Source organism: Pseudomonas sp. KCJK9058 (assembly GCF_046230975.1).
Lineage (GTDB): Bacteria > Pseudomonadota > Gammaproteobacteria > Pseudomonadales > Pseudomonadaceae > Aquipseudomonas > Aquipseudomonas alloputida.
The window spans coordinates 1-47,989 of record NZ_JBJJLR010000043.1; the positions used below are offsets into that span (position 1 = coordinate 1).

45 protein-coding genes, 1 tRNA gene and 3 pseudogenes are annotated in these 47,989 nt (G+C 58.3%); 27 read left to right on the top strand and 22 right to left on the bottom strand.

Going from position 1 to position 47,989, the window contains the following annotated elements:
* Positions 1–39: 39 nt before the first annotated feature.
* Positions 40–129, bottom strand: a tRNA-Ser gene (locus ACK59Z_RS20175).
* A 198-nt stretch (positions 130–327) separates the two neighbouring features.
* Here ACK59Z_RS20175 and ACK59Z_RS20180 point away from each other — a divergent pair.
* From ACK59Z_RS20180 to ACK59Z_RS20190, 3 genes are all read left to right on the top strand, one after another.
* Positions 328–1,017 (top strand): crotonase/enoyl-CoA hydratase family protein, encoded by a 690-nt coding sequence (locus ACK59Z_RS20180; RefSeq protein ID WP_100774550.1) that lies wholly within the window; start codon positions 328–330, stop codon positions 1,015–1,017.
* Positions 1,018–1,137: 120 nt separating this feature from the next.
* Entirely contained in the window at positions 1,138–1,851 is a 714-nt protein-coding gene (locus ACK59Z_RS20185) for a 1-acyl-sn-glycerol-3-phosphate acyltransferase (protein ID WP_004577086.1), read from the top strand.
* Between the two features lie 68 nt (positions 1,852–1,919).
* A complete protein-coding gene (locus ACK59Z_RS20190; RefSeq protein WP_100774552.1) occupies positions 1,920–2,891 on the top strand; it encodes a magnesium and cobalt transport protein CorA in 972 nt (323 codons plus the stop codon).
* Positions 2,892–2,992: 101 nt separating this feature from the next.
* On the opposite strand, the gene ACK59Z_RS20195 is transcribed toward ACK59Z_RS20190, so the two are convergent.
* The gene (locus tag ACK59Z_RS20195; RefSeq protein WP_003252828.1) at positions 2,993–3,727 is read right to left on the bottom strand and encodes an amidotransferase; all 735 of its coding nucleotides are present in this window, start codon (positions 3,725–3,727) and stop codon (positions 2,993–2,995) included.
* Positions 3,728–4,253: 526 nt separating this feature from the next.
* On the opposite strand from ACK59Z_RS20195, the gene ACK59Z_RS20200 reads away from it, so the two are divergent.
* The gene (locus ACK59Z_RS20200) at positions 4,254–5,054 is read left to right on the top strand and encodes a cytochrome c (RefSeq protein WP_004577085.1); all 801 of its coding nucleotides are present in this window, start codon (positions 4,254–4,256) and stop codon (positions 5,052–5,054) included.
* 247 nt (positions 5,055–5,301) lie between these two features.
* Here the strand turns inward: ACK59Z_RS20200 and ACK59Z_RS20205 are convergent, their stop codons facing one another.
* The 4 genes from ACK59Z_RS20205 to ACK59Z_RS20220 form a co-directional block, all read right to left on the bottom strand.
* Entirely contained in the window at positions 5,302–5,634 is a 333-nt protein-coding gene (locus ACK59Z_RS20205; protein ID WP_003252824.1) for a ribonuclease E inhibitor RraB, read from the bottom strand.
* A 174-nt stretch (positions 5,635–5,808) separates the two neighbouring features.
* A complete protein-coding gene (locus tag ACK59Z_RS20210) occupies positions 5,809–6,045 on the bottom strand; it encodes a hypothetical protein (protein ID WP_003252823.1) in 237 nt (78 codons plus the stop codon).
* 204 nt (positions 6,046–6,249) lie between these two features.
* Positions 6,250–8,307 (bottom strand): LTA synthase family protein, encoded by a 2,058-nt coding sequence (locus ACK59Z_RS20215; protein WP_409293602.1) that lies wholly within the window; start codon positions 8,305–8,307, stop codon positions 6,250–6,252.
* Positions 8,308–8,446: 139 nt separating this feature from the next.
* Positions 8,447–8,638: a PLDc N-terminal domain-containing protein gene (locus ACK59Z_RS20220; protein WP_003252818.1), complete on the bottom strand. Its 192-nt coding sequence runs from the start codon at positions 8,636–8,638 to the stop codon at positions 8,447–8,449.
* Between the two features lie 126 nt (positions 8,639–8,764).
* Here ACK59Z_RS20220 and ACK59Z_RS20225 point away from each other — a divergent pair, with 126 nt between their 5' ends.
* On the top strand, positions 8,765–9,703 hold the full coding sequence (locus ACK59Z_RS20225; protein ID WP_003252816.1) for a ZIP family metal transporter: 939 nt from the start codon (positions 8,765–8,767) through the stop codon (positions 9,701–9,703).
* Positions 9,704–9,826: 123 nt separating this feature from the next.
* On the opposite strand, the gene ACK59Z_RS20230 is transcribed toward ACK59Z_RS20225, so the two are convergent.
* Both ACK59Z_RS20230 and ACK59Z_RS20235 read right to left on the bottom strand, forming a co-directional pair.
* Positions 9,827–10,357 (bottom strand): hypothetical protein, encoded by a 531-nt coding sequence (locus ACK59Z_RS20230; protein ID WP_003252814.1) that lies wholly within the window; start codon positions 10,355–10,357, stop codon positions 9,827–9,829.
* 60 nt (positions 10,358–10,417) lie between these two features.
* A complete protein-coding gene (locus ACK59Z_RS20235) occupies positions 10,418–10,942 on the bottom strand; it encodes an ankyrin repeat domain-containing protein (protein ID WP_003252811.1) in 525 nt (174 codons plus the stop codon).
* A gap of 266 nt (positions 10,943–11,208) precedes the next feature.
* Here ACK59Z_RS20235 and ACK59Z_RS20240 point away from each other — a divergent pair, with 266 nt between their 5' ends.
* Positions 11,209–11,481 carry a DUF3509 domain-containing protein gene (locus tag ACK59Z_RS20240; protein ID WP_003252809.1) on the top strand — a complete coding sequence of 91 codons (273 nt, stop codon included), beginning with the start codon at positions 11,209–11,211 and terminating at the stop codon, positions 11,479–11,481.
* A gap of 124 nt (positions 11,482–11,605) precedes the next feature.
* Here ACK59Z_RS20240 and ACK59Z_RS20245 read toward each other — a convergent pair whose 3' ends face one another.
* From ACK59Z_RS20245 to aroC, 3 genes are all read right to left on the bottom strand, one after another.
* Positions 11,606–12,142 (bottom strand): oxidase, encoded by a 537-nt coding sequence (locus ACK59Z_RS20245; protein WP_409293603.1) that lies wholly within the window; start codon positions 12,140–12,142, stop codon positions 11,606–11,608.
* Complete coding sequence (locus ACK59Z_RS20250) at positions 12,142–13,296, bottom strand: MFS transporter (RefSeq protein ID WP_004577081.1); 1,155 nt, start codon at positions 13,294–13,296, stop codon at positions 12,142–12,144. The genes ACK59Z_RS20245 and ACK59Z_RS20250 overlap by 1 nt, the downstream gene beginning before the upstream one ends.
* 164 nt (positions 13,297–13,460) lie before the next feature.
* Complete coding sequence (aroC, locus tag ACK59Z_RS20255; protein WP_060538718.1) at positions 13,461–14,552, bottom strand: chorismate synthase; 1,092 nt, start codon at positions 14,550–14,552, stop codon at positions 13,461–13,463.
* Between the two features lie 238 nt (positions 14,553–14,790).
* On the opposite strand from aroC, the gene ACK59Z_RS20260 reads away from it, so the two are divergent.
* Both ACK59Z_RS20260 and ACK59Z_RS20265 read left to right on the top strand, forming a co-directional pair.
* Positions 14,791–15,753, top strand: a complete 963-nt coding sequence (locus ACK59Z_RS20260) for an alpha/beta hydrolase (protein ID WP_003252801.1) — start codon at positions 14,791–14,793, stop codon at positions 15,751–15,753.
* 65 nt (positions 15,754–15,818) lie between these two features.
* On the top strand, positions 15,819–16,601 hold the full coding sequence (locus tag ACK59Z_RS20265; RefSeq protein ID WP_409293604.1) for a hypothetical protein: 783 nt from the start codon (positions 15,819–15,821) through the stop codon (positions 16,599–16,601).
* A gap of 128 nt (positions 16,602–16,729) precedes the next feature.
* Here the strand turns inward: ACK59Z_RS20265 and prmB are convergent, their stop codons facing one another.
* Positions 16,730–17,638: a 50S ribosomal protein L3 N(5)-glutamine methyltransferase gene (gene prmB / locus ACK59Z_RS20270; RefSeq protein WP_003252797.1), complete on the bottom strand. Its 909-nt coding sequence runs from the start codon at positions 17,636–17,638 to the stop codon at positions 16,730–16,732.
* A gap of 181 nt (positions 17,639–17,819) precedes the next feature.
* Here prmB and ACK59Z_RS20275 point away from each other — a divergent pair, with 181 nt between their 5' ends.
* The 5 genes from ACK59Z_RS20275 to ACK59Z_RS20295 all read left to right on the top strand — a co-directional run bounded on the left by ACK59Z_RS20275 (position 17,820) and on the right by ACK59Z_RS20295 (position 20,684).
* Complete coding sequence (locus tag ACK59Z_RS20275; protein WP_003252796.1) at positions 17,820–18,410, top strand: cysteine hydrolase family protein; 591 nt, start codon at positions 17,820–17,822, stop codon at positions 18,408–18,410.
* 85 nt (positions 18,411–18,495) lie between these two features.
* Entirely contained in the window at positions 18,496–18,816 is a 321-nt protein-coding gene (locus tag ACK59Z_RS20280) for a hypothetical protein (RefSeq protein WP_004577080.1), read from the top strand.
* Positions 18,817–19,076: 260 nt separating this feature from the next.
* A complete protein-coding gene (locus ACK59Z_RS20285; protein WP_003252791.1) occupies positions 19,077–19,637 on the top strand; it encodes a Smr/MutS family protein in 561 nt (186 codons plus the stop codon).
* Positions 19,638–19,707: 70 nt separating this feature from the next.
* A complete protein-coding gene (gene folE / locus ACK59Z_RS20290) occupies positions 19,708–20,253 on the top strand; it encodes a GTP cyclohydrolase I FolE (RefSeq protein ID WP_003252789.1) in 546 nt (181 codons plus the stop codon).
* Positions 20,254–20,312: 59 nt separating this feature from the next.
* A complete protein-coding gene (locus ACK59Z_RS20295) occupies positions 20,313–20,684 on the top strand; it encodes a glutaredoxin (RefSeq protein WP_010952857.1) in 372 nt (123 codons plus the stop codon).
* Positions 20,685–21,024: 340 nt separating this feature from the next.
* On the opposite strand, the pseudogene ACK59Z_RS20300 reads toward ACK59Z_RS20295, so the two are convergent.
* Positions 21,025–21,090 (bottom strand): annotated as a pseudogene (locus tag ACK59Z_RS20300) (glutathione S-transferase family protein); the annotation flags it as partial.
* 377 nt (positions 21,091–21,467) lie between these two features.
* Positions 21,468–22,070 (bottom strand): glutathione S-transferase family protein, encoded by a 603-nt coding sequence (locus ACK59Z_RS20305; RefSeq protein ID WP_003252786.1) that lies wholly within the window; start codon positions 22,068–22,070, stop codon positions 21,468–21,470.
* Between the two features lie 144 nt (positions 22,071–22,214).
* On the opposite strand from ACK59Z_RS20305, the gene ACK59Z_RS20310 reads away from it, so the two are divergent.
* Positions 22,215–23,405 (top strand): benzoate/H(+) symporter BenE family transporter, encoded by a 1,191-nt coding sequence (locus ACK59Z_RS20310; protein WP_003252785.1) that lies wholly within the window; start codon positions 22,215–22,217, stop codon positions 23,403–23,405.
* A gap of 96 nt (positions 23,406–23,501) precedes the next feature.
* Here the strand turns inward: ACK59Z_RS20310 and ACK59Z_RS20315 are convergent, their stop codons facing one another.
* The gene (locus ACK59Z_RS20315; RefSeq protein WP_370626784.1) at positions 23,502–24,383 is read right to left on the bottom strand and encodes a methyl-accepting chemotaxis protein; all 882 of its coding nucleotides are present in this window, start codon (positions 24,381–24,383) and stop codon (positions 23,502–23,504) included.
* Between the two features lie 27 nt (positions 24,384–24,410).
* Positions 24,411–25,442, bottom strand: a pseudogene (locus ACK59Z_RS20320) (methyl-accepting chemotaxis protein); the annotation flags it as partial.
* Positions 25,443–25,847: 405 nt separating this feature from the next.
* On the opposite strand from ACK59Z_RS20320, the gene ACK59Z_RS20325 reads away from it, so the two are divergent.
* Complete coding sequence (locus ACK59Z_RS20325) at positions 25,848–26,591, top strand: hypothetical protein (protein ID WP_409293605.1); 744 nt, start codon at positions 25,848–25,850, stop codon at positions 26,589–26,591.
* Positions 26,592–26,734: 143 nt separating this feature from the next.
* Here ACK59Z_RS20325 and ACK59Z_RS20330 read toward each other — a convergent pair whose 3' ends face one another.
* The gene (locus ACK59Z_RS20330; RefSeq protein WP_003252780.1) at positions 26,735–27,496 is read right to left on the bottom strand and encodes an SDR family oxidoreductase; all 762 of its coding nucleotides are present in this window, start codon (positions 27,494–27,496) and stop codon (positions 26,735–26,737) included.
* A 177-nt stretch (positions 27,497–27,673) separates the two neighbouring features.
* Between ACK59Z_RS20330 and ACK59Z_RS20335 the strand changes: the two genes are divergently transcribed.
* Positions 27,674–28,675, top strand: coding sequence for an NADP-dependent oxidoreductase (locus tag ACK59Z_RS20335; RefSeq protein WP_108079299.1), 1,002 nt, complete (start codon positions 27,674–27,676; stop codon positions 28,673–28,675).
* Positions 28,676–29,587: 912 nt separating this feature from the next.
* Here the strand turns inward: ACK59Z_RS20335 and pyrF are convergent.
* Entirely contained in the window at positions 29,588–30,289 is a 702-nt protein-coding gene (gene pyrF / locus ACK59Z_RS20340; protein ID WP_003252765.1) for an orotidine-5'-phosphate decarboxylase, read from the bottom strand.
* Positions 30,290–30,472: 183 nt separating this feature from the next.
* Here pyrF and ACK59Z_RS20345 point away from each other — a divergent pair, with 183 nt between their 5' ends.
* Entirely contained in the window at positions 30,473–30,640 is a 168-nt protein-coding gene (locus tag ACK59Z_RS20345; protein WP_003252762.1) for a DUF2897 family protein, read from the top strand.
* Positions 30,641–30,732: 92 nt separating this feature from the next.
* Here ACK59Z_RS20345 and ACK59Z_RS20350 read toward each other — a convergent pair whose 3' ends face one another.
* Positions 30,733–31,068 (bottom strand): ComEA family DNA-binding protein, encoded by a 336-nt coding sequence (locus ACK59Z_RS20350; RefSeq protein WP_003252760.1) that lies wholly within the window; start codon positions 31,066–31,068, stop codon positions 30,733–30,735.
* 803 nt (positions 31,069–31,871) lie between these two features.
* Here ACK59Z_RS20350 and ACK59Z_RS20355 point away from each other — a divergent pair.
* Positions 31,872–32,147, top strand: coding sequence for a DUF3077 domain-containing protein (locus tag ACK59Z_RS20355; RefSeq protein ID WP_003252758.1), 276 nt, complete (start codon positions 31,872–31,874; stop codon positions 32,145–32,147).
* Positions 32,148–32,344: 197 nt separating this feature from the next.
* Here ACK59Z_RS20355 and ACK59Z_RS20360 read toward each other — a convergent pair whose 3' ends face one another.
* Positions 32,345–33,058 carry a hypothetical protein gene (locus ACK59Z_RS20360; protein WP_409293606.1) on the bottom strand — a complete coding sequence of 238 codons (714 nt, stop codon included), beginning with the start codon at positions 33,056–33,058 and terminating at the stop codon, positions 32,345–32,347.
* Positions 33,059–33,602: 544 nt separating this feature from the next.
* Between ACK59Z_RS20360 and ACK59Z_RS20365 the strand changes: the two genes are divergently transcribed.
* From ACK59Z_RS20365 to ACK59Z_RS20390, 6 genes are read left to right on the top strand one after another with little or no spacing between them, the layout of a single operon-like run.
* Entirely contained in the window at positions 33,603–34,394 is a 792-nt protein-coding gene (locus ACK59Z_RS20365) for an ABC transporter permease (protein WP_409293607.1), read from the top strand.
* A gap of 13 nt (positions 34,395–34,407) precedes the next feature.
* Positions 34,408–35,061: an ABC transporter ATP-binding protein gene (locus ACK59Z_RS20370; protein ID WP_409293608.1), complete on the top strand. Its 654-nt coding sequence runs from the start codon at positions 34,408–34,410 to the stop codon at positions 35,059–35,061.
* 46 nt (positions 35,062–35,107) lie between these two features.
* Positions 35,108–36,214 (top strand): ABC transporter permease, encoded by a 1,107-nt coding sequence (locus ACK59Z_RS20375; RefSeq protein WP_409293609.1) that lies wholly within the window; start codon positions 35,108–35,110, stop codon positions 36,212–36,214.
* A 43-nt stretch (positions 36,215–36,257) separates the two neighbouring features.
* Complete coding sequence (locus ACK59Z_RS20380; protein ID WP_409293615.1) at positions 36,258–37,295, top strand: polysaccharide biosynthesis/export family protein; 1,038 nt, start codon at positions 36,258–36,260, stop codon at positions 37,293–37,295.
* A gap of 29 nt (positions 37,296–37,324) precedes the next feature.
* Positions 37,325–40,960, top strand: a complete 3,636-nt coding sequence (locus ACK59Z_RS20385; protein WP_409293610.1) for an HAD family hydrolase — start codon at positions 37,325–37,327, stop codon at positions 40,958–40,960.
* Between the two features lie 15 nt (positions 40,961–40,975).
* A complete protein-coding gene (locus ACK59Z_RS20390) occupies positions 40,976–41,713 on the top strand; it encodes a hypothetical protein (protein WP_409293611.1) in 738 nt (245 codons plus the stop codon).
* Positions 41,714–41,749: 36 nt separating this feature from the next.
* Here ACK59Z_RS20390 and ACK59Z_RS20395 read toward each other — a convergent pair whose 3' ends face one another.
* A complete protein-coding gene (locus tag ACK59Z_RS20395) occupies positions 41,750–43,780 on the bottom strand; it encodes a peptidase G2 autoproteolytic cleavage domain-containing protein (protein WP_409293612.1) in 2,031 nt (676 codons plus the stop codon).
* A gap of 148 nt (positions 43,781–43,928) precedes the next feature.
* Here ACK59Z_RS20395 and kdsA point away from each other — a divergent pair, with 148 nt between their 5' ends.
* Entirely contained in the window at positions 43,929–44,768 is an 840-nt protein-coding gene (kdsA, locus tag ACK59Z_RS20400; protein ID WP_409283064.1) for a 3-deoxy-8-phosphooctulonate synthase, read from the top strand.
* A 25-nt stretch (positions 44,769–44,793) separates the two neighbouring features.
* Positions 44,794–46,080 (top strand): 3-deoxy-manno-octulosonate cytidylyltransferase, encoded by a 1,287-nt coding sequence (kdsB, locus tag ACK59Z_RS20405; protein WP_409293613.1) that lies wholly within the window; start codon positions 44,794–44,796, stop codon positions 46,078–46,080.
* Positions 46,081–46,157: 77 nt separating this feature from the next.
* Here the strand turns inward: kdsB and ACK59Z_RS20410 are convergent, their stop codons facing one another.
* Positions 46,158–47,090 (bottom strand): SIS domain-containing protein, encoded by a 933-nt coding sequence (locus ACK59Z_RS20410; protein WP_409293614.1) that lies wholly within the window; start codon positions 47,088–47,090, stop codon positions 46,158–46,160.
* A 281-nt stretch (positions 47,091–47,371) separates the two neighbouring features.
* Between ACK59Z_RS20410 and ACK59Z_RS20415 the strand changes: the two are divergent.
* Positions 47,372–47,989, top strand: a pseudogene (locus ACK59Z_RS20415) (transketolase); the annotation flags it as partial.

The following is a 47,989-nucleotide window of genomic DNA, read 5'->3' on the forward strand; positions in this document are numbered from 1 at the left end:
GCCCCCGTGCTTTTCAGCGCGGGGGCTCTTCGTAGAATGTGGCGGTGAAGAAGGGATTTGAACCCTTGATACGATTTCTCGTATACACACTTTCCAGGCGTGCTCCTTCGACCACTCGGACACTTCACCGTTTCTCTTCAAGCCTTGCGGCCTGTCGAGGTGCGCTAATTTAGTGAAAGACTTTCCCTTTGGCAAGCATTTTTTTCAATTTTTTCATGTATTTGCACTTGGGCTGCCGTGAGCACTGACCGACCAGTCAGCCTTGCTGCTTTACCTCGCCCCTGGCGCTGGGTAACGTCGTCGCCACGCCAACAAAAGGACTCTGCCATGAGCGAGCTGATTACCTACCACGCCGAAGACGGCATCGCCACCCTTACCCTGAACAACGGCAAGGTCAATGCCATCTCGCCGGACGTCATCACTGCCTTCAATGCAGCGCTGGACCGCGCTACCGAGGAGCGTGCAGTAGTGATCATCACCGGGCAGCCGGGCATTCTGTCAGGCGGTTACGACCTCAAGGTAATGACCCGCGGCCCCAAAGACGCCATCAGCCTGGTCACCGCCGGTTCCACCCTCGCCCGCCGGCTGCTGTCGCACCCGTTCCCTGTGGTGGTCGCCTGCCCCGGCAATGCCGTGGCCAAGGGCGCCTTCCTGCTGCTGTCGGCCGACTACCGCATTGGCGTCGATGGGCCATACAAGGTATGCCTGAACGAAGTGCAAATCGGCATGACCATGCACCACGCCGGCATTGAACTGGCCCGCGACCGCCTGCGCCGCTCGGCCTTCCACCGCTCGGTGATCAATGCCGAAGTGTTTGACCCGCTGGGTGCCGTGGATGCCGGCTTCCTCGACAAGGTAGTACCGGCCGAGCAATTGCAGGAAGCGGCAATGACTGCAGCACGAGAGCTGAAGAAGCTGAACATGCTGGCGCACAAGAACACCAAGCTGAAAGTGCGCAAAGGGCTGCTGGAGGCGCTGGACAAGGCGATCGAGCTGGATCAGCAGCATATGGGCTAACCGCACGGGCCCTTTTCGCGGGTTTGCCCGCGAAAGGGGCGGAACAGGCCTGCACCAAGGTTTGCCCCAACCAGTGCACACCCGTACACTGCCCCGCGACCGTCTGGTGTGAGCCGTACCATGCTTTATTCATTGCGTATGTTCCTGCTGGGGCTGCATTTTCTTGCCGTTGGCGCCGTGGGCCTGATCATTGGTCTGTGCCGCCCCTTCAACCCTGACAACAGCCGCGTTTTCGCCCGGCTCTACAGCTTGCCGGCCACCTGGCTGATGCGCATCAAGGTCAAGGCCGAAGTCGGCCCATTGTGGGACCATCCACCCGGGTGTGTGATCGTGGCCAACCACCAGTCCAACTTCGACCTGTTCGTGCTGGGCCAAGTGGTGCCGCAACGCACCGTCGCCATCGGCAAGAAGAGCCTGGGCTGGATCCCGCTGTTCGGCCAATTGTTCTGGCTGGGCGGCAACGTGCTGGTCGACCGCAAGAATGCCTATCAGGCACGCAGGGCCATACAGAAGACCACCCGGGTTCTGCAGGACGACACCTCGATCTGGATTTTCCCCGAAGGCACACGCAATCCCGGCGAGCATTTGCTGGCGTTCAAGAAAGGCGCGTTTCACATGGCCATCGAGGCCGGTGTGCCGATCGTGCCGGTCTGCGTCAGCCGCTATGCCAGGCGCCTGAGCCTGAACAGCTGGCGCCAGCGCACGGTGATTGTGCGCTCGCTGCCGCCCATTGCCACGACGGGCATGACGCTGCAGGACCTGCCCGCGCTGATCGAGCAATGCCGGGTGCAAATGCAGCAGTGCATTGACCGCATGGAAAAAGAACTGGCCTGATCCGGGGTTGCTCTGGAGCCGGGTACAGCCCAAGCTGTATCCGTGTTCAATCGAATAAGCGGACAACCATGGGTCGAGTCGTGGCATCGGCGGTGTACAGCGCCGGCAGAAAGGTCACCAACATCAGCATCGACGAAGGCAGCGAGTGGGCGCGCAAGCCGGGGCATTTTGTGTGGATCGGCCTGGAAGAGCCCAATGCCGAAGAGCTGGCCAACCTGCAGTCGCAGTTCAACCTGCACGAACTGGCCATCGAAGATGCCCTGGAAAAACACAGCCGGCCCAAGCTGGAAACCTTCGGTGACGCGTTGTTCATCGTCACTTATTCGCCAGTGCGCCACGAAGGCAAACTGGAATTCATCGAGACCCATATCTTCGCGGGCAACGGCTACATCATCACCTGCCGCAACGGCCACTCCAAATCCTACGCCATGGTTCGCCAGCGCTGCGAGGCTCGGCCCCTGCTGCTGGAACATGGCGAAGACTTCGTGCTGTACGCCCTGCTCGACTTCGTCACCGAGAACTACCAACCGGTCAGCGAGGCCATTCATGGCGAGATCGAAGCGCTGGAGGAAAGCGTACTGGGCGGCTCGCTGCGGGAAGACGACATCCGCCGCCTGCACAGCCTGCGCCGTGACATCCTGCGCCTGCGCCGCTACGTGGCCCCCCTGGTTGAAGTGAGCGAAGAACTGCAGCGCCTGAACTTCCCGTTCATCGACAAGAACATGCGCCCGTACTTTCGTGATGTGCAAATTCACGTGACACGGCAGATGGAAGACTTGGCCGGCATACGCGACATTGCCAGCCAGACGATCGAGATCGGCATGCTGCTGGAATCGTCACGGCAAAGCATCGTGCAGCGCAAATTCGCGGCCTGGGCGGCGATTCTGGCATTCCCTACGGCCATTGCCGGGGTTTACGGGATGAACTTCCAGAACATGCCGGAGCTGAGCTGGCACTATGGTTACTTCGCGGTATTGGGGGTGATTGTGACGGGGTGTGCCGGGTTATATGCCAGCTTCAAGAAATCGGGTTGGCTTTGATGGCCTCTTCGCGGGCGCGCCCGCTCCCACAGGTGGCTCACAATTTTCAGCATTGTGCACAACCTGTGGGAGCGGGCGTGCCCGCGAAGGGTTGCCACCGCTTAAGCGGCGCTGTCGCTGGCCTTTGATGGCTGCTGGATGAACCGCAACATCCACTCCCCTACCAAATCTCCCTGGTGCTCGGTGGCCAGGCTGGCAACGGCCTTGTGGTACACCTCGTCACCCAGGTATTCCTGGCGCGCATCGAGCAGTGCGCGGGAGTAGTCATGCACGAATTCCGGATGGCCCTGGAAGCACAGCACCTGGTCGCGAATGTGGTACGCCGCATTCGGGCAGAAATCGCTGGAGGCGATCACCGTAGCGCCTTCAGGCAGTTCGGTCACCTGGTCCTGGTGACTGATCAGCAAGGTCAGTTCCGACACCTCCGGGTCCATCCAGGGCGCATGCGCCGCCAACGAGTAGCGATGAATACCCACGCCCCAGCCTTGCTCAGCCCGCTCGGCCTTGCCACCCAGGGTCAAGGCCAGCAACTGGTGGCCAAAACACACGCCCAGCAGCTTTTCACCGCGCTCGTACAACTTGAGCAGGTAGGCCTTTAGCGTCTGGATCCACGGGTCGGTACCGAACGAATCGGCCTTGCTGCCCGTCACAAGGTAGGCATCGAACTTTTCACTGTCGGCGGGATAGTCGCCGTGCATCACGTTGTACACACAAAATTCGGCGGCAATCGGCTGACGCGAGAAGAGCTGCTCGAACATCCTGCCGTAGCCCTGATATTGCGCCGTCAACTCCGGTCGCAGGACATCGGTTTCAAGGATGCAGATGCGTAACGACATAGGGGTAGTCCTGAACGACATGGGTGGTAATCTGCTGTAGAGACTGCCGCGAAAGGCACGTACAAGCAAGTAGGCTGCACTGACGAACGGTCACATTTCGTCGGCGCCTACCGGGTGCTTGCGCCACTGTCTAGATAGAGCGTGTCAGCTAGATAGCACTTAGCCTCATAGCCAGAGGAATGGTTTTAGTGCACGGTTAGAACAAAGGGTTCTCAAATATGGATAACGCACACCCTACTGTTGAAGGTATATCCACTTTCAAGCGGCAAGCAGTCCGGCGCCATTCAACGCTACTGCGATCGACCCGAAGCGCGACAAGGAAGCCAACGGGTATTCAGGAATAACAACAAGAAGGCGGTCCGCCATGTTCAGACAATCGAAAATTCGCCAAGCTGGGCTCATTTTATTTGCCACCACGTTGCTGTTGATCTTGCCGAACCTGACACGTTTGTTTGGCTGATTGCGGCGGTGGCGCCAACGGGCAACGCACAGGTAACCTGCTGGCCTTGATGGTCGGAGATCGCCTATGCGCCACTGCCTTGCCCTGCTAGCGTTGCTCCTGAGCCTGCCATTGTCGGCGGCGCAACTGCACCTTGAACTGGGCGCGACACCGCGCCAGTGGAGCAGCGCCGAACTGCTTGGCCACCCTGAGGCCCAGGACATCAGCATCGAACAGGACGTATCCTACAAACGCCCCATGCACTATCGGGCGGTGCCACTGGTCACGCTGCTGAAAGGCGTGACTGCCAGCGATCACCTGCAGGCCGTGGCGCTGGATGGCTTTGCCGCCGAAATGCCCGCTGCGCCCTTGCTGCAGCAAGGGCCGGCACGGGCCTGGCTGGCCGTGGAAGACCCCGACACGCCGTGGCCGTCACTGGGTCCAGGCAAGCCAAGTGCCGGGCCGTTCTACCTGGTGTGGACTGCGCCGCAGGCCAGCGGCATCCGCCCTGAACAGTGGCCATTCCAGATCGCCACCCTTCGCAAGCTGGCCCCGGTGGACCAGCGGTTTCCTGCGCTGCTACCCGACCCGAAGCTGCCGGCCGACAGCCCGGTGCGCCAGGGCTTTGCCCTGTTCCAGCAGAATTGCCTGGTGTGCCACCGGTTGAACGGTGCGGGGGATGGGCAGGTGGGGCCGGACTTGAATGTGCCGTATAACCCGACCGAGTATTTTCAGCCGGTTTATTTACGCAAGTTGATACGCGACCCGCAAAGCCTGCGGCGGTGGCCGCAGGCGAAGATGCCGGGGTTTGCCGAAAGTGTGTTGAGTGAACAGGAACTGGATGCGCTGCTGGCCTATTTGGGGCACATGGCAGCGCGTAAGCCTTGAGGGCCTCTTCGCGGGTAAACCCGCGCCTACACGGTGGTGGACACACACCGGGGGTTGAACACAGACCGTCGTAGGAGCGGGTTCACCCGCGAAAGGGCCGGTCCTGCTGGCCAATATCCCCGGCCGTTCATCGTTGCCGCCGCCACCGTATTCGCGGGTGAACCCGCTCCTACAACGGCAGGGGGGTGTCCACCCTCCATCAATGTGTAGGCGCGGGTTAACCCGCGAACGGGCCAACACAAAACTGTCAGGCCGTGAGCCGTTCGTGCTTAACGCCCCACCCTTCCACCTCACCCCCATACGGTGTCACCAACTGCTCGAAGGCCTCTTCAAAGTCGCCAATCCCGCCATGGGTGGCGTACATGACCTTGCTCAGCTCCAGGTGCCAGGCACCGTCGCCCAGCTCCTTCACCTGGGCATTGAGCGATTCCCCGCGAAACTGCCCGGCTGCACGACGGGCCCCTGCTTCGTCCGGGAATACGGCATAGAACTCGATGGGGTGGATCTGGGTGAAGTCGAAACCGCCTGCTTTCATCTGGCGCAGGACGTTGCTGCTGATATCGTCGTTCTGGCTGCTCATGAATCGTCCTCCTGAATAAAGCAATGGATAGACTTTCCGTGCACTACGCACCTGCCGGCAAAGGCCGTGCAGTTCGAGCTGATGCAAGACGCGAATTGTAGCGGCGCCAACCCGCAGAACAGGCAGGCCCTTCTCCAGCGTAGTGCCTGCCAAGGCACCACGCAAACGTGTGGTTCAGGGGACTTCGTGAATGCTGGTGATGGTCACACCGCTATGCTCTTTGAGCCAGCGTGCGGTCGGGGAGATGATACGGTCCTGGAAGTCGTTGAGGTCCAGCTCGTCCATCACCGGAAACAGGTGTGAGCGGATGGCCCGCGCAACGTCTTCCTCGCTGGGGCAATGCTCGGCATGCAACAGCAATGTGGACGGTTCGCCCTTCTGGTCGGCAAAAATGACTTCCCACTCTTTCATTGAACGGACCCTCTCAGTCAACGAACACCAGGTGTGTGATGCCTGAATAACTGACCTTAGGGCGGGGATAATGTTCAGTCCGGGAAATTGTGCGGGGCCCATTCGCAGGCTTGCCCGCGCCCACAGGGCCAGCACAAGGTTCGAACCCTGTGCAAGCCTGTGGGCGCGGGCAAGCCCGTGAATGGGCCGCAACGCGGCCCTGGTTTACTTCGGTGTGCCGTGCACCACGCCAGCGGTGTTATCCAGCAGGCTCTTGGTCGCCGTCTGGATATACGCTTCCAGCTTCTTGAGCATTTCCGGCTGGTCCGGGCTTTCGATCAGTTCGGCCTTGAACTCGCTGCCCAACTGGTAGCGGTACATCCGCGGGCTCATGTCCTTGGACTCGATCAGGATACGGTCACCCTGCACCAACCCGACAATCTGCTCGCTGCCCGACGGTTTGATCATGCCCACGCCCTGGTCACCCTCGGGCAGATTGAGCAGGTCGCGCCCCCAGCACTGGTGGCGAGCCTTGCCACCCAGGCGGCCCATGATGGTCGGCACGATGTCGACCTGGGTACCCACAGTGTGGTTCACCGCACCGAACTTCTCCTGAATGCCCGGGGCAATCAGCAGCAGCGGCACGTTGAAGCGGCCCAGGTCCAGCTCGGTAACCTGCTGGTTGTTGCCAAAGCCATGGTCACCGACGATGACGAACAGGGTGTCCTTGAAGTAAGGCTCTTTACGCGCCTTCTCGAAGAACTGGCCCAGCGCCCAGTCCGAATAACGCATGGCAGTCAGGTGCTCGTCCAGACGGCCCTGGCCGATCACTTTCTCTACCGGCAAGTCCTTCGGCAGGGCGTACGGCGTGTGGTTGGACAGCGTCTGCAGCAGCGCGTAGATCGGCTTCTTGCCATCGTGCTTGGCCAGCTCTTCGTTGCCGCGGTCGAACATGTCCTGGTCGGACACACCCCAGGTCGGGTCGGAGAACACCGGGTTGACGAAGTCATTACGGCCGATGAAGGTGGTCATCCCCTGGTTGCCGAAGAACCCGGACTGGTTGTCCCAGGCAAAGTCGCCGTTGTAGACGTACACGTCGTCGTAGTCACGGGCGCTGAGCAGGGCCGGCAGGCCCGACAGCTTATGGCCGCCTTCCGGGGTCTGCATCAGGTATTCGAAACCTGGCAGGTTGGGGAAACAGGCCATGGTGGCGAACATGCCCTGGTGGGTATGGGTGCCGTTGGAGAAGAAGCGGTCGAACAACAGGCCTTCTTTGGCCAGCTTGTCGAAGTACGGGGTGATGTTGTTAGGGCTGCCAAGCGCGCCTACCGAGTGGCCGGCGAAGCTTTCCATCAGGATCACCACCACGTTCTTGATCGGCAGGGTACGGTCAGCCGGCGGCACAAAGTCGCGGCGGATAGCGGCTTCGTCGGCGTCGACCAGCGTGTCGTGGGCGGTCAGCAGTTGCTCACGCACACTTTGCGTGGCCACGTCCTGCTCCAGGACTGGCTTCCAGATGTTGGCACGGTCCTCGCCAAAACGGCTCTTGGCAGCGTCGATCAGGGTCAGGGTGCCGTTCAGGCCCAGCTGGTTGACGAAGTTGGAGTCCGTGGTAAAGGCATCACCCCAGCGCATTGGCGGGCCCTGGCGCAGGGTGCCACGGGCAGCGACCACGGCCACCAGCAGGATCACCATGAATACCGCCAGGCGCTTGTACCACGGGGCAACGCGGTACAGGCCTTCGGCACGGGTGGCGCGATCGATACCTTTGAACAGCAGGCTCAGCAGCCAGGTCCCGAAGGCCCAGGCCAGCAGGTAGCGGACCACCGGGAAACCGTACCAGAGCATGCTCATGACGGTTTTCGGGTCTTCCTTGATGTATTGGAAAACCAGGCCGTTGAGGCGCTGGTGGAACTCGCGGTAGAAGTCCATTTCCATCAGGCCGAGGAACATCACCACGCTCGAAGCGAGGGTCAGCCAGAAACGGAACACGCCACGCCGGGCCATGGCCCAGGGACTGAGGATGGCCAGCAGCAGCGGAATACTGATGTAAACCACCACCCGCAGGTCGAAGCGCAAGCCGTTGAGGAAGCCTTCGGCGACCGTCGAATAAGGGGTATCGCCGACCATGTCGTTGTTGTAGGCCAGCAGCGCCAGGCGCACGAGGCTGAGCATCAGCATGATCACCAGGCCGCTGAGCAGCGTGTAGGCCAGGTGGGATTTCAAGGTCGGCGAAAATGACGTTCGCGCGCCCTGTTGCTTCAAGGCGTCGGAGTTAGCCATGAATGGGAAGGTCCTAGGATTGCGGTTTGCGAAGAGGCGATGGCGCTAGGCCAACGCAGCATTATGCGGGTGCGGATTCTGTTTAAACCAATGTGAAAATTTTGTCACGGCCCTATTACTGGCTATGTCAGTAACGCGCCTAGAGCCGCACATTCCCCCGCGGCCCGGCAATCGCCCAGATCACCAGCCCCACCACCGGCAACAAGGCAATCAACAAGATCCACAACACCTTGATGCCCACCTCGCTGCCACTCTTGATCACGTTGAGAATGGCCCAGATATCCAGCGCCAGAATGATCAGCCCGACCAGGCTGTTGAAGGTAGATCCCATGTCTGAATTCCTGTCCAGAGGCTTTGCTGCACAGCATAGTCAGCTATCGCAGCAATAGAAGGGAATCCTTGGCGGATGTCGCAGGTCCCTCGGTAGACTGACTGCATTCACTGATTCGAGGTTCGCATGCCACCCACCCACAGCCAAAGCGCCGCCCCCTCTTCACTGCTGCAGGCCTGGCGCCAGCAGGTTACCGATACCCCCTGGCTCAGCGCCGGCCTGGGGCTGAGCCTGCTGGCGGTGTGCGTGCTGCTGGCCGCCAGCCTCTGGAACGCGGTGAACGGCGACCATGCCGACAACCTGCACCTGGCCATGCTGGGCGGGTTGTCCGGCTTTGGCGCCACCGCACTGGGCGCCGTGCTGGCAGTGGTGCTGCGCGATGTCAACGCGCGCACCCAGGACGTGATGCTGGGCTTTGCTGCCGGCATGATGCTGGCCGCCAGCTCGTTTTCGCTGATTTTGCCGGGCCTGGAGGCTGCCCGCGAGATCACGGGCAACGGCCCGGCCGCTGCGTTTACCGTGGTGCTGGGCATGGGCCTGGGTGTGCTGCTGATGCTGGGCCTGGACCGCTTCACCCCGCATGAACACGAAAGCACCGGCCCGTGCGGGCCCGAAGCCGAGCGCATCAGCCGGGTGTGGCTGTTTGTGCTGGCGATTACCCTGCACAACCTGCCTGAAGGCATGGCGATTGGCGTGAGCTTTGCCAATGGCGACATGAACATCGGCCTGCCGCTGACCAGTGCCATCGCCATCCAGGACATCCCCGAGGGGCTGGCCGTGGCACTGGCCTTGCGCGCCACAGGGCTTTCCAACCTGAAGGCCGCGTTGGTGGCGATAGGGTCGGGCCTGATGGAGCCGCTAGGGGCGGTGATCGGGCTGGGGATTTCTACCGGCTTTGCCCTCGCCTACCCGATCAGCATGGGGCTGGCGGCAGGGGCGATGATCTTTGTGGTCAGCCACGAGGTGATCCCCGAAACCCACCGCAACGGGCACCAGACAGCGGCGACCCTGGGGTTGATGGGCGGGTTTGCGGTGATGATGTTTCTCGACACTGCGCTGGGCTGAAGATTGATGTTTCGTGAGCCGGCCTCTTCGCGGGCTCGCCCGCTCCCACAGGGTTATCACAGGGCCTGATGCGCTGGAGTACCTGAGGGAGCGGGCATGCCCGCGAACAAGCAATCACTGGTATCAGATGTGGACGGCGACTTTCAAAGCCTCCAGCGCCGGCTCGACCTTGATGCCCAGCGCTGCACCCAGCTCCATTACCCGCGCCAGGTCCTGCTGCCCCACCATGACCATCTGCAGCTCGTCATCCAGCAACTGGCTGAAGTTGAGCAGCACATAACCCCCCGCCTCCTTGTTCAGCGCGCCCATCTGCACCTGGATACGGTTGAGCGCGGTCAGTGGCTCGGTACGGGCCAGTTGCTTGGGCTTGAGGGTAAACGGCACGCTGTTGTCGAACGAGTCGCTGATCTGCTGGAACAGCGCCTGGTAGCTGTCGGCCTGGAACACCACGGTATCCGGCAGGCTGCCCAGCACCACCCATTCGCCCAAAGGCATCGGGAAAGTGTCGTCGTAGTTGATGTCGGGGTTGGCGGCCAGGAAGGCGGCAGGGTCGGCGTAGGCCTGGGCGGCCTCGTCGGCGATACGCTCGATGTCTGCCTCACGCATGCAGCCGGCGCCAATGAGGCTGATGAATTCGAGCAACTGAGTTTTCATGAAAGGGGGCCTGCGACGGGTGAAAAGTCGCCAAGGATAGCCGCAAATGCCCCCAGGCGGTTAGCCGGCCAGCACTTGCAGGCGCGCGGCGGTGTCTGCTGCGCCCATGGTTTGCGCCGCCATCAGGGCGGTGATGCCACGGGCATCCTGGTGCGCCGGATCGGCCCCTTGTGCCAGCAGGTAGTCGAGGATTTCGCTGCGGTTGAACATGGCCGCCAACATCAGCGCGGTGCGACCGTCCTGCGCGGCGGCATCCACCGGCACGCCATGCTCCACCAGCAGGCGAATCATCGCCAGGTCCCCTTTGAATGCGGCTCCGGCAATCGGCAGCTGGCCATTGTCGTTGGCAATCAGCGGATCGGCACCTTGCGCCAGCAGCACGCGCACCGCCTCGTGGTGACCGTGGTAGCTGGCCAGCATCAGCAGGGTATCGCCCTTGTGATTACGCAGGTTGGCCGGCAGGCCGCTGGCAAGCAAGCGCCCGAGCATGTCGGCGTCGCCCTGGCGGGCACGTTCGAACACCTGCTCGGCGAACGCAGCGGTTTCGTCATCGGTCATGGTGGCGGGTGCGGCTTGGCTGGACATAGGGAACCTCCTGGCATAATTGATGGCCCAAGTGTTCGTCAGGCATGCCATTGCGGTCAAAGGTTCAGATTCTATGAGGCCGATAGGCAAACCCTGACCCGTGCAAAATGCACTGTGCAAAATGCACGACCGTGCAGCCTGCACGATGCCGCTTCTGCAAATTACCCGTAACCGCCTGTATTTACTGGGTTTTTCGCCAACCAGGATTCTGGCACGGTCACTGCAACCATCAACTCATGTCTGCCACACAACAGCCAGGAGTTGATATGGACCTCATCCAGCAAAAGTTCGCCTCGGTATTTTCGGCCTATCAGGTAAATACCAAAGCCCGGCCCGATGGCGGTGTACTGCTTACCCTGCGCGCAGCGGATGGCAAGGTTACCCGACGGGTGCTGACCTACGGGCAATTGCACAGTGCCGAACAGCTGTCCTGGGCGATCAGTGCCATCCGTCGTGACCTGGCTGAAGAGGCCAGTGAGTTGCCGGTCATCTCGATGCTGCAGAGCCAGCAGCGGTTTGCCCTGCCGACTTACCGCTGAGGGGTGTATTGCCTGAACTGGCCTCTTCGCGGGTGAACCCGCTCCTACATGGACTGCGCGATGCCTTAGGGCGGCGCAAACCGCTGTAGGAGCGGGTTAACCCGCGAAGGGGCCGGCAATGCCATTACAACTCGTCGATCCCCAGAAACGCCCGCGCCGTCACATCCCCGGTAAACCGCGCCTGCATGCCCTGCTCGCTGCCATACAAGCGCAACGCCAGGCAAAACGGTGTATCACCCAGCTCAACCCAGCGCCGCGTCCCGGCCGGCACCAGCAGCTGGTCACCCTTCTCGCACAGCACCGAATACACCCAGTCCCCCAGCCGCAGGCCAACCTGCGCCCGCCCGCTGACCACGGCGAACAGCTCGTCGGCATCATGTACATGCTCATCACGCACATCGACCTGTGCCGGGTCTTCACCGTCGCGGTTGAGCAGCGCGAAGGCCTTGCTGCCATGCGCCGTCATCAACTCATCCAGATACCCCCGGCAAACCTCCAGCACCTCGTCCTGGGCCGTGCCCGGGCGCACCCGCAGGCCAGATTCGGCATGCACAAAGCGCACGCCCTGTTCGGCCAACGTAGCGGCGATGTCGTCGTGGTGAGTCAGCACCTTGTTCGGCAGTGCCGGGCTGGCGGGGTGGAAAACGCTGAGAATGCTCATCAGGGGCGGGTCCTGGTCGGTTGCGAACAAAGGGCAATGATAACGGCTGCGGCCAAGGCTGCGGCACTGGCCATACCAAAGGTGAAGGTGGGGCCCAGCAGCTTCCAGCTGTAGCCTGAGTACAGCGCCCCCAGCGCACCGCCGGTACCCGACAGCGCTGCGTAAAGCGCCTGGCCCTGGCCCTGCTGGCGGGCACCGAAGCTGGCCTGGACGAACGCGATGCTGGCGGCATGGAAGCAGCCGAAGGTGGCCGCGTGCAGCAACTGGGCGAAGATCAGTACTGCCGGCTCCTGGGCCAGGTTGCCCAGCAGCAGCCAGCGCAATGCCGCCAGCAGGAAGCTGACCAACAGCACGCGCTGCACGCTGAAACGGGCGAACAGGCGGCTCATGACCATGAACATCAGCACCTCGGCCACCACCCCAAGCGCCCATAACAGGCCGATGGCACCGCGCGTGTAGCCCAAGTGCTCCAGGTGCAGGGTAAGGAAGGTGTAGTACGGCCCGTGGCTGAGCTGCATCAGGGCCACGCACGCGTAGAACGCGATCACCCCCGGGGCACGCAACTGCTGCAGGAAGCCCCCCGTGCCGCTGCGCCCGCCCTGTTCCACCGGCTGGGCATTGGGCACCCACAGGCTGGCGGCAACGATGCCGGCCATGATCGTGACCAGCGCCACCGGGTAGATGTCCAGGCTCAACCACTCGAACAAGCGGCCCAGGCCAACCACGGTGAGGATGAAACCGATCGAACCCCACAGACGTACCTGGCTGTAGCGCGACGTTTGCCCGTGCAGGTGGGCCAAGGTGATGACCTCGAACTGCGGCAGCACCGCATGCCAGAAGAACGCGTGCAGGGCCATCACCAGCGCCAGCCAGGCATAGCTTTTGCCGAAGAAGATCAGGGCGAAGGTGGCCAGGGTGCACAGCGCGCCAAGGCGGACGATCAACAGGCGCTGGCCCGTGCGATCGCCCAGCCAGCCCCACAGGTTGGGGGCCACGCAGCGCATCAGCATGGGGATGGCCACCAGCTCGCCGATGCGCGCCGGGGAGAAGCCCAGGTGGTCGAAGTACAGCGCCAGGAACGGTGCGGTGGAGCCCAGCAGGGCGAAATAGAACAGGTAGAAGCTGGACAGGCGCCAGTAGGGGATGGGTTGCATGGGGTGGCCTTGTGGGGACCTGGGCCGGCCTCTTCGCGGGTGAACCCGCTCCTACATGGGGATATCACCGCCCTCAGGTGCAGTGACAGGGATACCACAGGACCTGAGGGCGGTGAAATCTTTATAGGCGCGGGTTTACCCGCGAAGAGGCCGGTGCAGGTGGATCAGCGCTGGCCCAGCACCGGGGTATTCACTTGCACATCGGCATTCTGCGCACGGTGGCGCAGCAGGTGGTCCATCAGCGCAATGGCCATCATCGCCTCGGCAATCGGCGTGGCACGGATGCCCACGCACGGGTCATGGCGGCCCTTGGTGATGACGTCCACCGGGTTGCCATCGACATCGATCGAGCGGCCCGGGGTGGTGATGCTGGAAGTGGGCTTCAGCGCCAGGTGCGCAATGATCGGCTGACCGGAGGAAATACCGCCCAGAATGCCGCCCGCGTTGTTGCTGAGGAAGCCTTCCGGGGTCAGCTCGTCCCGGTGCTCGGTGCCGCGCTGGGCCACACTGGCAAAGCCGGCGCCGATTTCCACGCCCTTGACCGCGTTGATGCTCATCAGCGCATGGGCCAGCTCTGCATCCAGGCGGTCGAAGATCGGCTCGCCCAGCCCGGGCATCACGCCTTCTGCGACCACGGTGATCTTGGCGCCCACCGAATCCTGGTCTCGGCGCAGCTGGTCCATGTAGGCCTCCAGCTCAGGTACTTTGTCCGGATCAGGGCTGAAGAAGGCGTTCTGCTCCACCGACTCCCAGGTCTTGAACGGGATTTCGATCGGGCCCAGCTGGCTCATGTAGCCACGCACGGTGATGCCCTGGGTGGCCAGGAACTTCTTGGCGATAGCGCCGGCGGCCACGCGCATGGCGGTTTCGCGGGCCGAGCTGCGGCCGCCGCCGCGGTAGTCGCGGATACCGTACTTGTGGTGGTAGGTGTAGTCGGCGTGGGCCGGGCGGAACAGGTCCTTGATGGCCGAGTAGTCCTTGGACTTCTGGTCGGTGTTGCGGATCAGCAGGCCGATCGAGCAGCCGGTGGTGCGGCCTTCGAACACGCCGGAAAGGATTTCTACCTCGTCGGCTTCCTGGCGCTGGGTGGTGTGCCGGCTGGTGCCGGGCTTGCGCCGGTCAAGGTCGTGCTGCAGGTCGGCGAGGGAAATTTCCAGGCCCGGAGGGCATCCATCGACAATGGCGACCAACGCCGGGCCATGGCTCTCGCCAGCGGTGGTGACAGTGAACAGCTTGCCGTAGGTATTGCCGGACATGGACGCTCCGCGAGTTCTGCCTGAAATGGACGAAAGCAGCAGTATACAGATGGTTGGCTCGACTGTGCTGGCCTCTTCGCGGGTAAACCCGCTCCTACACGGTCACCACCAGATTCCAATGGTGTGCAGCCCCCCCGTAGGAGCGGGTTCACCCGCGAAGAGGCCGAACCTGCCACGCACACCCGAGAACCTTCCTGCAAACATTGGGTCAAACCCACATCTCCCCATGTAGTACCGCATGATGTCGCGCCTCGTCGCCTTGCTCTTCCTGCTGTGCACCGGCCTTGCCCAGGCCGCCGCCCCCACTGTACTGCAACGCCCGATCGACCTGGACACCGGCCAGGGCGTGCTGCACGGCAGCCTGCTGCTGCCACAACAGGCCACCCCGCCGCCAGTGGTGCTGATCATCGCCGGTTCCGGCCCCACCGACCGTGACGGCAACAACCCGGCGTCGGGCCGGGTCGACAACCTGAAGCGCCTGGCCCTGCTGCTGGCCAACGAACACATTGCCAGCGTGCGTTACGACAAACGCGGGGTGGCCGCCAGCCAGCCGGCCACGCCTGACGAGCGTGACCTCAGCGTGGAGCGCTACGTGGCCGATGTGGTCGCCTGGAGCCGCAAGCTCAAAGCCGACCCGCGCTTCGGCCCGCTGATCCTGATTGGCCACAGCGAAGGCGCACTGATTGCCAGCCTGGCCGCCGAGCAGGCTGGGGCCAGCGCAGTCATCACCCTGGCCGGCAGCGGCCGGCCGCTGGCCGAGGTGCTGCACGAACAACTGGCCCAGCGCCTGCCGCCCGCGCAACTGGCCGGTGGCAGTGCCCTGCTCGACCGCCTGCAGGCCGGGCAGACCAGCCTGGATGTGCCAGCGCCGTTGCGCCAGGTGTTTCGCCCCAGCGTGCAGCCGTACCTGATTTCGCTGTTCCAGCAAAACCCGGCAGCCGCCTTTGCCCGCCTGCCGATGCCCGCGCTGATCGTGCAGGGGCGCAACGACGTGCAGGTAGACGTGGCCGACGCCCAACGGCTGAAAGCGGCCAAGCCAGATGCACAACTGGTCCTGATTGATGGCATGAACCACATGCTGCGCATCAGCCCCAAGGGCATGAGCCAGCAGCGCGACAGCTACCTCAACCCCGAGCTGCCGCTGGCGCGTGAGCTGGGCGAGCGAATTGTGACGTTCATCCAGCATTTGCCTTCGGCGTAAGTCAAACAGGCTCAGGTCTCAGCCATGCCTGCCGATAAAGCAGGCATAGCTGAGGACAAGCCCTGATGACCACCTCCCCCACCGCCGTCGAGCCGGCCGAAGAACCCCAGGAAATCCCCGCCCTGCCCTGGGCCGAGCTGACCGCCGAACATTTCCAGCTGCTACGCCTGGCAGCACTGCCTACCGACCGCAGCACCGGCGCGCGGCCGCTGCGTTTTGTGCAGTTCGGCTATGCCGAGCGCCATGACAAGGCACACAGCCTGCTGCGCATGGAAATCCAGTTGCCTGGGCAGAAAGTGCACAAAGAGCAGAACCGCCTGGACATCCGCGTCGACCATGCCGAGCGCCTGGCGCGTATTGGCAATGAACATGGCCTGCAACTGGAACCGGTGAACCGTGGCATCGGGCGTTTCATGCTGGCCCAGGCCGCGCAGTGGTTGCAGCGCAGGTGGTCGCACTACCGGGTTGAAGGCATGGCGCTGCCAAGCAAGGATGCCCTGAACGAGGACTCACGCCTGCGCCGTGACCACTGCTTGCGCGGGGTGGGTATCGAGGTGCAGTACGAGGACAGCCAGCACCTGAAGGGCCGTACCGCGGATATGACGGTGGGCCAGCTCAAGGCCGCCTGGAGCAACGAGCGCCTGCAGCGGGTGGAGATTCTGGATGCCGCCAACCTGCTGCAGCAGGCGGACCAGCAACTGCAGGAAAAGGAAGGGCAACTGCGCGAGCGGGATGAGCGCGTGGCCAAATACCAGCGCGAAGACGGCGGATTGCGTTTCACCATTACCTGCCTGGTGGCGTTTGCCGTGTTCCAGGCAGGGCTGTTGATCTGGATTGCAACCCGCTAAGACCGCATCAGCCGGTGGAGATTGGGGCCGCTTCGCGGCCCATCGCGACACAAGGCCGCTCCCACAGATTGATCGCGCACCTGGTGGAGCCTTGTGTCGCGATGGGCTGCAAAGCAGCCCCAAATAGTCTAAACGCGGGCCTTGAACAATTCCTGATGCTGGCGGCACTGCTCGGCGGTGAGCATGAACACCCCGTGCCCGCCACGCTCGAATTCCAGCCAGGCAAAGTCCACCTCGGGGTACAACGCCTCGACATGCACCTGGCTGTTGCCCACTTCGACAATCAGCAAACCCTTCTCGGTCAGGTGGTCAGCCGCTTCGGCCAGCATCCGCCGTACCAGGTCCAGGCCGTCGCTGCCGCAGGCCAGGCCCAGCTCGGGCTCATGGTGGTACTCGGCCGGCATGTCGTCGAAGTCTTCGGCATCGACATACGGCGGGTTGGACAGGATCAGGTCGAAACGCTGCCCCGGCAAACCGCCAAAGCCATCGCCCTGCACGGTGTACACGCGCCCGTCCAGGCCATGGCGCTCGATGTTCTGGTTGGCCACCTCAAGGGCCTGGAACGACAGGTCGGCCAACACCACCTCGGCCTCGGGGAACACGTCAGCGGCGACGATGCCGATGCAACCCGACCCCGTGCACAGGTCCAGAATGCGCGCCGGCTCGCTGGCCAGCCACGGCTCAAAACGTTTTTCGATCAGCTGGCCAATGGGCGAACGCGGCACCAGCACCCGTTCGTCGACGATGAACGACATGCCGCAGAACCAGGCCTCGCCCAGCAGGTAGGCGGCCGGTACACGCTCTTCGATACGGCGCTTGAGCAGGTGCTGAAGGCGTACTCGCTCGTCGTCCTCGAGCATGCAGTCCAGGTAGCTGTCGGCCACCTCCCATGGCAGGTGCACCGCACCCAGCACCAGCAGGCGGGCTTCGTCCCAGGCGTTGTCGGCACCGTGACCGAAGAACAGGTCATGCTCGTGGAAGCGGCTGACCGCCCAGCGGATGTAGTCGCGCAGCGTGCGCAGACGGGATGTGATCACGGGGTACTCCTATTTTCAGACCGGACAAAAGTCTAACAGCCCCACCCGCACATTTGTTCCTTTGCCTTGCCCAAAGGCTAGCCACAGGCCAGTAACCATGCCGCTTGCGTTGTCAACCATTCCCATTGGCGCCAAGGCAGGGGAGAATAGGTATACAAAAGCCCTATCCAAGGAGCCCTTGATGTCCGTTCCAACCACGATGTTTCGCCTCACTGGCCGCGACTATCCGCCGGCCAAGCTGAGCCACGCCAGCCTGATCATCATCGATGCACAAAAGGAGTACCTCAGTGGTCCCCTGAAGCTGTCAGGCATGGACGAGGCCGTGGCCAACATCGCCAGGTTGCTCGACGCCGCCCGTAAAAGCGGCCGTCCGATCATCCATGTTCGCCACCTGGGCACTGTTGGTGGCCGCTTCGACCCCCAGGGGCCGGCTGGCCAGTTCATTCCGGGGCTGGAGCCGCTGGAAGGTGAAATCGTCATCGAAAAACGCATGCCCAACGCGTTCAAGAACACCAAGCTGCACGAAACTTTGCAGGAGCTGGGCCACCTGGACCTGATCGTCTGTGGTTTCATGAGCCATTCCAGCGTCAGCACCACCGTTCGCCGCGCCAAGGACTATGGTTATCGGTGCACCCTGGTAGAAGACGCGTCGGCCACCCGCGACCTGGCATTCAAGGACGGCGTCATTCCGGCCGCGCAGATTCACCAGTGCGAAATGGCCGTGATGGCTGACAACTTCGCTTGCGTTGCCCCCACCGCGAGCCTGATCTGAGCGGCTTGCAGGACCGCCCGGCAGCCGGGCGGAACCCGATGGGCAGCAGCAGGTCGAATTCCGGATATCCACCGAGGAGAGCGGAATGAAGCTTAAAGGCAGTTTCGACGCCAAGCGCCTGCGCCCGCGCGAGCCGCGTAACTGGGGCGCCCGCCTGGCGGCCGGCCTGTCGGCCCTGCTGGCGACGCTGGGCGTATTGCTGGCCATGGCCGGCGTCGCCGGCCTGCTGGGCAACTACCCTGCCCTGCAGGAACTCAACGCCAACAAACCGTTGTCCAGCATCCTCACCGTGGCTGGCTTGCTGTTGCTGTGGCTGGGTGTGCGTTTCTGGCGGCGCAGCCGTATCCGCTTGCGCCGCGGGCGGGAGCTTAACCTGTCGCCGCACCTGATGAAGAAGCACGATTGAGACGCTGCTAACGCGGTCCTTGTGGGAGCGGCCTTGTGTCGCGAAAGGGCCGCAAAGCGGCCCCGGCAATTCATGCAGTGAACTGAAACCCTCGGGGGCGCTGCGCACCGCTTTCGCGACGCAAGGCAGTTGCCCCCCCGATCGCACCGGCCACAAGCCATACGCAATCCCTGTAGGAGCGGGTTTACCCGCGAAGAGGCCCGCACAGGCTGCACACGGCCCCACAGTCGCGTAAACTACGTCGCCTACGTGGAGGCATCATGCAAGACGACGATTTTTCCCTGTTCAAGGCCGAAGTGCGCGGCGTAAAGCCGATCAGCCACGACCGTGCCGACGTCGGCAAGCCCAAGGCCGACCGCCAGAAGCTGGCCGGCCTGCGCCAGGCGGCGACCGTGCGCAGTGACAAGGCCTTGGTCATCGATGGCATGTCCGACCAGTTCGTCATCGACGTAGGCGCCGAAGACGAACTGATGTGGCGCCGCGATGGCGTACAGGAAGGCCAACTGCGCAAGCTGAAGCTGGGGCAGATTCCATTCGAGGGCAGCCTCGACCTGCACGGCATGACGGTGGAAAAGGCCCGCGAAACCTTGTGGGACTTCATCGCCGAAGCCACCAAACTGGAGGTGCGCTGCGTGCGGGTGACCCACGGCAAGGCCGCGCGCCTGGACGGCAAGCGCCCGATGATCAAGAGCCACGTCAACACCTGGCTGCGCCAGCACCCGCAAGTGCTCGGTTTTGCCTCGTGCAGTGCCCGCCACGGCGGCACTGGCGCGGTGTATGTGATGCTGAAGCGAACCATGCTCGAAGGCCGCGACGAGTAACGCCGCGCTTGCAGCGCCGCCCTCACCGCCGTACCCTTCGTTTTTGCGATTTTTTCCCACAGGTAGATCCATGTCCCTGGAACAGAACTACACCGAGATCCTCAGCCAGATTGGCGAGGACGTCTCCCGTGAGGGCCTGCTCGACACGCCCAAGCGGGCTGCAAAGGCGATGAAGTACCTTTGCCGCGGTTATGAGCAAACACTGGAAGAAGTCACCAACAACGCTTTGTTCAGCTCTGACAACAGCGAAATGGTGCTGGTCCGGGACATCGAGCTGTATTCGATGTGCGAACACCACATGCTGCCGTTCATTGGCAAGGCACACGTTGCCTACCTGCCGAAGGGCAAGGTACTGGGCCTGTCCAAGGTGGCACGTATCGTCGACATGTACGCCCGCCGCCTGCAGATCCAGGAAAACCTCAGCCGCCAGATCGCCGAAGCCGTGCAGCAGGTAACCGGTGCCGCGGGTGTGGCCGTGGTGGTCGAAGCCAAGCACATGTGCATGATGATGCGCGGTGTCGAAAAGCAGAATTCGACCATGATCACCTCGGTGATGCTGGGTGAGTTCCGCGATAACGCCGCCACCCGTAGCGAGTTCCTCAGCCTGATCAAGTGATTGGTTGCTGACCCCAAGCCGACCCTTCAGGGTCGGCTTTTGCATTTCAGGAGTTGTCCATGATCGTCAAAGCCCTGCGGGTTGGCCTCGGCCAGCTCATCGTCTTCGGTGACTGGATCAGCCGCCCGGCCAAGCGCAAACGCGACGCGGCCGCCCAGGCCCGCATCGAGCAAGCGGCCAAGGGGCTGGCGCTGTACCAGTTCCACGCCTGCCCGTTCTGCGTCAAAACCCGCCGCACCCTGCACCGTTTGAACGTGCCGGTGGCGCTGCGCGACGCCAAGAACGACCCGGTGCACCGCCAGGCCCTGCAAGAAGGTGGCGGCCGAGTGAAAGTGCCATGCCTGCGCATTGAAGAAGCCGGCAAGGTGACCTGGATGTATGAGTCCAAGGCAATCATCGCTTACCTGGATGAGCGGTTTGCCGCCATCTGACTGACGCTGCAGATCCCTTGTGGGAGCGGGCGAGCCCGCGAAGCAGGCACCGCGGTGGTTGGCACGGGCTGCGCCCGTGTTCGCGGGCACGCCCGCTCCCACAAGCCTGGAGAACAGGTCGGTTTTCAACCCACCATCGGCACATGCCGCGGGTGGCTGCTGACCCGCTCAAGCCAGGCCCTTACCGCCGGAATAAGCGCTTTGCTGCCATCTGACTGACGCTGCAGATCCCTTGTGGGAGCGGGCGAGCCCGCGAAGCAGGCACCGCGGTGGTTGGCACGGGCTGCGCCCGTGTTCGCGGGCACGCCCGCTCCCACAAGCCTGGAAAACAGGTCGGTTTTCAGCCCACCATCGGCACATGCCGCGGGTGGCTGCTGACCCGCTCAAGCCAGGCCCTTACCGCCGGAATAAGCGGTTTGCCGCCATCTGCCTGACGCTGCAGATCCCTTGTGGGAGCGGGCGAGCCCGCGAAGCAGGCACCGCGGTGGTTGGCACGGGCTGCGCCCGTGTTCGCGGGCACGCCAGCTCCCACAAGCCTGGAAAACAGGTCGGTTTTCAGTCCACCATCGGCACATGCCGCGGGTGGCTGCTGACCCGCTCAAGCCAGGCCCTTACCGCCGGAATAAGCGGTTTGCCGCCATCTGACTGACGCTGCAGATCCCTTGTGGGAGCGGGCGAGCCCGCGAAGCAGGCATCGCGGTGGTTGGCACGGGCTGCGCCCGTGTTCGCGGGCACGCCCGCTCCCACAAGGGTTGCGCAAGCGCCTGGAAAACAGGTCGGCTTTCAACCCACCATCGGCACATGCCGCGGGTGGCTGCTGACCCGCTCCAGCCAGGCCCTTACCGCCGGGTACTCTGCCAGGTCGAAGCCGCCCTGCTGCGCCACATGGGTGTAGGCATACAACGCCACATCGGCAATCGAGTAGTGCTCACCCACCAGGTAAGGCGTCATCTGCAACTGACGCTCCATCACCTTCAGCGCCTTGTAGCCGCCCTTGTGCAATTTGCGGTACTCGTCCAGGCGCTCGTCCGGCAGCCCCAGGTAGAACTGGATGAACCGCGCCACGGCAATGTACGGCTCATGGCTGTACTGCTCGAAAAACTGCCACTGCAGAACCTGGGTACGCAGGCGCGGCTCGCTGGGCAGGAACTCGCTGCCATCGGCCAGGAAGTTGAGAATGGCGTTGGACTCCCACAGGTAGCTACCGTCTTCCAGCTCCAGCACCGGTACCTTGCCGTTAGGGTTCATCGCCAGAAACTCAGGCGTTTCGGTCTCGCCCTTGAGGATGTCCACCGGGTGCCATTCATAGGGCCGGCCCAGCAGGCTCAACATGAGCTTGACCTTGTAACAGTTACCCGACTGGTAGTCGCCATAGACCTTGTACATCGACCCTCCCTGCAAAGCAGTTTCGCAATTGCGCCCAATATTTGGCGACTGTACGGCTAAAAGCAATGGCCGCTGTATGGCAAGGATCAACCTTGCTCGCTGTAGTCTGAAAAAACTGCTTACACCTTTACAAGGATTTTATTCATGACCGATGCCACTTCCGCACGCCTGCGGCCCCTGGCAGACACCTCCCCCTCGGCGGTGGTCGCCGGCTTCATTGCCATGCTCACCGGCTATACCAGTTCGCTGGTGCTGATGTTTCAGGCCGGCCAGGCGGCCGGGCTGACCACCGCGCAGATCTCGTCCTGGATCTGGGCGCTGTCGATCGGCATGGCGGTATGCAGCATCGGCCTGTCGCTACGCTACCGCACACCGGTCACCGTCGCCTGGTCCACCCCCGGCGCGGCGCTGCTGATCACCAGCCTGGGTGGGGTCAGCTATGGCGAGGCCATTGGCGCCTACATTACCTGTGCCTTGCTGGTGCTGGTGTGCGGCCTGACCGGCAGCTTCGAGCGCCTGGTCAAACGCATCCCGGCCTCGCTGGCCTCGGCGCTGCTGGCGGGCATCCTGTTCAAAATCGGCAGCGAAATCTTCGTGGCCGCGCAGCACCGTACGCTGCTGGTGCTGGGCATGTTCTTCAGCTATCTGCTGGTCAAGCGCCTGTCGCCGCGTTATTGCGTGCTGGCCGCGCTGTTGGTGGGCACCGCATTGTCCGGCGCGTTGGGCCTGCTGGACTTCAGCGGCTTCCACCTGGAAGTGGCCAAGCCGGTGTGGACCACCCCAAGCTTCTCGCTGGCGGCAACCATCAGCATCGGCATTCCGCTGTTCGTGGTGGCCATGACCTCGCAGAACATGCCCGGCGTGGCCGTCCTGCGTGCCGACGGCTACCAGGTACCGGCCTCGCCGCTGATTTCGGCCACCGGCTTTGCCTCGCTGCTGCTGGCGCCGTTCGGCTCGCATGGGGTCAACCTGGCGGCGATCAGCGCGGCGATCTGCACCGGGCCGCATGCCCATGAAGACCCGGCCAAACGCTACACCGCGGCGGTGTGGTGCGGGATTTTCTACGGCATTGCCGGGGTGTTCGGCGCCACCTTGGCGGCACTGTTCGCGGCATTGCCGAAAGAACTGGTGCTGTCGATTGCGGCACTGGCCCTGTTTGGTTCGATCATGAACGGTTTGACCGTGGCCATGAGCGAGGCGCGTGAGCGGGAGGCAGCGGTGATCACCTTTATGGTGACCGCTTCGGGGCTGACCTTGTTCTCGATTGGTTCGGCGTTCTGGGGGATTGTGGCGGGGGTGTTGGCCTTGGTGATTCTTAACCCGCGCAGGGGGTGAGGGTTGTTGTTGCCTGGGGTGGCCTCTTCGCGGGTAAACCCGCTCCTACGACGGGAAATCACACAACCCGCGAATGGGCCGGCACAGGCAACGAGATTACAACCTGAAATGCCCCACCATGCCCTTCAAATCGGTGCCCAGCTGCGCCAGCTCGACACTGGACCGGGCATTGTCCTGCATCGCCAACGCCGCCTGGTCCGCACTGCCACGAATCTGCGTGACACTGCGGCTGATCTCTTCCGCCACCGAACTCTGCTGCTCGGCGGCTGCGGCAATCTGCTGGTTCATCTGCTGAATCAATGACACCGCTGCGGCAATGCTGCCCAGCGCACTTTCGGTCTGCAGTGCATCGGCCACGGCCAGCCGCACCAGCTCGGTACTGCCGCGGATCTGCGTCACTGACTGCTGGGCATTGCCGCGCAGGCTGGCCACCAAGGTCTCGATCTGCTCGGTGGATTGCCGGGTACGCCGCGCCAGGGCGCGCACTTCATCGGCCACCACGGCAAATCCGCGCCCCTGCTCGCCGGCGCGGGCAGCCTCGATGGCAGCATTAAGCGCCAGCAGGTTGGTTTGCTCGGCCACGCTCTTGATCACTTCCAGCACGTCACCAATGGTGTGGATTTCGGCACTGAGGCTGTCGATGCCGGCGCTGGCAGCTTCTGCCGCCGACGCCAGCTGCTCGATGCGCTGCATGCTCTGGCGCACCACCTGCTGGCCGGTGTCGACCTTCTCGTCCGCCGCCTGGGCCGCCTGCGCCGCCTCCTCGGCATTGCGCGCCACATCGTGCACGGTGGCAGTCATCTGCTGCATGGCGGTCGCCACCTGCTCGGTTTCCTCCTTCTGGCTGCCCACCTCGCGGTTGGTCTGCTCAGTCACCGTCGACAACGCCTGGGCGCTGCCGGCCAATTGTTCGATGCCCTGCTGCAAGCCGCTGACAATGCCCGAGAGCCCCGCCGCCATCTGCTGCATGGCCTGCATCAGTTGCCCCACCTCATCCCGGCGCGGCGCCTGGGCGTCGAAGCCCAGCTCACCCGCCGCAATGCGCTGGGCACGGGCAATCACATGCTTCAACGGGCCGACCACAGCCCGGGTAATCAGCCAGGCCGCCAACACGCCTACAAGCAGCGCCAGCGCCGTGGCCAGGCCGATGGCCAAGGCATTACGCTGCAGCTCGCCCTGCAGGGCCTGCTCCTGCCCAAGATAGGCCTGGTCGACACGCCCGGTAACCCGCTCGGCGCTGGCTTGCAACTGCGCCTTGAGCCCCTGCTCGCGGGCCAGCTGGTCAGTGTATTCGTTGAGTTTTTCCGAGAAACTGCCAATGTGCCCCGCCACTTCGCCCAACACACTCTGGTAACCGGCATCGCCAACCGCGCCTTGCAACTGGCTGACCAGGCCAGCGGCCTCCACCGTCTGGGCAATACGCTCCTGGCTCACACCCTCCTCGCCCTTGCGGCTTTTTTCCAGGCGTACCCGTGCTTCGTCCATGGCCTGCAGCATCAGCCGCGACACCTGGGCCACCTGCGCGGCTTGCTCCAGAAACTCGCCACCCTGCTGGCCCTGGGACTGCTTGAGGGTGTACACGCCGTCATCGGCCAGGCCGGCCTGCAGCACATCAAGGTTGTTGGACACGTTGGACACCGACCAGCTGGCCATGTCCAGCGCCAGCTCCTTGGCTTGCACGGCCTCGACAAAGGCTTCGAAGGCCTGGCCATAGGCCGCAAGATCGGTTTGCGCCGCCGCCAGCGCCGGCAGGCCGCGGGCGCGTTCCACCAAGCCCTGCAGGCCGCCACGCAAGGCGTCGGCCTGCTGCATGTCGGAGCGCAGGGCAAACGCCTGCTCATGCTCGCGCAAACGCAGCAAGTCGGTATTGAACTGGGCCAGCTGACGCAAGCTGTCGAAGCGCTGGCCAACGCTGTGCAACGCCGCGACGCCGATAGCCGCCACCGCCAGTGTCAGCAGCAGCACCAAGGCAAAGCCCAGGCCAAGTTTGCGGGCCATGCCCAGGTTGGCCAGCACACCGTGCTTGCTCGCGCCCATCGCCGATCCCCTTTCAGCCAGTGAGGTTATCCCGAAGGCTAAGGGTGGCAACGTTGTCTGCCAATGAACAAGGGGCTGACGTCAGAATAGTGTCAAATAGCTATGTCTTGTCGTTTTTGGCTGCAAAAGGGTCGCTTTCAGTGCCAGCTGTAAACGATATCACTAGGCCATCAATGATAGCCCGTCCCTCAACCTGCGACGGCGCCCACCCATATTAAATCGGCGCAAGTAAAACATTCATTTATTCCAACCCACACTTTATAAACCACTATTGACGCCATTAAATTTGCGCCAAAAGTGGGGCATTGAAATTTTTTTAAAGAGCCCTGCACACAATAAAAACGTCGCTATCGTGATCGGTAACTGGCCCGTTCTCCGGACCTGCAGTGCACCCTGGAGCTTGTAATGAAAACAGCCATATTTACTGCTGCGGTCACCCCGTTGCTGCTGTTTACTGTGCCAACCGTTGGATACGCCGAAACTTCCACCGCCCCGTTGTTCACCCTCGGCTTACAAGGGAGCTACACCCAACTGGAACTCAACGGCCGTAATAATGAAACCGAAGATATGCCAGAAGGGGGTTTATTCATCAACTACGGCAACAAGATGACGGCCACACAAGGCCTTGTCTACAAGGCCGAGGCCAGTGGCATGTACTCGAAACAGCATGACCAGAACCTCAAGGACGGCCAGGCCGACCTGGACCTGGGCTGGCGGTTGGCACTGGCCGAACGGCATTCAGTCGACCTGCTGCTGGGCGCCGGCTACAAATGGAACCGCTTGGAACCCAATACCAGCCGCCATGATGTCGACCTTACCAACCGCACGCCGTTCGCCAAGCTGGTAGCGGGTTACAATTACCGCTTCAATAATGCCACCTTGCGTTTCGAAGCGGGCATACGCCAGGTTATCAATGGCGATTCGCAATTGAAAATACATGGCATCAGCAACGAAGAGGTTGATTTGAAAGATACCACCAACCCCTTTGCCGAACTTAGTGTGCTGTTCAACCAACACGGTTCTGTGCCGGTATACGCTTCGCTTTACTTCAGCCGCTACAACTATGAACTGGATGGGCAGTTCCTGATGACTGACTCGGACGAACAAACCCGTGACGAGTATGGCCTGAAAATAGGTGTCAGCTTTTAGCCGGGTGGCCGGCGGACTGCCCGGCTTGCTCAGAACGGTCTGGGCACGCCCATCCTGTCCATGCGCGACATAGTAGGCTTGGGCCTGGTGATCGCATTTGCCAGGGGCGGGCTTGCCCACGCAGCAGCCCGCACGGTATCCACTCAGATCGCCGTAGCCCCACCATCCACCGTCAGGCAATGCCCGGTGGTAAACGCTGCACCGTCGCTGCACAGGTACAGCACAGCGCTGGCGATTTCCTCGACCTTGCCAATGCGCCCCACCGGGTGCATGGCTGCGGCGAACTCGGCCTTGCGCGGGTCGGCCTGGTAGGCGCGGCGAAACATGTCGGTGTCGATCACAGCCGGGCACACGGCGTTCACGCGGATGCCCTTCTTGGCGTACTCGATGGCCGCCGACTTGGTCAGGCCGATGACCGCATGCTTGCTGGCGCTGTAGATGCTCATCTTTGGCGCCGCCCCAAGCCCCGCCACCGACGCGGTATTGACGATGGCCCCACCGCCCTGGGCCAGCAACAAGGGCAACTGATACTTCATGCACAACCACACGCCCTTCACGTTCACGCCCATGATCGCATCGAACTCCGCTTCACTGCCTTCGGCCAGGCGGTGTTGCTCGATCTCGATCCCGGCGTTGTTGAAGGCGTAGTCCAGCCGGCCGTAGGCGGCCATCAGGCGCTCATGCAACTGGCGCACCTCGGCGTCGCGGGTTACGTCGCAGGCAATGAACAGCGCTTCGCCGCCTGCCGCGTGGATCTGCGCCACGGTGGCCTCGCCGCCGACCGGGTCGAGGTCGGCCACCACCACTTTCATGCCCTCGTGGGCGAACGCCAGGGCGGTTGCCCGGCCGATACCGGCACCCGCGCCGGTCACCAGGGCTACCTGGCCAGAAAAGGTCATGCTCATCGCGTGCTCCTGTGAGGGGTTGGGTGGGGTTCAGAGCATAGTCAGCCGCCGCTCGGCCGGGCAGCATCATCACAGCAACGGTTGGGCTACCATGCTTGTCAGTGATTTTAAGGAACCGCCTTCATCAACAAGGTAGATTGAACGCCTTACGCCCTCCACAGCCCACAAGGACCCGCCATGACCCAGACCAACCGCCGCTTCCTGCTTGCCAAACGCCCGGTCGGCGCCGTGCGCCGTGACGACTTCAGCTTCGAGACCGTACCCGCCGAGCAACCCGGCGAAGGCCAGGTACTGGTGCGTAACCTGTACCTGTCGCTGGACCCGGCCATGCGCGGCTGGATGAATGAAGGCAAGTCCTACATCCCGCCCGTGGCCCTGGGCCAGGTAATGCGTGCGCTGGGTGTAGGTGAAGTGGTTGCCTCCAATCACCCCGGCTACCAGCCCGGCGACCACGTGAGCGGCGCCCTCGGTGTGCAGGACTACTTCACCGGCGAGCCCCAGGGCCTGCACAAGATCGACCCCAAGCTGGCCCCCCTGCCCCGTTACCTGTCAGCCTTGGGCATGACCGGCATGACCGCCTACTTCGCCCTGCTGGAGGTTGGCCAACCCAAAGCTGGCGATACCGTGGTCATTTCCGGCGCGGCTGGTGCGGTGGGCAGCATTGTCGGGCAGATTGCCAAGATCAAAGGCTGCCGCGTGGTCGGCATTGCCGGCGGTGCCGAGAAGTGCCAGTACCTGAAAGACGAACTGGGCTTTGACGGCGTGATCGACTACAAGGCCGAAGACGTGCTGGCCGGCCTGAAGCGCGAATGCCCCAAAGGCGTGGACGTGTACTTTGACAACGTGGGCGGCGACATCCTCGATGCCGTGCTGACGCGTATCAACTTCAAGGCACGCATCGTGATTTGCGGCGCGATCAGCCAGTACAACAACAAAGAAGCGGTAAAAGGCCCGGCCAACTACCTGTCGCTGCTGGTGAACCGCGCGCGCATGGAAGGTTTTGTGGTGATGGATTACACCAAGGACTACGGCAAGGCCGCGCTGGAGATTGCCGGCTGGCTGGCCAGCGGGCAGGTGAAGAGCAAAGAGGACGTGGTGGAAGGGCTGGAAACCTTCCCGGAGACCTTGTTGAAGCTGTTCAGCGGGGAGAATTTTGGCAAGTTGGTGTTGAAGGTTTAAACGCCCCTGCACGGCACCGAAGGCCCGACATAGCCCGCCGTAGGAGCGGGTTCACCCGCGAAAGGGCCGGGCCTGCGGGCCAATCTCCACCGGCCGTTCACCGTTGCCGCCGCCACCGTATTCGCGGGTAAACCCGCTCCTACACGGATCGGGGGTGCAGCCACATCAATGGTTCGACACAGGCATCGGTGGCCCGAAAGGGCCAGGCCTGCCGGCCAATCTCCACCCGCCGTCCACCGTTGCCGGCACCACCGTATTCGCGGTGACACACATCGATGGCTCGGCACAGCCCGTCGTAGGAGCGGGTTCACCCGCGAAAGGGCCAGACCTGCCGGCCAATTTCCACCCGCCGTCCACCGTTGCCGGCACCACCGTATTCGCGGTGACACACATCGATGGCTCGGTACAGCCCGTCGTAGGAGCGGGTTCACCCGCGAAAGGGCCAGGCCTGCCGGCCAATTTCCACCCGCCGTCCACCGTTGCCGCCACCATATTCGCGGTGACACACATCGGTGGCTCGGCACAGCCCGTCGTAGGAGCGGGTTCACCCGCGAAAGGGCCAGGCCTGCCGACCAATTTCCACCCGCCGTCCACCGTTGCCGCCGCCACCGTATTCGCGGGGACACACATTGGTGGCCCGACACAGGCCGTCGTAGGAGCGGGTTCACCCGCGAAAGGGCCAGGCCTGCCGACCAATGTCCACCAGCCGTCCACCGTTGCCGCCGCCACCGCATTCGCGGTAACACACATCGGTGGCTCGACACAGCCCGTCGTAGGAGCGGGTTCACCCGCGAAGGGCCAGGCCTGCCGACCAATTTCCACCAGCCGTCCACCGTTGCCGCCGCCACCGTATTCGCGGGGGACACACATCGGTGGCTCGGCACAGGCCCTTGTTGGACAACCGCAGGTTAATTACCCACGAATCTCCGCCACCACCGCTGCCAACGCTTGCGCAGGGTCTGCAGCCTGGCTGATCGGCCGGCCAATCACCAGGTAGTCCGAACCGGCATCCAGTGCCTGACGCGGGGTGAGGATGCGGCGCTGGTCATCCTGCGCGCTGCCCGCCGGGCGAATGCCCGGGGTCACCAATTGCAACGATGGGTGCGCCGCCTTCAGTGCCGGGGCCTCGAGCGCCGAGCACACCAAACCGTCCATACCCGCTTTTTCCGCCAGCGCCGCCAAACGCAGCACTTGCTCTTGGGGGTCGACATCCAGGCCAATGCCGGCCAGGTCTTCACGCTCCATGCTGGTCAGCACGGTCACGCCAATCAGCAACGGCTGCGGGCCGCTGCGCTTGGCCAGCTCTTCACGGCAGGCCACCATCATGCGCAGGCCACCGGAGCAATGTACGTTGACCATCCACACGCCCATCTCGGCGGCGGCCTTTACCGCCATGGCGGTGGTGTTGGGAATGTCGTGGAACTTGAGGTCCAGGAACACTTCGAAGCCCTTGTCACACAGGGTTTCGACAATGCCCGAAGCGCTGCTGGTGAACAGCTCCTTGCCAACCTTCACCCGGCACAGCGCAGGGTCAAGCTGGTCAGCCAGCTTCAGGGCGGCCTCACGGGTAGGGAAATCCAGGGCGACGATCAGGGGCGTCTGGCAGGCGGACATGGGCAGGGTCTCTTGGCAAGTCGAAAACGGCGCGCATTGTAAACGAAGTGACGCAGGCTTTGGGGCCCGCAGGTCACGGAATTGGCCCTGCACGGCCTGGCACCTATAATTGAACCAACGGAACGGGCAATTGCTCAAAACTTATGTAACCGTTGCCCATGGCCCGATCTAAGGAGAACGACAATGCCCTGGTATGCCTGGCTGATACTCATCATAGCCCTCGGCTCGATTGTCGGCGGGTTGATGATGCTACGCGACACGGCCAAAAAACTGCCGCTGACCGAAGAGCAACTGCGCAAGGTACATGAGCGCAATGCCGAGGCGGATGCCAAGGACGCACAAGACCGCTAAAACGCCCAGCCCTTCAGGCGCTGCGCCTGCGGGAGCGCGCCATTCCCGGCACGTAAAGGCCGGGCCAGGGCATCACCCCGGCCCCTGCCCGCTTACTCCACCATCACCTTGTCCCGGTTGCGCTCCAGCAACGCATTGCCTATGCCTTTTATTTCCAGCAACTCATCCACTGAAGCAAACGGCCCATTGGCCTCGCGGTAGGCCACGATAGCCTCCGCCTTGGCCTTGCCAATGCCGTTCAGCTCCTTTTGCAGGGTGAGTGCATCTGCCGTGTTCAAGTCCAGCCTCGGCGCCTGCTGTGCCTGGGCCTGGGCCACCACCGGCACCGGTTCGGCCACTGCCATGGTGCTGGCCGGGGCGGCGCTAAGGGAGAACGACAAACTGGTGAACAGCGGCAGCAGCAGGTACGACAGAACGTTATTGCGCATGGTCAACACTCCTTGGGTTGGTCATTTTCCAGCAACCGTTTTCCTTCGGCTGCGCAACCAACCCTAGCGGGTAACCCGGTCGCAACACACCCAACCACCCCGGCGAATGGTTACCGAATCGGTCAGCAAAACGCTCAACTTCGCCCCCCCACCAACAGTGGCCGTTTCCTCCTCGCTCGGCCCCGGCCCTTGATGCACAAGACTCCGGCCCTGTGCCTGTAGCCAAATCCCGGTTGGTTCGACACCCACTGCCCACCAATGCCCGGCCATTCTCCTACAATACCCGCCGAACAAGGCTCACCCCGTAAAGCAGCCGGCCGTGGCGGCTTCAAGCGCATCTGGAACATGGCGACACCAACGCCCCGCTCAACACCCCCGATAGATGTACAGGGCTTCCCCCGCGAATGCGGTGGCGGTTCGCGGGTAAACCCACGCCGACAACGGTCGGCAATAACGGCGAAGCTACTTGCCTTGGGGTGCACACTCAGCACGTCAGACTTTCCTGAAACCCTGCCCCACCTCTTCAGCTCGACAACCAAGCGAACTATCCTACGCGCCAGTCAGAAGCAGCTGAATTGTCGGGGAAATGCCCCAGGGATAACTTCACCGGGTCGCCATGTTGGTGACCGGGTGTGAGAACTCGTTGTGCACTGCTGCTCTACTGTTCAATGGCAGCCATTCGCGGGCAGGCTTCGGCTTGGCCGGTTTCAGTGCATCGGTTTCTCACCCCGCGCAATGGCTGCCACCTTTGTCCGTGAGAAAGATCGAGGTGGTGAGTTCTAACAACGCACTGGAATCTCACCATGAAGAACAACAACCAATCCCCCCTCCTCACCGCAGGCATCGAAACCTTCCTCGAAGCCGGCAACCCCACCCTGGACCTGCTCCGCGTCCAACCCGGCATCCCCGTCGATGACGCCTATGAACACGTCTCCGTCCTGCTGGGCTACTGCAAGCACTTGGTACGCGAAGGTGACATGGAAGACGACCACAAGATGCTGGGCGCAGCGGACTACCTGCTGGCCACTGCAAAAGCCCTGATGAACGACATCGAGATTGCGAAAAACAGGCAGCACTGAAGGGAATGACGCGAGACCAGGCGAGGCTATGCCTCGCTTGCAGTCAGAAGAAATGGGCTTCATCAGCCCAGACATGGCGAGGGCAAACCACTGCAGTGGCCAAGCCCCCGCCCTGTGGGAGCGGGCGCGCCCGCGAACACCGGCAACGCCGGTGCCATCCCCCCCATGCCTACAAGATCACAGCCCCCACCCGCCGCTCAAATCTCACTGCGCGGATAAACACTGATAAACGCCGAAATGGCAATTGCATCCCCATCATCCACCTTCACCCGCGGGCTCTGCCCCGAGCGTTTGATATCCGAGGCAAAATCAGCGGTCTTGAATGCCTGCTCAAGCTCGTCACCGCCCACCCCGGCATAAACGACCACCTGGGTACCGGTATTGTGCTTTTGCAGGGGCAGCTGCTTGATCTGAACCTGCACCCCCGCCTTGGTCAGCGCAACGGCAATTTCCTTGGCAAAGCGCACGGCTTCCTTGTCATCTTTGTGGATATTCAGCAACACCACCGGCGCCAGCGTCTTAGCCTTCAGCTCGCCCGCCAATGCCTTGAACGCATCATGCGCCTGCGGCGTCAGCGCTCTGGGCTTCAGGCTGGCCTCCAGCTTCAACCGCTCGGCCCTCTCGCGCTCAAGTTCCGCCCTGAGCGCATCGTTCTGCTCAATGAGTTGCTCGATCTCCAGCCTGGCCTGCACGTCCGACTCGTGGACGACAGTAACCGTCTGCGCCCCACGGGAAACGGGCACTTCGGCTTGCTGGTTTTTTACATCCGAGGTCATATGGGCAATGATCATCGCACTGGCGGCGATCAGCGCTGCGATTACCGCAGTGGCAGAGGCTATGGCATGGATAAGGCTGGCTGCGTCTGCTGAAATATCAGGCATAAACAACTTCTTGAAGTTAGGGATGTTCATCGTTTCACGGTCAGGCAGGCGTGCCGGGCAGATGCCACGGTACGGGTACAAGTCGAGCCAAGAAGGCTAGCGAGGTCTGGCAGATTGCCATAATTTTGCTAATCTCGCTGTACTGGCTAAGGTTTAAATGACCAATTGAAGCTGTTTTATTTGCGAACTCCACTCTCTGGCAACCAGCGCCAGCATCTCTTCAGCAATTTGAGCAAGCAGCCTGTCGAGCTTCCGCCACATCGATACAGAGACGAGAGGACGATCAGGTACCGCTAACCAGCTTTTTGATGGAGCACCGCTCCCAAGCAGTGATGCCAATGTGGCATTATGGCATGATCAATCACAAGGTATGACAACGTAGGCCGCAGGTCAGCACTTTCAGCTGCTTTTTCTCACGATCACTTGACGCTTATGCCCTCCCGCGCTTACCCTTTCGCCCCTTAGAACAGGGAAGTGTTCAGAAAATCTGTCTGAAATCGCCTTGAGGCGAGCCTTTTCCTGAAGATGAATTCCGGCGTGCCTAGGCGCGCTGCTTTGCTTTGCGGTAAACATCTTGAAGCCTCGTTCTCCCTTCCAGATCCAAAAGTCAGTCATTTTCGCCCTCGTCCTACGCGAAGGGCGCGCACGCGTTGGCAAGCGACGAATGGGCGCCGCATGGGTGCTTATCGAACCTATCTGTCATCTGCTAATTTTTTCAGTGCTGTACGCAATTCTACGTGGCCGCTCAGTTACCGGAGTTGAGTACCCGGTGTTCGTACTCGTGGGACTTGCTCCTTTCCTTCTCTATAGAAATACCGCGCTACGCTTGATGGACAGTTTGCGAGAAAACCGCTCATTGTTCGGATATAAACAAATCAAACCATTAGATACCTATGTAGCTAGGGTAATTGTAGAAACGTGCATAAGCGCAACTGTTTACGCAATTTTGGTTTTCGGCTTCGCTTGGTTTGGCTACGACATGTCAGTACAAAACCCGCTCCAGTGGGTCGCAACTTTATTTTTGGGATTATGCTTTGCCTTCGGCCTCGGCATGCTGCTTGCTCTGATCACGCACGCAATTCCTAGCATTAAGAGTGTGGTGCGCATCGCATTTTTTCCTCTTTATTTCATCTCCGGAGTTCTAATACCAGCATCTTATCTTCCAAGCGCAATGATGCCACTCCTCCTTCTGAATCCGTTCTTACACTTACTTGAACTCATTCGAGGCGAGGTATTGCCGAACTACACGCCTGTAGATGGCGTCTCCCCCACTTATGTGATCGCATTCACTATTGTACTGCTTTTCGTTTCCTTGGGCACTTATCGGGTCCGCAAACTACATTTAATCTCTACCAAAAACGGCTGAGGAGTGGATACCAGTGTTTGAGTTGAGGAATGTCACAAAGTCATACTTGACACCCAAAGGCCGTCGATATGTTTTCAGAGATCTTTCGCTGGCAATCCCCCCAGGCAGAAATATTGGATTGATAGGTAGAAATGGAGCGGGAAAATCAACCCTCATGCGACTGCTGGGAGGGGCAGATGCGCCTGACTCAGGAACTATTGTGACAGATCGCAGTATTTCTTGGCCCGTTGGATTGACTGGCGGGTTTCAAGGTAGCATGACGGGACGAGAAAACATCAAATTCGTATGTAGAATCTATGGTGCAACAGGCGATTCCATGCGTGAAAAGATCCAGTATGTCCAAGAATTTGCAGAAATTGGAGACTGGATAGATGAACCAATCAAAACCTATTCTTCAGGCATGCGCTCCCGACTCGCATTCGGATTAAGTATGGCATTTGACTTTGATTATTACCTCATTGACGAAGTCATGTCGGTTGGAGACGCACAATTCAAAAGAAAGTGCCGCGATGTCTTCAAAGAAAAGATGCAAAAATCCAATTTAGTTCTCGTATCTCACTCAATGCCAGAAATTAAAAAACTTTGCGATCTGGTTTTATTGGTTCGAAAAGGGAAGATCGAAGTATACGAGGATGTTGCCGAGGGCATAAAGGCATACAGTGCCTAAGTTTCTAAAAAATTGCAGCACCGCTTCAATTAAGGACGCTTAATTTATGAGTAGCAAAAGCAACAAAAAAGGCTGGAGCTTGATCGTCGCAATTGTGGTAATTCCGATGACTCTAGCCATTGCTTACTACGGCCTTTTCGCAGCCGACCGATATGTCAGCACAGCTCAAGTTGTCGTACGCCAAGATGGAAACAATCAAGCTGCGCAAATGCCAGGCATTGCAACACTACTGACTGGCACAAATCCAGTATCTCGAGAGGAAACTCTTTATCTTAGAGAATACATCACATCGATGGACATGATGTTGCTTCTCGAAGACCGAGTTCATTGGGTAGAGCAATACTCCTCCCAAAGCAAAGATGTTTTTTTCTGGCTAGATAAAGATGCACCGAATGAAAAACTGCTTTCTTACTATCAGCGCATGGTATCAGCGCACTACGACGAGCTAACCGGTCTTCTTCGCGTTGAAGTTCAAGCTTTCAATCCTGAGCTTTCAGAGCGACTTCTTAGGACAATACTCCAAGCAAGCGAGCACTTTGTTAACGAAGTAAGCCACGATATCGCTCGAGAACAAATGAAATTCGCTCAGAGTGAACTAGAAACTGCACGTCTTAATTATTCGAAGCGGAAAAATCAACTTATTAATTTCCAAAATGAAAACAAAGTCTTGGACGGCGGCAACACAGCACAAAGCCGAGCTACGATTATCGCTGAACTTGAGAGCCAGTTCACCAGAGAGCAAGCCGTGCTTACGGAAATGACTTTTAAACTCCGCTCTGACGCTCCACAAGTACGTCAGCAACGGCAAAAAGTCGAAGCAATCACTCAACAACTAGCTAAAGAAAAGCGCCTTTTGGTATCTTCTGCAAACGGCTCGCAACTTAACGTCATCGCTTCACGCTATCAGCAACTGACACTTGATGCGGGAATTGCTGAGGAAACTTATAAAACTGCCGTAGCAGCAGTAGACAATGCTCGCATTGAAGCAAGTAAAAAAATTCGAACTTTGGTTACTGTCGTTAGCCCAAACACCCCACAGCTAGCAATATATCCTGAGCGCTGGTACAACCTCGCAACTATCTTGCTTGGCCTGCTGATGGTATACGGCATCACCCGCTTCATTCTGGCTTCGATCGAGGATCATCGTGATTAAATTCCTGACTGGCTCTAAGTCTTTCAATCTGAAAATAGCCACCATGATCTTAGCAAGCCTAGGACTAACTGGCTGCGGTGGTACGCTGTCTGGTGCTGGTCCCTACAAAGGGGAAATTGAAAGCAAAAGCGCCATGTACAACTTGATTGAAATAAATGCGAACACCATCGCTCCATTTATGTTTCAAGCTGCGCGCCCCGCTCTAGCAAGCGTGACCAAGCCAATCTCTCCTGAAGTACGTCTCGCACCCGGTGACACATTGAATGTGCTCATCGCGGATACCGCACCAGAAGGCTCTGCACTTTTCGCCCCCTTAGCCACGGGAGGCACGCAATTGAAGTCTAGGGTCGATGCTCAGGGTATGCTCTCGCTACCCTATGTAGGCCGGCAATTTGTCGCCGGCATGACTCTTAATCAAGTAGAACAGGTGATACGGAAGCAGCTCAAAGGCATTACTACAGATGTTCAGACCCATGTGGAACTCGTCGGTGATTTGTCAGGGTCAGTATTGGTAGCTGGTGCAGTTAAAACGCCAGGACGTTTCAGCACCCTTCAAGGCCCCCTTACTTTGCTCGATGCAGTCAACCAAGCGGGTGGCCCTGTATTGGAGCCACATTTAGTCAATGTTACAGTTCGAAATGGCACGCAAGTTCAACAGCTTAACTACGAGGACGTGCTAGCAGGGAATAACATGGTACTTCGGCCAAATTCCGAAGTAGTACTGGATCGAGCACGCCAGCGATTCGTAGCAATGGGGGCTGTGGAACAACCAGGCCTTAAGGATCTGCCTAGCCACAATACTAGCCTTCTGGACGCATTAGGTAGCGTAGGTGGCTTGCGTGAGCAGAATGCAAACCCAGAAGGCGTATTTGTTTTCCGCATGAGCGAAGATAAGAACGCCAAACCAACTGTCTTACGCCTCAACATGCGCGACCCCGCAGCAATCTTCTTTGCACGTCAGATTGCCGTCAAACCTGATGACACTATTTTCGTGACGAATTCTGCTGTCTATGAATGGCAAAAGGTTATTTCTCCAATTGTTCAAACGTTGATCTTGCAGCGCACTGCCAGCTCTCTCTAATTAGTAACGGATTAAATTAGGTATAAATGATGAAAGTTTTAGTATGGAACGCCCCCTGGGCAGTACAGGGTGATCTGCTTTTCTTCAAAAACTGCTATTTGAAGCACTTGCTTTTACAGGCAAATTTGCTCCGCACCCAAGGCTTCGACGTAGAGCTGGTAACAAACGACTATATCTCTGAACCAAATGTAAGGATAGAAAGCGGGATTAAGATTATTAATCTTACCGCGGCTGAGATCCATGGTTTGTCTCAAGGAATTCACCTACCAATGGTGAACCTGTATAAAAATAAAGATAGCGACTTTGTACAAAAAATTAAAACTTTCCTCACCCCAAAACTATCCGAGCATTACGACGCCATCCTCATTTGGGAGAATCCGGTCCCATTCCTTGAAGAAATGTACCCTGATGCCGTAATTGTGCATCAGATGCCAGGCGCATTTAGCCGCTCTCCTTTCCCTGCCACAACCACTTTCGATGTCGATGGCCTCTATCGTGATGGTGCCATTCATAAGCACAGTCTGGAAATCATTCAAGACAATAACTTACATAAAAGCTCAACGCTTGAGTTGTTCCGCGAAGGCATAAAAGATGTTTATCAAAAACTTCCAAAGCTCCATGAAGTAGAACTAAAGAAACACAACTTTGAACAACTTGCACTTGTACCATTACAAGTAAGCAACCACTATGCGTTCATTAGCGACACCCCCTATGCGTCTCAGATCGATTTCTTACATGATGTTCTCGCAAAATCACCAGAGAACACCGGCATTGTAGCGACACAATACGTTAGCCCTAAGATTCACGATACTGTTTTGAATCCGCAAACCTATGCCCTTTTAAAGGCGAGTTGGCCGAACCTAATATACTCTCCAAGCTTTGATAAAACTCAAACTATCTCGCAGCATCTTTTACCACAAGTAAGCAAGGTAATAACCTGCTCGTCGTCCGTAGGCATGCAGGCTATGCTGTGGTCAAGAAATATCGAGGTAATGGGCAATACATTCCTTAGCCATTACAGCGACAACTACTTGACTGACCTCGGGGTTAATGCGCAAGTGGCCCGAGACAATCTGATGACATTCCTACTGGAACGACATCAGGTTATGAGCACTCGATTGGTTCATGATGGTAAATTCCTCAGCGAGTTGCTGTATGCTCTTGTTGCGAAGAAGCGCGCAAATGCTAAAGGCATCGATAAATTTGTCAAATTTGAAGAAATTGACAATGAATACCCTCAGCACCTTGTTAGTGCGATTAACGCAACAAAGATCAGCAAAGACCTGCGCTCCGCCAGCCCTGCGCTTGACGCTGAACTCATTGCAGTTGAAAAGTTCGAACGCGCAATTCGTAATAACGAGATCGAGAGTATTTCTTTCGACCTATTTGACACATTGATTGCAAGACCAGTTGAGGTTCCCGCTGACGCCTATCACTTCCTTGAGCGAGAGGCGCTCAAAATATCCCGTGGGGTAACCGAAGATTTTGCGAGAGTTCGTCTAAACGCTGAGGTTGAGACACGAGCTCGCTCAACCAAAGGTGAAATCACCTTAGATGAAATCTACGAACAAATAATTGAACATTACCAGATTGATCCTGAAATCATCGGACAGATCAAGAAAAAGGAGCTTGATCTTGAGGTAGCACTTGTTGAAAAGCGTGAGCTAGGCTATCGACTCTGGAATGTGGCGAAAGCGTCGAATAGACCCATCACTATCATCTCTGATATGTACCTCCCTTACGAAACCATTCTAGCGATGGTAGAGAAGACTGGTTATACAGGCTATAAAAAACTTTATGTTTCTAGCGATTATGGAGTCCGTAAGAAAGAGGGTGGACTTTATGATTACGTCATTGCCGACCAACGCATCAAACCTACTAAACATCTTCATGTCGGTGATAACAAAGCTGCTGACGTAGATCAATCGCAAGCTCGAGGCATGTTTGCATTCCGTATTCCACGCGCTATTGATAGAATGCGTGCCAACCCACATTACGCCAAGATTTTCAATCCACGCTCCGGTGTCGGCGAAAAATCAAGAAGTGTCATAGCTGGTTTGATTGCAAATAAATTTTTTGACTTGCCAAGCGGCCCGTTAGAGCAGGAAACTCTCTTTATGGGTAGCAGCTATAAGCTCGGATACGCTGGCCTTGGCCCAGTACTTTCGGGCTTCATGGTATGGCTATCAAGAACTGCCAAAGCGCAAGGTGTGTCCCGACTCTATTTCCTATCTCGTGAAGGCTGGGTACTCAAGCAAGCCTACGATGCGCTAACTAGACACATACCTGACGCGGTCCCTAGCTACTACTTGTACTGCTCTCGCCGAGCAGCACGTGTAGCGGCACTTCAGACAATCAGCGACATTACGTCGGTTGCTTGCCAGCCCTTTGAGGCCGGTGTATCGCTTCGAGATCTTCTCAAGAACCGCTTTGGGCTCAGCAGCACTCCAGAAATTGAGCAGATCGTTTTCGACAATAGCGGCCTGACAATTGATCAACCACTGAGTTCTGACAGCGCTGGGAGAGTCGCGTTCTCCAAAGTATGTGTGAACTTGTCGAGTGAAATACTTGCACATGCTCAAACTGAACGTGAAGCCTACCAGAAATATCTTCAAGTCAGCGGCATCGCTTCCGAATCTCAACCTGCTATTGTCGATATCGGCTGGAAAGGCAATATGCAAGGCTCACTCGGCAATCTGATTGGTCGACCGCTTCAGGGTTACTACTATGCGACCCTGCAAGGCGCTGAACGCTGGGAAATTTTAGGCCACAAATTAAGTGCATATGCCGGCGAGTCGCTAAGCGTCGGGCATGAGAGCGCACTTACAAGCAATCGTCACATTTGCGAGTTTTTGACTTGTAAAGCTGCCGGCAGCTTAGTTTGCTTTGAATTTGATTACCAAGGGAATTTAACACCCAAATTCCGAACCGAAACTGAACAATCGCGACGAAACATTCTTATTGAAGAGATTCATCGTGGGGCAATTGATTTTTCAGCAGATCTTGCTGCAAGATTCAAAGGTGTCCAAGATGGAGTTCTTATTGATCCTCAGTTGGCTGAACGCGTTTTCAAAACATTCTTGACCTCGCCGATTAAAGCCGATGCAAAACTATTGCTCGGGTACGCTTTTGAAGATGCCTTCGGCGGTGTTGAGCGGAAATTCGTCATTGCAGAAGACGCATCTCTTGTCTCAGTTTGGCAAAAGGGTTCCGCTCTTTTCCATACTCAACCACCGAAAAAGCCCGCTGCCCCAGCTAAAACCCCAGCCCCACAAAAACCAGCTACTCCACCTGCTAAACCAGCAGTGAAACCTGATGCTAAGGCCGCTGCACCAGCAGCAAAAACTGAAGCACCTAAAGAAGTTAAGAAACCAGCTAAACCCGCCAATGATGCGAGCACGCAAACTAAGCCTGCTAATGATGATGTAAAGGTACCCGCAGTAAAAAAGTCGTCAGTTGAGATCGGAATTCAGCCCCGATCTCGGGTCGACTATTATCCAGGGAAGATGCTGAAGCCATTCGAGACCGTTGTAATTCGCTGTATGGTAACGAATAAAAAATTCGACAAATACAGACGTGATCGAGACGCTTTCTTCAGAGACTCGAAGGATCGATTAGCGGTTCGTTGGTATGCCCTAACGAACCCTGAGGCCAACAACCTGTAATTGCCTGGAATAACAATGAAAGCAATATACATACATATAAAAAACACTCCCAATGTCGGTGACATTGCGTGTAGCCCTTATCATTATTTCAAATTCCCGGACTCGACTGCGCATGACATTCGGGATGAGTACTTCCCAGAAAGCGACCTTGCCATAATTGGAGGAGGAGCAATTGAACCCTACTTCAAAGAGCCGCTTGACATACTTCCGAAGCTCAAAGCAAAAAAGAAAGTCGCATGGGGTATAGGCAGTTCACGTAGCGGCCGAAAACAGAATGACCCATTCGCCATCCAAGGCCTTGATTTAGTTGGACTTCGCGAATTCAGAAGAGAAGGCGGCGAATACGTTCCGTGTGTAAGCTGTATGTCAGATCTTTTTGACAAAGATTACGCCATTCAACATGATGTCGTTTTCTACAAACATGCAGCAAAAGACTTCGGCGAGTCCGACATACATGGACTTCCGACCCTGGACAATAGAGCATCACTTCAGGATGCTATTGCATTCATGGGTAGCGCTGAGACGGTAATTACCAACTCGTTTCACGGAACCTACTGGGCAACATTGCTAAATCGCAAGGTTCTGTGCCTTCCATTTTCTTCAAAATTTTACGGCTACAAATATCTACCTACATATACGAAGCCAGATCGCTGGAAAATTGACCGTCGCCTTGCCACGACTCACCCAGAAGCTCTAGATGATTGCAGGAAACACAACATTTCATTCCACGAAAAAATACTTAATCTAATCTAGAACTGTCACCCGGGGCTAAACGCCCCGGGTTTTTAGTCAACGCAGGAAACAGTCGGCAACTGCATATCCTCTTCCGCCCTCGAACTCCGTGATGATTTTCAAACACCGCAATCCTGTTTTATCATCAGAAACATCTCCAATACCCTCGATGGCATTCAGGTAATCACCTGGCTTAACTCTTTCTGTCACCCGCACCCTTACAGTCCCAGAATAAACTATACAACTCCACTCGTCTGGCCTTTCACTCCTCGGAACATACTTCACAGAATCATCATAATAAGGATTAAGCTTTGGAACCTTCATGAGATAATCCTCCGTACGCTGCCCCCGAAGCAACTGTCTCCGCTCGATATTGTCCTTAGCCCCTTCATAGATCACTCTTGACTCCGAATCAAAATATCTAATCATTTTTATATCTTCATACAGCACCCGTCCAAATTCATCGCACAAATATTTTCCCGCCCAATGAAAATCAGCGCCACCACCTACCAATAAAGTAAAATTACTTTTAACTCCAAACATTGTTTCTTCCGCCTTACATATCGCGACTTTTCCTTCTCTTTCCGTAACAATACACCCTATAGGTATCTCACCCCTATTAAAGTTTTCAAACATCTCAGCCACGCCCCTAGCGTCCCCAGCTCCTTTAAAACCGGCCGCAGAATATACACACCCGCCGGAATCCACCCTAAACTTCAGATTCTCGCTAGTTCTCTTACCCGACGGAGCAAATCCGAAACTGAGTGAGTTCGGAGAGTCAGAGAATACTCTTTCCCCGAAAACAATAGCGCCGCTCGCCGCCGCGGTATTTCTACTCCCACCTAGCACAATCGAGCCGCTTCCAACAGCATGTGACTCTACCGAACCTATGACAGTCGATCTCTCACTCTTGGCACTTGACTTATATGAACCTATAACCGTTGCGAGGCTGTTTGACACTCGGGATTTTACGGATGACAATATTAACGAGTTTGAACAACCAAATAACTCACTCCTAGAAGACGCTATAATCGCTGACGCTTCAATATTTTGTATTATTAAAGCTTCCGTATCCTGCCCATAATTCTTTCCAGAATTAACAACTATGATAGACTCTACGGACCCACCCTTACCAAGCCTTAATTTAGCCTCGCACCCACGCCCCCGTCCTCCGCGATCCTCAACCTCCAATCTAGATTCTTTCAGCCGATACCCTTTACCAGGCTTGACAACCTCAATTTTTGAAACCTTTCCACCCGTAACATAAACCTTTAGCTCAGCACCATATCCACTCCCAATTCTGGTAGTATTAGAAGCCAAGTTCAAAACATAAGAGCCACTAGTTTCAGCATGGCGTGTAGCGATGTTACCTCCAGTTGAAACAGTCGCAGAACTGAAAATCGCTCCGTAATTAAATGCTCTAAACCCATAAGACTTTGACTCCTCTGCGGAAATCGTGGATGCTTGCGGCCCGTTCACTATGCACTGCCGAGATGCTGCCGCCAAACCTAAATTCGATTTAACCCAGGTATAAATAGATGCAATAACAACACTACGTGCAAACAACGCACGACAATTAGTAGATGCAATTATAACTTTATTATAAAAGGTAGACCTTCCGGAAATTGAGCCCGTCCTCTTTCGACCGCCACGGTACGCTTGCTCAACAGCACCAGTATCGTCTTTAGCTGCTATCATGCCAGCGCTCTCTGCAGCTTCAATCTCCCCAGCGTCAGTTAAAAAAACTCCGTTCACATACAAATTGGCGGTAGGCACATTTTTTACTCTAAACCTCCCGCCCCTTAGATCCACCCTAACGCCACTAAACTTACTTTCTAACTTCCGAAATAACTGCTCTGAGTCGGAATCCACCTCCAAGCTTCGCAAATGCTCATCTATATAATTCTCTACGGTCACTACTGATTGAGGCGCAACTCGCCTTTCGCCTCCCGCTGCAACTCCTGCTATAAGCGGAATTACTGAAGTAAGTCCCAATCGATGCAGAAAATTCCTACGTTTCATATACGCCCCATTAACAGAATAGACACTAAAGCTATTTAAAATTTTTCCATCTGCAATAAATTTCAAAAAAATATTCCCAGAAGACAAAAAATTCTCTCTATGCTATTATGTCCAGCCACGTAACGCCACCCACGTGCCAGCCTGCCACCCTTTATGGGACTGGACAATGGCAGCATGTGAGGCCGCCAGACTAACCTCATGTAAAGGAATGAACATGCGCCTCCCTAATGACATCACCTGCTCCAACGAGTCCCCGTTTGTGCTATTCGGAGGCATAAATGTACTCGAGTCCAAAGACCTCGCCCTTACAGCGTGCGCTGAATATGTTCGAGTCACACAGAAGCTTGGAATACCCTTCGTATTTAAAGCTAGCTTTGACAAAGCAAATCGCTCATCAATCAATTCGTACCGCGGCCCAGGAATGGAAGAAGGACTTCGAATTTTCGAAGCCGTTAAAGCGGAGTTTGGCGTCCCAGTAATTACTGATGTACATGAAATTTATCAAGCGTCTCCCGTCGCCGAGGTAGCTGACATCCTCCAACTACCTGCTTTTTTGGCTCGCCAGACAGATCTTGTAACGGCACTGGCCAAAACGGGGAAGCCAGTCAACATCAAAAAGCCACAATTCCTTAGCCCTTCTCAGATGCAAAACATTGTCCACAAGTTCAAAGAAGCCGGTAACGACCAATTGATCCTGTGCGACCGCGGTTCCTGCATGGGCTACGACAATCTGGTCGTTGACATGCTGGGCTTTGGCGTCATGAAGCGAACCTGTGACAACCTGCCAATCATCTTCGACGTAACCCACGCTTTGCAGAACCGTGACCCGTCCGGCGCAGCTTCTGGCGGCCGTCGCGAGCAAGTCGTCGATCTGGCTCGTGCAGGCATGGGCGTTGGACTGGCAGGCCTGTTCCTCGAAGCCCATCCGAACCCAGACCAAGCTAAATGCGATGGCCCGAGCGCGCTGCCGCTGGACAAATTGGAGCCTTTTCTGGCGCAAATCAAGGCCCTGGACGACTTGATCAAGTCTTTCCCGCCGCTGGCGATTTCGTAAGTCTTCGGTGACAAGGATTGTGAGTATGGCTAGTTCAAAAAAACGGGTTGCGATTGTCATTCCAGCCCGCTATGGCTCCACTCGCCTACCAGGTAAGCCACTCGCTGATATCGCCGGCAAGCCGATGGTGCAGCACGTTTATGAGCGGGCACTGCAGGTAACCAATGCGCACGTCGTTGTGATCGCTACCGACGACGCGCGTGTTGCCGATGCGGTACGCGGCTTCGGGGGCGAATGCGTGATGACTTCGCCCGACCATCCGTCTGGCACCGACCGCCTTGCGGAAGTCATGACCCAAGTTGACGCAGATATTTATATCAACCTGCAAGGTGATGAACCGCTAGTTCGTCCGGCCGATATTGAAGCTTTGGCTGTTGGCATGTTGGCAGATGCTAGCGTTAAAGTCGGCACTCTGTGCCACCCGATCGACGCGCATGAAGCGAGTAACACTAACACCGTTAAGGTGGTGCTTGCAGCAAATGGTAACGCGCTGTATTTCAGCCGTTCGCCAATTCCTTACCCTCGCGATAGCGAAGTGGCTACATACCTTAAGCACGTCGGCGTTTACGCCTATCGCCGTGAGGTACTAGCTGAATATGCCACCCTGCCACAGCCCATGATTGAGCATGCAGAAAAGCTTGAACAACTACGTTTGATGGCAGCGGGCTACTGCATTCGTGCCTACGTCGTTGAGCCGACCGGTCCTGGTGTGGATACACCGGAATGCTTGGAACAGGTACGCGCGCTGATGTCTGGCCAAGCACCAGTAACAAAGCCGACATTGGCAGATATCCGCTTGGTAATCACTGATGTGGACGGTGTACTGACTGACGGTGGCATCTACTACGACGCTACCGGTGAATGCCTCAAGCGCTTCCACGTGCGTGATGGCATGGGTATGCGCTTGCTGGAGGAGAATGGTGTGCGGGTAGCAGTACTGTCCGGGCGTGATTCCGCAACCTTGCGCAAGCGTGTAGCGGATTTGGGTGTGACACTTTGCCAGTTTGGCGTGAAGGACAAACTCGCGGCCTGCAACCAGCTCATGTCTGAGGCTGGAGTCACGACTGAGCAAACTGCATGTATTGGTGACGATTGCATTGATCTGCCAGCATTTGCCGCGTGCGGGATCTCGTTTGCAGTGGCAGACGCGCCGGTCTACGTGAAAACTGCGGCGACTCAGACATTGACGGCAGCAGGCGGGACTGGCGCTTTCCGTGAAGTTGCCGATGCCATTCTCTTTGCCCAAGGCAAGGATGCCGTTTTAGGCAGCGCGGCGGGATATGCAAAGGTGATGGCAAAAATGGCTCAGTAAATCAGCCATTTCCTTAGCCCAACGGGCTTATCGTGAAGAGCCGATATAGTTCATACTTATCGGCTCTTGAACGGTGCTTAGTCGAAAATCTCGACCACCCCCACCACGGCACCTTCTGCATCAGTAACAGCCAATGCTCGGATCTTGTTATCCAGCATGTAGGCCTCTGCCTCCGAAAGCTGCGCATCCTCGGAAATAGTGTGCGGATTAGCCGTCATGAACTGCGCAACACTTTCGTGAATGACCCCTTCGTTACTCAGCAGCGCTCGGCGCAAGTCTCCGTCAGTCACGATGCCCACGAGCTTGTTATTATCCATTACAGCTGTCATGCCAAGACGACTGCGAGTCATCACCAGCAGGCAATCATGGAAGCTTGTAGTGGAGTTCACAATAGGTGCCGGCGAGTGCATCACATCGCGCACGCGGGTTAGCAGCTTGCGCCCCAGGCTGCCGCCTGGGTGGTAGCGAGCGAAATCCATCGGCTTGAACTGGATCGCTTCAATCAGCGCCACGGCCAACGCATCGCCCATGGCCATGGTAGCCAGAGTCGAAGTAGTAGGCGCCAGATTGTTCGGGCACACCTCACGATCAACCGAGATATCCAGCCAAATATCGGCGTGCTTGGCCAAGGTCGATTTCCCATTGCCGGTCATTGCAATAATCTTGTTGCCGAATGACTTGAGGCTCGGGATCAACTTGATCAACTCTTCCGTTTCGCCGCTATAGCTGATGAGGATCAGCACGTCGATCGGCTTGAGCATACCCAAGTCGCCATGGAAGGCTTCCGCAGGATGCAGGAAAAAGCTGGGGGTGCCTGTCGATGCAAACGTGGCAACCATCTTCTGACCGATCAGGCCAGATTTGCCCATGCCGCACACAACAGTTCGGCCCTTACAAGCGAGGATGAGCTCAACAGCGCTCTGAAATTCGCCATCCAGGCGGTCGGCCAGCTGGCTAACAGCTTGTGCCTGAGCGATGAGGGCTTCTTTGGCGATGCTAAGGTGATTCATTTTCGTCCCTGACAGCTGCAGAAATATTCGTAGCTGCGGATGGTAAGGTTTTTGCAAACAGCAAGCAAAGTCTATTGGCCTATTCAGCCGATCAACGGAGGGAAAACGCCAAAATTTCAGCCGGCGTTTCTTGCAAACTCAGGTTCATCTCTCAAGCCCGATTGCCAACAACCTCGAACCTGCTTCGCAATGATGACCGCAATCATTTCCTTGTAGCACTCATACTAGTGCGCCAGAATGCGCGCTTTTTGCCACCCAACCTAGCAGTCAGGAGACTAACGATGCCTAGTCGTCGTGAGCGTGCCAACGCCATTCGTGCCCTCAGCATGGACGCAGTACAAAAGGCCAACAGCGGCCACCCAGGTGCCCCCATGGGCATGGCGGATATCGCCGAAGTGCTTTGGCGCGACTACCTGAAGCACAACCCGAGCAACCCGAGCTTCGCCGACCGTGACCGCTTCGTGCTGTCCAACGGCCACGGTTCGATGCTGATCTACTCGCTGCTGCACCTGACCGGCTACGACGTCACCATCGATGACATCAAAGGCTTCCGCCAACTGCACAGCCGCACCCCGGGCCACCCGGAATACGGCTACACCCCAGGCGTGGAAACCACCACCGGCCCGCTCGGCCAGGGTATCGCCAACGCCGTGGGCTTCGCCCTGGCCGAAAAAGTGCTGGCTGCCCAGTTCAACCGTGACGGCCACAATATCGTCGACCACAACACCTATGTGTTCCTCGGCGACGGCTGCATGATGGAAGGCATCTCCCATGAAGTCGCCTCGCTGGCCGGCACCCTGGGTCTGAACAAGCTGATCGCCTTCTACGATGACAATGGCATCTCCATCGACGGCGAAGTGCACGGCTGGTTCACCGACAACACCCCGGCGCGCTTCGAA

What these genes read in the sequence shown, in the direction of transcription:
- ACK59Z_RS20180 (WP_100774550.1), top strand. Translation starts at nt 328, where the DNA reads ATGAGCGAGCTGATTACCTACCACGCCGAAGACGGCATCGCCACCCTT.
- ACK59Z_RS20185 (WP_004577086.1), top strand. Translation starts at nt 1,138, where the DNA reads ATGCTTTATTCATTGCGTATGTTCCTGCTGGGGCTGCATTTTCTTGCC.
- ACK59Z_RS20190 (WP_100774552.1), top strand. Translation starts at nt 1,920, where the DNA reads ATGGGTCGAGTCGTGGCATCGGCGGTGTACAGCGCCGGCAGAAAGGTC.
- ACK59Z_RS20195 (WP_003252828.1), bottom strand. Translation starts at nt 3,727, where the DNA reads ATGTCGTTACGCATCTGCATCCTTGAAACCGATGTCCTGCGACCGGAG.
- ACK59Z_RS20200 (WP_004577085.1), top strand. Translation starts at nt 4,254, where the DNA reads ATGCGCCACTGCCTTGCCCTGCTAGCGTTGCTCCTGAGCCTGCCATTG.
- ACK59Z_RS20205 (WP_003252824.1), bottom strand. Translation starts at nt 5,634, where the DNA reads ATGAGCAGCCAGAACGACGATATCAGCAGCAACGTCCTGCGCCAGATG.
- ACK59Z_RS20210 (WP_003252823.1), bottom strand. Translation starts at nt 6,045, where the DNA reads ATGAAAGAGTGGGAAGTCATTTTTGCCGACCAGAAGGGCGAACCGTCC.
- ACK59Z_RS20215 (WP_409293602.1), bottom strand. Translation starts at nt 8,307, where the DNA reads ATGGCTAACTCCGACGCCTTGAAGCAACAGGGCGCGCGAACGTCATTT.
- ACK59Z_RS20220 (WP_003252818.1), bottom strand. Translation starts at nt 8,638, where the DNA reads ATGGGATCTACCTTCAACAGCCTGGTCGGGCTGATCATTCTGGCGCTG.
- ACK59Z_RS20225 (WP_003252816.1), top strand. Translation starts at nt 8,765, where the DNA reads ATGCCACCCACCCACAGCCAAAGCGCCGCCCCCTCTTCACTGCTGCAG.
- ACK59Z_RS20230 (WP_003252814.1), bottom strand. Translation starts at nt 10,357, where the DNA reads ATGAAAACTCAGTTGCTCGAATTCATCAGCCTCATTGGCGCCGGCTGC.
- ACK59Z_RS20235 (WP_003252811.1), bottom strand. Translation starts at nt 10,942, where the DNA reads ATGTCCAGCCAAGCCGCACCCGCCACCATGACCGATGACGAAACCGCT.
- ACK59Z_RS20240 (WP_003252809.1), top strand. Translation starts at nt 11,209, where the DNA reads ATGGACCTCATCCAGCAAAAGTTCGCCTCGGTATTTTCGGCCTATCAG.
- ACK59Z_RS20245 (WP_409293603.1), bottom strand. Translation starts at nt 12,142, where the DNA reads ATGAGCATTCTCAGCGTTTTCCACCCCGCCAGCCCGGCACTGCCGAAC.
- ACK59Z_RS20250 (WP_004577081.1), bottom strand. Translation starts at nt 13,296, where the DNA reads ATGCAACCCATCCCCTACTGGCGCCTGTCCAGCTTCTACCTGTTCTAT.
- aroC (WP_060538718.1), bottom strand. Translation starts at nt 14,552, where the DNA reads ATGTCCGGCAATACCTACGGCAAGCTGTTCACTGTCACCACCGCTGGC.
- ACK59Z_RS20260 (WP_003252801.1), top strand. Translation starts at nt 14,791, where the DNA reads ATGATGTCGCGCCTCGTCGCCTTGCTCTTCCTGCTGTGCACCGGCCTT.
- ACK59Z_RS20265 (WP_409293604.1), top strand. Translation starts at nt 15,819, where the DNA reads ATGACCACCTCCCCCACCGCCGTCGAGCCGGCCGAAGAACCCCAGGAA.
- ACK59Z_RS20275 (WP_003252796.1), top strand. Translation starts at nt 17,820, where the DNA reads ATGTCCGTTCCAACCACGATGTTTCGCCTCACTGGCCGCGACTATCCG.
- ACK59Z_RS20280 (WP_004577080.1), top strand. Translation starts at nt 18,496, where the DNA reads ATGAAGCTTAAAGGCAGTTTCGACGCCAAGCGCCTGCGCCCGCGCGAG.
- ACK59Z_RS20285 (WP_003252791.1), top strand. Translation starts at nt 19,077, where the DNA reads ATGCAAGACGACGATTTTTCCCTGTTCAAGGCCGAAGTGCGCGGCGTA.
- folE (WP_003252789.1), top strand. Translation starts at nt 19,708, where the DNA reads ATGTCCCTGGAACAGAACTACACCGAGATCCTCAGCCAGATTGGCGAG.
- ACK59Z_RS20295 (WP_010952857.1), top strand. Translation starts at nt 20,313, where the DNA reads ATGATCGTCAAAGCCCTGCGGGTTGGCCTCGGCCAGCTCATCGTCTTC.
- ACK59Z_RS20305 (WP_003252786.1), bottom strand. Translation starts at nt 22,070, where the DNA reads ATGTACAAGGTCTATGGCGACTACCAGTCGGGTAACTGTTACAAGGTC.
- ACK59Z_RS20310 (WP_003252785.1), top strand. Translation starts at nt 22,215, where the DNA reads ATGACCGATGCCACTTCCGCACGCCTGCGGCCCCTGGCAGACACCTCC.
- ACK59Z_RS20315 (WP_370626784.1), bottom strand. Translation starts at nt 24,383, where the DNA reads ATGCAGGCCATGCAGCAGATGGCGGCGGGGCTCTCGGGCATTGTCAGC.
- ACK59Z_RS20325 (WP_409293605.1), top strand. Translation starts at nt 25,848, where the DNA reads ATGAAAACAGCCATATTTACTGCTGCGGTCACCCCGTTGCTGCTGTTT.
- ACK59Z_RS20330 (WP_003252780.1), bottom strand. Translation starts at nt 27,496, where the DNA reads ATGAGCATGACCTTTTCTGGCCAGGTAGCCCTGGTGACCGGCGCGGGT.
- ACK59Z_RS20335 (WP_108079299.1), top strand. Translation starts at nt 27,674, where the DNA reads ATGACCCAGACCAACCGCCGCTTCCTGCTTGCCAAACGCCCGGTCGGC.
- pyrF (WP_003252765.1), bottom strand. Translation starts at nt 30,289, where the DNA reads ATGTCCGCCTGCCAGACGCCCCTGATCGTCGCCCTGGATTTCCCTACC.
- ACK59Z_RS20345 (WP_003252762.1), top strand. Translation starts at nt 30,473, where the DNA reads ATGCCCTGGTATGCCTGGCTGATACTCATCATAGCCCTCGGCTCGATT.
- ACK59Z_RS20350 (WP_003252760.1), bottom strand. Translation starts at nt 31,068, where the DNA reads ATGCGCAATAACGTTCTGTCGTACCTGCTGCTGCCGCTGTTCACCAGT.
- ACK59Z_RS20355 (WP_003252758.1), top strand. Translation starts at nt 31,872, where the DNA reads ATGAAGAACAACAACCAATCCCCCCTCCTCACCGCAGGCATCGAAACC.
- ACK59Z_RS20360 (WP_409293606.1), bottom strand. Translation starts at nt 33,058, where the DNA reads ATGAACATCCCTAACTTCAAGAAGTTGTTTATGCCTGATATTTCAGCA.
- ACK59Z_RS20375 (WP_409293609.1), top strand. Translation starts at nt 35,108, where the DNA reads ATGAGTAGCAAAAGCAACAAAAAAGGCTGGAGCTTGATCGTCGCAATT.
- ACK59Z_RS20380 (WP_409293615.1), top strand. Translation starts at nt 36,258, where the DNA reads ATGATCTTAGCAAGCCTAGGACTAACTGGCTGCGGTGGTACGCTGTCT.
- ACK59Z_RS20385 (WP_409293610.1), top strand. Translation starts at nt 37,325, where the DNA reads ATGAAAGTTTTAGTATGGAACGCCCCCTGGGCAGTACAGGGTGATCTG.
- ACK59Z_RS20390 (WP_409293611.1), top strand. Translation starts at nt 40,976, where the DNA reads ATGAAAGCAATATACATACATATAAAAAACACTCCCAATGTCGGTGAC.
- kdsA (WP_409283064.1), top strand. Translation starts at nt 43,929, where the DNA reads ATGCGCCTCCCTAATGACATCACCTGCTCCAACGAGTCCCCGTTTGTG.
- kdsB (WP_409293613.1), top strand. Translation starts at nt 44,794, where the DNA reads ATGGCTAGTTCAAAAAAACGGGTTGCGATTGTCATTCCAGCCCGCTAT.
- ACK59Z_RS20410 (WP_409293614.1), bottom strand. Translation starts at nt 47,090, where the DNA reads ATGAATCACCTTAGCATCGCCAAAGAAGCCCTCATCGCTCAGGCACAA.